This window comes from Phenylobacterium sp. (assembly GCF_046290725.1).
Classification (GTDB): Bacteria; Pseudomonadota; Alphaproteobacteria; order Caulobacterales; family Caulobacteraceae; genus Phenylobacterium.
Genome location: NZ_JBKBUH010000002.1, coordinates 54,705 through 108,564 on the forward strand (window position 1 = coordinate 54,705; position 53,860 = coordinate 108,564).

At 69.7% G+C, this 53,860-nt stretch carries 56 protein-coding genes and 1 tRNA gene (2 of these 57 only partly in view); 31 read left to right on the forward strand and 26 right to left on the reverse strand.

The features are described 5' to 3' along the window. From ACK41C_RS11415 to pepN, 3 genes are all read right to left on the reverse strand, one after another. A protein-coding gene (locus tag ACK41C_RS11415) for an ATP-binding protein (RefSeq protein ID WP_409654155.1) crosses the window boundary here: on the reverse strand, positions 1–930 show its start. It extends 1,602 nt beyond the left edge of the window; 930 of the gene's 2,532 nt are visible here — the first part of the coding sequence; its start codon is at positions 928–930; its stop codon lies off the left edge, out of view. Positions 931–1,109: 179 nt separating this feature from the next. Then, positions 1,110–1,610, reverse strand: coding sequence for a response regulator (locus ACK41C_RS11420; protein ID WP_409654158.1), 501 nt, complete (start codon positions 1,608–1,610; stop codon positions 1,110–1,112). Between the two features lie 49 nt (positions 1,611–1,659). Continuing rightward, complete coding sequence (gene pepN, locus ACK41C_RS11425) at positions 1,660–4,278, reverse strand: aminopeptidase N (RefSeq protein WP_409654161.1); 2,619 nt, start codon at positions 4,276–4,278, stop codon at positions 1,660–1,662. Positions 4,279–4,420: 142 nt separating this feature from the next. Here pepN and ACK41C_RS11430 point away from each other — a divergent pair, with 142 nt between their 5' ends. Together ACK41C_RS11430 and ACK41C_RS11435 are read left to right on the forward strand one after the other, a co-directional pair. Then, complete coding sequence (locus ACK41C_RS11430; RefSeq protein WP_409654163.1) at positions 4,421–5,068, forward strand: OmpW/AlkL family protein; 648 nt, start codon at positions 4,421–4,423, stop codon at positions 5,066–5,068. Positions 5,069–5,145: 77 nt separating this feature from the next. After that, on the forward strand, positions 5,146–6,798 hold the full coding sequence (locus ACK41C_RS11435) for a Na/Pi cotransporter family protein (protein WP_409654165.1): 1,653 nt from the start codon (positions 5,146–5,148) through the stop codon (positions 6,796–6,798). On the opposite strand, the gene ACK41C_RS11440 is transcribed toward ACK41C_RS11435, so the two are convergent. Next, positions 6,744–7,307, reverse strand: coding sequence for a hypothetical protein (locus ACK41C_RS11440; protein ID WP_409654167.1), 564 nt, complete (start codon positions 7,305–7,307; stop codon positions 6,744–6,746). The two genes, ACK41C_RS11435 and ACK41C_RS11440, sit on opposite strands and share 55 nt — an antisense overlap. Before the next feature lie 141 nt (positions 7,308–7,448). Here ACK41C_RS11440 and ACK41C_RS11445 point away from each other — a divergent pair, with 141 nt between their 5' ends. Both ACK41C_RS11445 and ACK41C_RS11450 read left to right on the forward strand, forming a co-directional pair. After that, entirely contained in the window at positions 7,449–8,570 is a 1,122-nt protein-coding gene (locus tag ACK41C_RS11445) for an acyl-CoA dehydrogenase family protein (RefSeq protein WP_409654169.1), read from the forward strand. A 12-nt stretch (positions 8,571–8,582) separates the two neighbouring features. Next, positions 8,583–9,812 (forward strand): acyl-CoA dehydrogenase family protein, encoded by a 1,230-nt coding sequence (locus ACK41C_RS11450; protein WP_409654172.1) that lies wholly within the window; start codon positions 8,583–8,585, stop codon positions 9,810–9,812. A gap of 7 nt (positions 9,813–9,819) precedes the next feature. Here the strand turns inward: ACK41C_RS11450 and ACK41C_RS11455 are convergent, their stop codons facing one another. From ACK41C_RS11455 to ACK41C_RS11475, 5 genes are all read right to left on the reverse strand, one after another. Next, the gene (locus ACK41C_RS11455; RefSeq protein WP_409654174.1) at positions 9,820–11,034 is read right to left on the reverse strand and encodes a glycosyltransferase; all 1,215 of its coding nucleotides are present in this window, start codon (positions 11,032–11,034) and stop codon (positions 9,820–9,822) included. Positions 11,035–11,156: 122 nt separating this feature from the next. Beyond that, positions 11,157–11,579: a CBS domain-containing protein gene (locus ACK41C_RS11460; protein WP_409654177.1), complete on the reverse strand. Its 423-nt coding sequence runs from the start codon at positions 11,577–11,579 to the stop codon at positions 11,157–11,159. Positions 11,580–11,730: 151 nt separating this feature from the next. Further along, positions 11,731–12,657: an isopenicillin N synthase family dioxygenase gene (locus ACK41C_RS11465; protein ID WP_409654179.1), complete on the reverse strand. Its 927-nt coding sequence runs from the start codon at positions 12,655–12,657 to the stop codon at positions 11,731–11,733. After that, positions 12,654–13,508, reverse strand: coding sequence for a ribokinase (locus ACK41C_RS11470; RefSeq protein ID WP_409654182.1), 855 nt, complete (start codon positions 13,506–13,508; stop codon positions 12,654–12,656). The genes ACK41C_RS11465 and ACK41C_RS11470 overlap by 4 nt, the downstream gene beginning before the upstream one ends. Beyond that, entirely contained in the window at positions 13,505–14,431 is a 927-nt protein-coding gene (locus ACK41C_RS11475; RefSeq protein ID WP_409654185.1) for a nucleoside hydrolase, read from the reverse strand. The genes ACK41C_RS11470 and ACK41C_RS11475 overlap by 4 nt, the downstream gene beginning before the upstream one ends. Positions 14,432–14,621: 190 nt before the next feature. On the opposite strand from ACK41C_RS11475, the gene ACK41C_RS11480 reads away from it, so the two are divergent. Together ACK41C_RS11480 and ACK41C_RS11485 are read left to right on the forward strand one after the other, a co-directional pair. Beyond that, the gene (locus ACK41C_RS11480) at positions 14,622–14,873 is read left to right on the forward strand and encodes a hypothetical protein (RefSeq protein ID WP_409654188.1); all 252 of its coding nucleotides are present in this window, start codon (positions 14,622–14,624) and stop codon (positions 14,871–14,873) included. Between the two features lie 128 nt (positions 14,874–15,001). Further along, positions 15,002–16,417, forward strand: a complete 1,416-nt coding sequence (locus ACK41C_RS11485) for a hypothetical protein (RefSeq protein WP_409654191.1) — start codon at positions 15,002–15,004, stop codon at positions 16,415–16,417. Between the two features lie 22 nt (positions 16,418–16,439). Here ACK41C_RS11485 and ACK41C_RS11490 read toward each other — a convergent pair whose 3' ends face one another. Beyond that, on the reverse strand, positions 16,440–17,813 hold the full coding sequence (locus tag ACK41C_RS11490; protein ID WP_409654194.1) for a spinster family MFS transporter: 1,374 nt from the start codon (positions 17,811–17,813) through the stop codon (positions 16,440–16,442). 111 nt (positions 17,814–17,924) lie between these two features. On the opposite strand from ACK41C_RS11490, the gene ACK41C_RS11495 reads away from it, so the two are divergent. The 4 genes from ACK41C_RS11495 (at position 17,925) to ACK41C_RS11510 (ending at position 19,857) form a co-directional block, all read left to right on the forward strand. Beyond that, positions 17,925–18,560 (forward strand): glutathione S-transferase family protein, encoded by a 636-nt coding sequence (locus ACK41C_RS11495; RefSeq protein WP_409654197.1) that lies wholly within the window; start codon positions 17,925–17,927, stop codon positions 18,558–18,560. Next, the gene (locus ACK41C_RS11500; RefSeq protein WP_409654200.1) at positions 18,530–19,357 is read left to right on the forward strand and encodes a M48 family metallopeptidase; all 828 of its coding nucleotides are present in this window, start codon (positions 18,530–18,532) and stop codon (positions 19,355–19,357) included. Before ACK41C_RS11495 ends, ACK41C_RS11500 begins: the two co-directional genes overlap by 31 nt. A gap of 47 nt (positions 19,358–19,404) precedes the next feature. Beyond that, positions 19,405–19,493 (forward strand) — tRNA-Leu (locus ACK41C_RS11505). 124 nt (positions 19,494–19,617) lie between these two features. Next, positions 19,618–19,857 carry a DUF6894 family protein gene (locus ACK41C_RS11510; RefSeq protein ID WP_409654203.1) on the forward strand — a complete coding sequence of 80 codons (240 nt, stop codon included), beginning with the start codon at positions 19,618–19,620 and terminating at the stop codon, positions 19,855–19,857. A gap of 81 nt (positions 19,858–19,938) precedes the next feature. Here the strand turns inward: ACK41C_RS11510 and ACK41C_RS11515 are convergent, their stop codons facing one another. Together ACK41C_RS11515 and ACK41C_RS11520 are read right to left on the reverse strand one after the other, a co-directional pair. Next, the gene (locus ACK41C_RS11515) at positions 19,939–20,220 is read right to left on the reverse strand and encodes a hypothetical protein (RefSeq protein ID WP_409654205.1); all 282 of its coding nucleotides are present in this window, start codon (positions 20,218–20,220) and stop codon (positions 19,939–19,941) included. Between the two features lie 134 nt (positions 20,221–20,354). After that, positions 20,355–20,612 carry a hypothetical protein gene (locus ACK41C_RS11520; protein WP_409654207.1) on the reverse strand — a complete coding sequence of 86 codons (258 nt, stop codon included), beginning with the start codon at positions 20,610–20,612 and terminating at the stop codon, positions 20,355–20,357. A gap of 152 nt (positions 20,613–20,764) precedes the next feature. Here ACK41C_RS11520 and ACK41C_RS11525 point away from each other — a divergent pair, with 152 nt between their 5' ends. The 3 genes from ACK41C_RS11525 to ACK41C_RS11535 all read left to right on the forward strand — a co-directional run bounded on the left by ACK41C_RS11525 (position 20,765) and on the right by ACK41C_RS11535 (position 24,100). Next, complete coding sequence (locus ACK41C_RS11525) at positions 20,765–22,054, forward strand: sensor histidine kinase (protein ID WP_409654210.1); 1,290 nt, start codon at positions 20,765–20,767, stop codon at positions 22,052–22,054. 83 nt (positions 22,055–22,137) lie between these two features. After that, positions 22,138–22,434: a hypothetical protein gene (locus ACK41C_RS11530; protein ID WP_409654212.1), complete on the forward strand. Its 297-nt coding sequence runs from the start codon at positions 22,138–22,140 to the stop codon at positions 22,432–22,434. 70 nt (positions 22,435–22,504) lie between these two features. Next, positions 22,505–24,100 (forward strand): hypothetical protein, encoded by a 1,596-nt coding sequence (locus ACK41C_RS11535; RefSeq protein ID WP_409654215.1) that lies wholly within the window; start codon positions 22,505–22,507, stop codon positions 24,098–24,100. A 10-nt stretch (positions 24,101–24,110) separates the two neighbouring features. Here the strand turns inward: ACK41C_RS11535 and ACK41C_RS11540 are convergent, their stop codons facing one another. Beyond that, a complete protein-coding gene (locus ACK41C_RS11540) occupies positions 24,111–24,596 on the reverse strand; it encodes a 3D domain-containing protein (RefSeq protein ID WP_409654218.1) in 486 nt (161 codons plus the stop codon). 167 nt (positions 24,597–24,763) lie between these two features. Here ACK41C_RS11540 and ACK41C_RS11545 point away from each other — a divergent pair, with 167 nt between their 5' ends. From ACK41C_RS11545 to folD, 4 genes are all read left to right on the forward strand, one after another. Beyond that, positions 24,764–25,345, forward strand: a complete 582-nt coding sequence (locus tag ACK41C_RS11545; RefSeq protein WP_409654220.1) for a glutathione S-transferase family protein — start codon at positions 24,764–24,766, stop codon at positions 25,343–25,345. A gap of 9 nt (positions 25,346–25,354) precedes the next feature. After that, on the forward strand, positions 25,355–26,362 hold the full coding sequence (locus ACK41C_RS11550) for a S1/P1 Nuclease (protein ID WP_409654222.1): 1,008 nt from the start codon (positions 25,355–25,357) through the stop codon (positions 26,360–26,362). After that, complete coding sequence (locus tag ACK41C_RS11555; protein ID WP_409654225.1) at positions 26,362–26,811, forward strand: NUDIX domain-containing protein; 450 nt, start codon at positions 26,362–26,364, stop codon at positions 26,809–26,811. Before ACK41C_RS11550 ends, ACK41C_RS11555 begins: the two co-directional genes overlap by 1 nt. A gap of 76 nt (positions 26,812–26,887) precedes the next feature. After that, positions 26,888–27,781 carry a bifunctional methylenetetrahydrofolate dehydrogenase/methenyltetrahydrofolate cyclohydrolase FolD gene (gene folD, locus ACK41C_RS11560; RefSeq protein WP_409654227.1) on the forward strand — a complete coding sequence of 298 codons (894 nt, stop codon included), beginning with the start codon at positions 26,888–26,890 and terminating at the stop codon, positions 27,779–27,781. Positions 27,782–27,861: 80 nt separating this feature from the next. On the opposite strand, the gene ACK41C_RS11565 is transcribed toward folD, so the two are convergent. From ACK41C_RS11565 to ACK41C_RS11580, 4 genes are read right to left on the reverse strand one after another with little or no spacing between them, the layout of a single operon-like run. After that, on the reverse strand, positions 27,862–28,497 hold the full coding sequence (locus tag ACK41C_RS11565) for an ABC-type transport auxiliary lipoprotein family protein (RefSeq protein WP_409654229.1): 636 nt from the start codon (positions 28,495–28,497) through the stop codon (positions 27,862–27,864). Beyond that, entirely contained in the window at positions 28,494–29,432 is a 939-nt protein-coding gene (locus ACK41C_RS11570; RefSeq protein WP_409654231.1) for an MlaD family protein, read from the reverse strand. The genes ACK41C_RS11565 and ACK41C_RS11570 overlap by 4 nt, the downstream gene beginning before the upstream one ends. Further along, entirely contained in the window at positions 29,432–30,229 is a 798-nt protein-coding gene (locus tag ACK41C_RS11575; protein WP_409654234.1) for an ABC transporter ATP-binding protein, read from the reverse strand. The genes ACK41C_RS11570 and ACK41C_RS11575 overlap by 1 nt, the downstream gene beginning before the upstream one ends. Continuing rightward, positions 30,226–31,335, reverse strand: a complete 1,110-nt coding sequence (locus tag ACK41C_RS11580; protein ID WP_409654237.1) for an MlaE family lipid ABC transporter permease subunit — start codon at positions 31,333–31,335, stop codon at positions 30,226–30,228. Before ACK41C_RS11580 ends, ACK41C_RS11575 begins: the two co-directional genes overlap by 4 nt. 214 nt (positions 31,336–31,549) lie before the next feature. On the opposite strand from ACK41C_RS11580, the gene ACK41C_RS11585 reads away from it, so the two are divergent. Together ACK41C_RS11585 and ACK41C_RS11590 are read left to right on the forward strand one after the other, a co-directional pair. Then, entirely contained in the window at positions 31,550–31,903 is a 354-nt protein-coding gene (locus ACK41C_RS11585; protein ID WP_409654240.1) for a hypothetical protein, read from the forward strand. A gap of 49 nt (positions 31,904–31,952) precedes the next feature. Next, complete coding sequence (locus ACK41C_RS11590; protein ID WP_409654243.1) at positions 31,953–32,465, forward strand: YdcF family protein; 513 nt, start codon at positions 31,953–31,955, stop codon at positions 32,463–32,465. Here the strand turns inward: ACK41C_RS11590 and ACK41C_RS11595 are convergent. After that, positions 32,462–33,214, reverse strand: a complete 753-nt coding sequence (locus ACK41C_RS11595; RefSeq protein ID WP_409654246.1) for a helix-turn-helix transcriptional regulator — start codon at positions 33,212–33,214, stop codon at positions 32,462–32,464. The genes ACK41C_RS11590 and ACK41C_RS11595 overlap by 4 nt on opposite strands. Before the next feature lie 120 nt (positions 33,215–33,334). Between ACK41C_RS11595 and ACK41C_RS11600 the strand changes: the two genes are divergently transcribed. Genes ACK41C_RS11600 through ACK41C_RS11610 form a run of 3 tightly spaced genes read left to right on the forward strand, consistent with a single transcriptional unit; the run spans position 33,335 to position 37,328 of the window. After that, complete coding sequence (locus ACK41C_RS11600) at positions 33,335–35,698, forward strand: TonB-dependent receptor (RefSeq protein WP_409654248.1); 2,364 nt, start codon at positions 33,335–33,337, stop codon at positions 35,696–35,698. A 10-nt stretch (positions 35,699–35,708) separates the two neighbouring features. Beyond that, positions 35,709–36,893, forward strand: coding sequence for an acyl-CoA dehydrogenase family protein (locus ACK41C_RS11605; protein ID WP_409654251.1), 1,185 nt, complete (start codon positions 35,709–35,711; stop codon positions 36,891–36,893). 45 nt (positions 36,894–36,938) lie between these two features. Continuing rightward, positions 36,939–37,328, forward strand: coding sequence for a MerR family transcriptional regulator (locus ACK41C_RS11610; RefSeq protein ID WP_409654254.1), 390 nt, complete (start codon positions 36,939–36,941; stop codon positions 37,326–37,328). A 14-nt stretch (positions 37,329–37,342) separates the two neighbouring features. On the opposite strand, the gene ACK41C_RS11615 is transcribed toward ACK41C_RS11610, so the two are convergent. Both ACK41C_RS11615 and ACK41C_RS11620 read right to left on the reverse strand, forming a co-directional pair. Beyond that, the gene (locus ACK41C_RS11615) at positions 37,343–40,597 is read right to left on the reverse strand and encodes a carboxyl transferase domain-containing protein (RefSeq protein ID WP_409654257.1); all 3,255 of its coding nucleotides are present in this window, start codon (positions 40,595–40,597) and stop codon (positions 37,343–37,345) included. An 18-nt stretch (positions 40,598–40,615) separates the two neighbouring features. Then, positions 40,616–41,605, reverse strand: coding sequence for an NADP-dependent oxidoreductase (locus ACK41C_RS11620; protein ID WP_409654260.1), 990 nt, complete (start codon positions 41,603–41,605; stop codon positions 40,616–40,618). 206 nt (positions 41,606–41,811) lie between these two features. Here ACK41C_RS11620 and ACK41C_RS11625 point away from each other — a divergent pair, with 206 nt between their 5' ends. Both ACK41C_RS11625 and dusA read left to right on the forward strand, forming a co-directional pair. Continuing rightward, positions 41,812–43,086, forward strand: a complete 1,275-nt coding sequence (locus ACK41C_RS11625; RefSeq protein ID WP_409654262.1) for an aminotransferase class III-fold pyridoxal phosphate-dependent enzyme — start codon at positions 41,812–41,814, stop codon at positions 43,084–43,086. A gap of 75 nt (positions 43,087–43,161) precedes the next feature. Beyond that, the gene (gene dusA / locus ACK41C_RS11630; protein WP_409654265.1) at positions 43,162–44,181 is read left to right on the forward strand and encodes a tRNA dihydrouridine(20/20a) synthase DusA; all 1,020 of its coding nucleotides are present in this window, start codon (positions 43,162–43,164) and stop codon (positions 44,179–44,181) included. On the opposite strand, the gene ACK41C_RS11635 is transcribed toward dusA, so the two are convergent. The 3 genes from ACK41C_RS11635 to ACK41C_RS11645 form a co-directional block, all read right to left on the reverse strand. Continuing rightward, positions 44,125–44,631, reverse strand: coding sequence for a TIGR02281 family clan AA aspartic protease (locus ACK41C_RS11635; protein ID WP_409654268.1), 507 nt, complete (start codon positions 44,629–44,631; stop codon positions 44,125–44,127). The genes dusA and ACK41C_RS11635 overlap by 57 nt on opposite strands. A 263-nt stretch (positions 44,632–44,894) precedes the next feature. After that, complete coding sequence (locus ACK41C_RS11640; RefSeq protein ID WP_409654271.1) at positions 44,895–45,818, reverse strand: LysR substrate-binding domain-containing protein; 924 nt, start codon at positions 45,816–45,818, stop codon at positions 44,895–44,897. A 67-nt stretch (positions 45,819–45,885) separates the two neighbouring features. Then, positions 45,886–46,467, reverse strand: coding sequence for a universal stress protein (locus ACK41C_RS11645; protein WP_409654274.1), 582 nt, complete (start codon positions 46,465–46,467; stop codon positions 45,886–45,888). Between the two features lie 643 nt (positions 46,468–47,110). On the opposite strand from ACK41C_RS11645, the gene ACK41C_RS11650 reads away from it, so the two are divergent. Both ACK41C_RS11650 and ACK41C_RS11655 read left to right on the forward strand, forming a co-directional pair. After that, complete coding sequence (locus tag ACK41C_RS11650; protein WP_409654277.1) at positions 47,111–47,302, forward strand: hypothetical protein; 192 nt, start codon at positions 47,111–47,113, stop codon at positions 47,300–47,302. Next, positions 47,299–47,802 carry a hypothetical protein gene (locus ACK41C_RS11655; protein WP_409654279.1) on the forward strand — a complete coding sequence of 168 codons (504 nt, stop codon included), beginning with the start codon at positions 47,299–47,301 and terminating at the stop codon, positions 47,800–47,802. Before ACK41C_RS11650 ends, ACK41C_RS11655 begins: the two co-directional genes overlap by 4 nt. A 52-nt stretch (positions 47,803–47,854) precedes the next feature. Here ACK41C_RS11655 and ACK41C_RS11660 read toward each other — a convergent pair whose 3' ends face one another. Continuing rightward, positions 47,855–48,076: a DUF1289 domain-containing protein gene (locus ACK41C_RS11660; RefSeq protein WP_409654282.1), complete on the reverse strand. Its 222-nt coding sequence runs from the start codon at positions 48,074–48,076 to the stop codon at positions 47,855–47,857. 13 nt (positions 48,077–48,089) lie between these two features. Then, complete coding sequence (locus tag ACK41C_RS11665) at positions 48,090–48,518, reverse strand: PaaI family thioesterase (RefSeq protein WP_409654285.1); 429 nt, start codon at positions 48,516–48,518, stop codon at positions 48,090–48,092. 174 nt (positions 48,519–48,692) lie between these two features. Between ACK41C_RS11665 and ACK41C_RS11670 the strand changes: the two genes are divergently transcribed. Further along, positions 48,693–49,010 carry a hypothetical protein gene (locus tag ACK41C_RS11670; RefSeq protein ID WP_409654288.1) on the forward strand — a complete coding sequence of 106 codons (318 nt, stop codon included), beginning with the start codon at positions 48,693–48,695 and terminating at the stop codon, positions 49,008–49,010. A 155-nt stretch (positions 49,011–49,165) separates the two neighbouring features. Continuing rightward, the gene (locus tag ACK41C_RS11675; protein ID WP_409654291.1) at positions 49,166–50,632 is read left to right on the forward strand and encodes a phospholipase D-like domain-containing protein; all 1,467 of its coding nucleotides are present in this window, start codon (positions 49,166–49,168) and stop codon (positions 50,630–50,632) included. Here the strand turns inward: ACK41C_RS11675 and ACK41C_RS11680 are convergent. Next, positions 50,616–51,350: an endonuclease/exonuclease/phosphatase family protein gene (locus ACK41C_RS11680; RefSeq protein ID WP_409654294.1), complete on the reverse strand. Its 735-nt coding sequence runs from the start codon at positions 51,348–51,350 to the stop codon at positions 50,616–50,618. The genes ACK41C_RS11675 and ACK41C_RS11680 overlap by 17 nt on opposite strands. Positions 51,351–51,494: 144 nt before the next feature. Here ACK41C_RS11680 and ACK41C_RS11685 point away from each other — a divergent pair, with 144 nt between their 5' ends. The 3 genes from ACK41C_RS11685 to ACK41C_RS11695 all read left to right on the forward strand — a co-directional run. After that, complete coding sequence (locus ACK41C_RS11685; protein WP_409654296.1) at positions 51,495–52,094, forward strand: energy transducer TonB; 600 nt, start codon at positions 51,495–51,497, stop codon at positions 52,092–52,094. Positions 52,095–52,217: 123 nt separating this feature from the next. After that, positions 52,218–53,420: an acyl-CoA dehydrogenase family protein gene (locus ACK41C_RS11690; RefSeq protein WP_409654298.1), complete on the forward strand. Its 1,203-nt coding sequence runs from the start codon at positions 52,218–52,220 to the stop codon at positions 53,418–53,420. 69 nt (positions 53,421–53,489) lie between these two features. Then, positions 53,490–53,860: the 5' end (the start) of an acyl-CoA dehydrogenase family protein gene (locus ACK41C_RS11695; protein ID WP_409654301.1), read on the forward strand. It continues 775 nt past the right edge of the window; the window shows 371 of its 1,146 coding nt (coding positions 1–371); it begins with the start codon at positions 53,490–53,492; its stop codon lies beyond the right edge, outside the window.

The window sequence follows — 53,860 nt, forward strand, 5'->3', positions numbered from 1 at the left end:
TCGCTCGATCTTGCGGCTCTGGCTGAGCAGCAGCACGCCGAGCGCGAAGGCGGCGGCGAGCGGCAGAACGAGCCAGGCCACCTGCTCGGCGGTGGCGCGCAGCTCCGAAGGCCCGGAGGCGGCCGTGGAGACGCCGATCAGGGCGCCGCCGAGGGCGGGCCGCGCCGAGAGGTCCAGCGCCGCCCCGTCGGGGCGCCGGGCGCGAACCAGGCCCCCGTCGCGGCGCAGGGCGTCGGGAAGCAGGCCAAAGGCTTCCGTCAGGGTGGCGGCCTCGGCCAGGCCGCCGGCCGCGTTGGAGGCGAGCAGAAGGCCCTGGCGGTCGAACAGGGTCTGGGCCTGATCGGCGGCCAACAGGCGCACAAGCCGGCCCTCCGCGCCCGCCAGGACGACGGCGCGCTCCCCGTCGAGCGAGACGACGGCCACCAGGCTTGCGCCTTCCGGCGTGGCGGCGAACCAGATTTCCCGCCCGGAGCGCCGGGCGGCGGCGGCGAAGGCGCCGGTGTCCAGGCCCTCGGCGGAACCGGAGGCGGCGACCGCCTGGGTTCCCTCCAGGACAGCGGCGGCGCTTGCGGCCGGGCCGGCGGCGGCGAGCGCCGTCTCGGCCGCCTCGAGCGGCGCCTCGGGGCGGTCGTTCAGAGCTTTGCGGGCGGCCAGCAGGCCGGCGCGCAGGGCCGCCCCTTCGGCCTCCAGGCGAGCGGCCAGCGCTTCGCTGCGGCCGGGCAGCACGGCGTTGGCCATGGTCGCGGCCTGCGGTTCGCGGGTGATCCGCATGATGGCGAAGGCCGTGTAGATCGCCAGCAGCAGCAGCGTCGAGAGGATGGCGATGCGGATGAAGCGCTGAACGGCGGGCCGGCTGGAACCGGAGGCGAGCCCACCGTACGGCCAAGGTTTGCCGTCCTCGGCCGCGTCATCTCCCCCGCGTTTGGCCAAAAGACCGCCGCTCCTCTGCGCGCTCGCGACGCTCCCCCGCGGAACCTCGCGTCCGACCGGCCGCCCCCCGCCTGGCGCGGTCAACGCCGGCGCGACGAGCGAGTCACCCCGGGCAAGATTCTACGCAAGCCCAAGACTCGCGTCACGGGTTGTTGGCGTGGCGCGGCGGATTTTCCGGTTCAGGCTTTCGGCTTGCGGTCGGCCCGGCGTTCCGGCCCCTTGTAGGCGGGATCGTCGCGCCGGCGGCGGTCGGGACCGAAATAGGTGGCGCTGCGCACGAAAGGGCGGGGATTGTTGATGACCTGCACAATCCGCTTCATCAGGTCGGCGGGGGTCACCGGCTTGATGCAGAACTCGTTCACGCCGGCGTCGCGCGCGGCCATGACGCGGGTCAGATCCGCATGGCCGGTCAGCAGGATGATCGGCGTGTAGGGGGCCGGGCTGTCGGGCGCGTTGCGCAGCCAGCGGGCGAAGGTGACGCCTTCCTCCGTCCCCATCATGTAGTCGAGGATCACGATGTCGGCCGGGTTGGCCTTCATCCGCTGCTTGGCGGCTTCGATGGTCTGGGCGTCGTCCAGCCGGTCGGTGCCGAAGCCCCGCAGCATGGTCTTTACCAAGTTGATAGCATGGGCGTTGTCGTCGACGACCAGGAACTTCACCTTGTTGAGCGAAACGGCCATCGGCGCGAAATCCCCCTGTTCGCCGCAAGTATCGGAGTTTCTAAGGAATTCACTCTGCCAGGGCTTTGCTAGCCAGTTCGTAAACGTTCTTGGAAAGCCCTTCGGTCGCGGCGATCCGCTCCAGCTCCCGTTTCATCAGCGCGCCCAGCGCGGGCGCATAGCGACGCCAGCCGCCCAGCGGTTCCACCAGGCGGGCGGCGGTCATCGGGTTGAAGCCGTCCACCGCCAGGATCTGGTCGGCCAGGAAGCGATAGCCGGCGCCGCTCGGATCATGGAACCGGGCGGGGTTGAAGTTGGCGAAGGTGGAGACCAGCGCCCGCAGGCGGTTGGGCGTCTTGGCGTCGAACGCCGGGTGGGCGGTCAGGCCCAGCACGCGGCCAAGCGCCGACTCGGCCGGATCGCGGGCCTGCAGGGCGAACCACTTGTCGACGACCAGGGGTTCGGCCTTCCAGCGCTCGTAGAAGTCGGCGAGCGCGGCTTCATAGGTCTCGCCGCCGATCAGCATCAGGGCCGAAAGCCCGCCCATGGCGTCGGTCATGTTGGCCGCGGCGCGATAGTGGCCCTCGGCCAGTTCGAGCACGTCGGAGCGGGGATTGGCGGCCATCAGGTCCAGGGCGGCGTTGCGCAGGGCGCGGCGTCCGGCGCTGGCGGCGTCGGCCGAGAACTCGCCCATCTCCTGCAGGCCCAGATGCAGGCGCTTCAGGTCCTCGCCCAGATGCAGCGCCAGCCGCGTGCGCAAGGCCTCGCGCCCGGCATGGATGGCGGCCGGATCGGCCGGCTGTAGGGCGAGCGCCAGATCGGACTCCGCAGGCAGCGCCAGCAACAGGGCCTTGAAGGCCGGGTCGGACGCCTGGTCGCCCAAGGCGCGGCCCATGGCTTCGGCGAAGCGCTCCTCGCCCACCTCGTCGGGACGGCCCTTGGCGCGGGCGAGGATCAGGCTGCGGGCCAGGGCCTGGCCGGCTTCCCAGCGGTTGAAGAGATCGGGATCGGCGGCGAGCTGGACGTAGCGGTCCTTGGCCGGGGCGTCCTGGACCAGGGTCACCGGCGCGGAGAAGCCCCGCAGGGCGGAGATGACCGGCGGAGACTCCACCCCCGTCAAAGTCACCTTGGCTTTGGCGTCCTTCAGGACGACCAAGATTTCGTCCGCAGCCTGGCCGTCGCGCTCGAAGGCCAGGGTCCGGCCGTCGCGGTCCAGCAGGCCGAGCGTGACGGGGATGGGCAGGGGCCTTTTCTCCGGCTGGCCCGGAGTGGGGGCGGTCTCCTGCGACAGTTCGATTTCAAGCCGCTTCGCCGCCGGGTCGTAGGCGTGGCTGAGCGTCAGCTTCGGCGTGCCGGCCTGTTCGTACCAGGCGAAAAAGTCCGAGAGGTCCTGCCCGCTCGCCTCGGCGAAGCATTCGATGAAGGCTTCCACCGTGGTGGCGTGGCCGTCCCAGCGCTCGAAATAGAGGTCCGTGCCCTTCCGGAAGGCGTCGGCCCCGATCAGGGTCTTCAGCATCCGGATCACCTCCGCGCCCTTCTCGTAGATGGTCGCGGTGTAGAAGTTGTCGATCTTCAGATAGCTGGACGGCCGCACCGGATGGGCCAGCGGGCCCTGGTCCTCGGGGAACTGCCGCGCGCGCAGGGCCTTCACGTCCTTGATCCGCTGCACCGCCTCGCCGCGCATGTCGGCCGAGAAGCTCTGGTCGCGGAAGACGGTCAGCCCCTCCTTCAGGCACAGCTGGAACCAGTCGCGGCAGGTGATCCGATCGCCCGTCCAGTTGTGGAAATATTCGTGCGCGACGACGCTCTCGATGCGCTCGTAGTCCAGGTCGGTGGCCGTGGCTGGGTCGGCCAGCAGGAGCGAGGAGTTGAAGATGTTCAACCCCTTGTTCTCCATCGCCCCGAAATTGAAGTCGCGCACCGCCACGATCATGAAGAGGTCGAGGTCGTACTCGCGGCCGAACGCCTCTTCGTCCCATTTCATCGAGCGCTTGAGCGCGTCCATGGCGTAGGCGGCGCGCGGCGCCATGCCGGGATCGACGAAGATCTTCAGCTCGACCTTCCGGCCGCTCATGGTGACGAGGCTGTCCTCGAGCACGTCCAGCTCGCCGGCCACCAGGGCGAACAGGTAGCAGGGCTTGGGGAATGGGTCGTTCCAGACGGCGTAGTGGCGCCCGCCGGGCAGATCGCCCGCCTCGACCAGGTTGCCGTTGGACAGCAGGTGGTGGAACCGCTCGTCGGCCTCGATCCGAACCGTGAAGCGCGACAGCACGTCCGGCCGGTCGGGATACCAGGTGATCTTGCGGAAGCCCTCGGCCTCGCACTGGGTGCAGAACCGGCCGCCGGACATGTAGAGGCCTTCCAGCGCCTTGTTCCCCTCCGGGTCGATCTCGACCTCGGTCTCCAGGAGGAAGGCGTCGGGGACGCTCGGGATGGTCAGGAACTCGGCGTCGATGGTCCGCTCGCCCTCGTTCAGCACCCGCCCGTCGATCGCGACCGAGACGGGCTTCAGCCGCTCGCCGTTTAGCACCAGGGGCAGGTCATGGTCGCCGTTTCGGCGCACGGCCAGCTTCGCCTTCACCCGCGTCGCCCGGGGCGCCAGGTCGAAAGCCAGATCCACCGTCTCGATCAGGAAGGCGGGCGGGGCGTAGTCGGATAGCCGGATGGGCTGGGGCGTGTCGGTGCGCATGGCCGGCATTTAGCCACGGCCCGCGCGCCCCGCCAGGGGGCTCTACGTACGGTCGCGCGAATTGCGCCTTGTCAAAGCCAAGCCTGGCCGTTCGCGCGATCCCCGGTGCGAGGCGATAGCCACACAAAGTTTGGGGATAATCATGACCATCGTTCGTTTCGCGCTCGCCGGGGCAGCCGCTCTCGCCTGCGCCGGCGCCGCACAGGCCCAGGACTTCCAGCCCAAGGCCCAGGGGCAGTGGATGCTGAACGTCCGCGCCACCCAGGTTTCGCCGGACGCCGGCGACCCGATCGTGACCGCCGCGGGCGTCGCGACGGGCCTGCGGGCCGAGGTGAAGGACGACGTGATGCCGACCATCGGCCTCACCCGCTTCCTGACCGACAACATCGCCGTGGAAGTCATCGCCGGGACCACTCATCACAAGGTGAAGGCGCAGGGGCCGGGAACCGACGTCGTGGTGCACGAGACCTGGGTGCTGCCGCCGGTCGTCTCGCTGCAGTACCACTTCGCGCCGCAGGCGCGGGTCAGCCCCTATGTGGGCGCGGGCGTCAACTACATGATCTTCTACAGCGGCGAGGACAAGAACGGCTTCCGTGTCGATCTCGACGACGGCTTCGGCTACGCCCTGCAGGCCGGGGTCGACATCGCCGTCCAGGGGCCGTGGAGCGCCAATCTCGACGTCAAGAAGGTGTTCTTCGAGACCGACGCCACCATCAACGGCGGCGCCTTGAAGTCGAAGGTGAAGCTGGACCCCTGGGTGGTTTCGGCGGGATTCGGTTACAAGTTCTAGACGGCCGCTTCGATCCGGCGGCCTGAGGGACCAGGGCCGCCGGACACCGCGCCGGGCGGCCGGCGCGGAGGAGCCTGATGTTCGACATGCCGACGCTGGGGGCGCTGCTGGGCGGCCTCGGCCTTTTCCTGCTCGGCATGCGGATGATGACCGAGGGGCTGAAGCTCGCCGCCGGCGACGCCTTGCGCGCGTTGCTGCAGTCCTGGACCCACTCTCCGTTGCGCGGACTGGCGGCGGGCTTCCTGATCACCGCCATCGTCCAGTCCTCCAGCGCCGTCACCGTCGCCACGATCGGCTTCGTCAACGCCGGCCTGCTGACGCTTTCCCAGGCCATGTGGGTGGTGTTCGGCAGTAATGTCGGCACCACCATGACCGGCTGGCTGGTGGCCATGGTGGGGGTGAAGGTCGACGTCGGCGCGCTTTCCCTGCCGTTGCTGGGGACAGGAATGCTGCTGCGGTTGGCCGCGGCCGGGCGGGTGCGGCTGGGCGGGGCGGGGGAGGCGCTCGCCGGCTTCGGCGCCTTCTTCCTGGGGGTCGGCTTCCTGCAGTCGGCCTTTTCCGACCTGGCGCCTCAGTTCGGCCTCGCCGGGCGCCCGGCCGACCCGGCGACCCTGATGCTCGCCGTAGGCCTGGGCGCGGCCCTGACGCTGCTCACCCAATCTTCCAGCGCGGCGGTGGCGATCACATTGACCGCCGTGGCTCAGGGCGCAGCGCCCCTGCTCGTCGCTGCGGCCGTCGTAGTCGGGACAAATATCGGGACGACTTCCACAGCCCTGCTCGCCACCCTGGGCGCGACGCCGCCGGCGCGGCGGGTGGCGATGGCCCACATCGCCTTCAACCTGCTGACCGGTGCGGTGGCGCTCGCCTTGCTGCCGGTGTTCGTGACGATCAGCCACGAGGCGGCGGAGTTCGTCGGTCTCGGCGCCGAGCCGCCAGCCGTCTTGGCCATCTTCCACACGCTCTTCAACCTGACCGGCGTCGCCGTGATCGTCCCGCTCGCCAGGCCGCTGGAGCAGCGCTTGGCGCGCCTCTTCGCCACCCCGGCCGAACAGATCGGGCGGCCGCGCCATCTCGACGCCAACCTCCTGGCCGTGCCGGACCTCGCCCTGCGTGGACTGGTCATTGAGCTCTCCGAAATGCGCGCCCTCGTCTTCGCCCTGCTCCAGCGGGGTCTGGCGGCCCCCCTTCGGCCCGCCGACGAGGCGGTCCGCTCGGGTCTGCGGCTGCTGGCCGAGGCGGTGCGGGCCTTCATCTCCGGTCTCAGCACTCGGCCCCTGCCGGCCGCCGTGGTGGACGCCCTGCCGGACCTGCTGCGTGGCCTGCAGCATCTGGAGGACCTGACGGAGCTGGCTGGGGATCTCGACGGCCCAGATCCCCAGGCGCCGGATCTCGCCGCAAGCTTCGGGCCGCTGCGGGCGGCGGCGGCGGGCATCCTGCAGGCTGACGAGGTCGCGACGCCCGACAGCGCGGCCATGGCCGGCGCCGAACAGGCCTATCAGGTCTTCAAGGCCGCCCTGCTGCACGCCACCGCCGAGGGGCGGCTGACGCCGGAGGCCCTGGATCGGCTGCTGGCGAGGGCCGCGCGGCTGCGGCGCTGCGCGGAGATCACGGTGAAGACCCGGCGGCGGCTCGATGGCTGGATCGCGGGCCTGGGCGCCGTGGAGGGCGCGGAGCCCTATTCGGCGGCTTCGGCGGGGCTCGCGTCGGCTTCCGGCACTTCGGCCAGATAGCGGTCGATCTGCCGGGCGGCGTCGGCCAGGCGGCGCACCTCCGGCGGCGCATCGTCAGGATTCTCCTCGACCATGGCCCTGAGCTCGCGGGCGATCGCCAGCAGCCGCGGGGCGGCGACGATCAGCCGGGCCTGGGCCTCGATCTTGTGCGGGTCGCGGTCGTATTCGGCGCCCGGCACGCGCCAACCGCCCCAGTCGTTGGCGTCGGTCACCACCACCGGATAGGTGCCGGGATAGGGATGGTGGCGGCAGTCGTCTTCGGTCTGCCACTTGTTGCGCGCCCGCAGGAGCCGCCAGCGGGCGCCGTCGGCGGCCGGATCGGCTCCGGCGTCCTGCTCGGCCTTCAACTCGTGGGCCAGGAATTCGCGGCCCAGGCCGACGTCGTAGGTCACCCGCACCGGCTCGTCGAACCCGCGGGCCCAGACCGGCACGATCTTCTCCACGACCGACCAGGCGCCGACGCTCTCGACCCAGACCTTCTGGTTCCGCTGGAATACCGCCTTGGCCATCTCCGCGCCTCTGCTGGGCTCCTCGAGGCGCGCATAAGACCCTGAAATTCTTGACGCGAGGTCAATCTTTCCAAGGCGCGCGGGCTGCGTATGGTGGCGCCGAGGAAACGACAGACACCGCAACCGCGGGATGGGCCAGAGATGAATTTCGACTTTTCCGACGACCAGAAGTTCCTGAAGAACGAGGCGCGAAAGTTCCTCCAGGCCAACTGCCCGACCAGCCGCGTGCGCCAGGTGCTGGACGACGAGGCCAAGGCCTATGACGAAGGCCTCTGGAAGGCGGTGGCCGAGCAGGGCTGGCTGGGCGCGGCGATCCCGGAGGCCCACGGCGGCCTGGGGCTGGGCCGCGTCGAGCTCTGCGCCATCGCCGAGGAGCTGGGCCGGGCGCTGGCGCCCATCCCCTTCGCCTCCACCGTCTATTTCCTGGCCGAAGCGGTGATGCTGGCCGGGAGCGAGGAGCAGAAGGCCGAACTGCTGCCGAAGATCGCGGCGGGCGAGGTCATCGGCGCCATGGCGACCTCCGAGGGGCCGGGGGCGGTCTCCGCCGCCAACCTCCAGGCGACGGTGACGGACGGCAAGCTGAGCGGCGTGAAGCTCCCGGTGACCGACGGTGATATCGCCACCGTCGCCGTGGTCTTGGCCAAGGAAGGCGGCAAGCCCGGCTTGTTCCTGGTCGATCTGACCGGCCCAGGCGTGACGCGCGAGCCGCTGAAGACCCTCGATCCGACCCGCGACGCGGCGAAACTCTCCTTCGACGGGGCGCCTGCGCGCCGCCTGGGCGGGGCGGGCGAGGGCCTTTCCCTGATGGAGCAGGTCTTCGATCGCGCCGCCGTGCTGCTGGCCTTCGAACAGTGCGGCGGCGCCGACCAATGCCTGGAAATGGCCAAGGACTACGCGCTCAACCGCTACGCCTTCGGCCGCACCATCGCCTCCTACCAGGCGATCAAGCACAAGCTGGCCGACATGTACGTGAAGAACGAGCTGGCCCGCTCCAACGCCTATTACGGCGCCTGGGCGCTCAACACCGATGCGCCGGAGCTGCCGACCGCGGCGGCGGCGGCGCGCATCGCCGCCTCCGAAGCCTATTGGTTCGCCTCGAAGGAGAACATCCAGACCCACGGGGGTATCGGCTTCACCTGGGAGGTGGACTGCCACCTGCACTACCGGCGCTCGCGCCAGCTCTCGCTCGTGGCCGGCGCGCCCCGGGTCTGGAAGGAACGGCTGGTCAGCCAGCTCGAGCGCCGCAACGCCGAAGCCGCGTAAGGGAGTAGGATCATGGACTTCAACGACACGCCCGAAGAAGCCGCCTACCGCAAGCAGGTCCAGGACTGGCTCGCCGCCAACGCGCCCAAGCAGCATGTGGGCGGAGACCCCGAGGGCGGCGGGGATTCCATGGCCGCCTCCAAGGCCTGGCAGGCGAAGAAGGCCGCCGCCGGCTACGCCTGCATTACCTGGCCCAAGGAATGGGGCGGCCAGGGCGGCAATCCGATCCAGCAGGTGATCTTCAACCAGGAAGAGGCCAAGTATCCGATCCCGCCCAACCCGTTCCAGATCGGCCTGGGCATGTGCGTGCCCACGGTGATGACCTTCGCCGACGACGAGACCAAGAAGCGGTTCGTGGGCCCGGCCATCCGCGGCGAGGAGATCTGGTGCCAGCTGTTCTCGGAGCCCGCAGGCGGCTCCGACGTGGCTGCGTCCCGCACCAAGGCCGAGCCGGCGCCGGACGGCTCCGGCGACTGGATCATCAACGGCCAGAAGGTGTGGACCACCGGCGCGCAGTTCTCCGACTACGGCATCGTCGTGGTGCGCACCGATCCGAACGTGCCCAAGCACAAGGGCCTGACCATGTTCTGGGTCGACATGAAGGATCCAGGCATCGAGGTGAAGCCGATCCACCAGATGTCGGGCGGCTCGGGCTTCAACGAGGTGTTCTTCACCAATGTGCGGGTGAAGGACAGCCAGCGCCTGGGCGGCGTCGGCGACGGCTGGAAGGTTTCCCTCGTCACCCTGATGAACGAGCGGCTTGCGGTGGGCGGCGCCACGGGCATGGGCTGGTCGCAGTTCCTGGAGGCCGCCCGCGGAACGCCGGGCCTCGACGGCGGCTCGGCCCTGAAAGATCAGGCCCTGCGCGAGAAGCTGGCCGACTGGTACGTCCAGGCCGAGGGGCTGAAGCACACCCGCAACCGCACCATGACCGCGCTATCCCGGGGGCAGACGCCCGGCCCGGAAAGCTCGATCGGCAAGATCGTCTCGGCCGGCCAGATGCAGGATCTGGCCAACACGGCGCTGGAGATGCTGGATCAGTACGGGATCATCGACGATCCGGAGCTGGCCCTGATGCGCGGCGGCTTCCACTCTTCGCTCATGTTCGCGCCGGGCTTGCGCATCGCGGGCGGCACGGACGAGATCCTGCGCAACATCATCGCCGAACGCGTGCTGGGCCTGCCCGGAGACATCCGGGTGGACAAGGACGTGCCGTTCAAGGACGTGCCGACGGGGCGGTAGCGGCTCCCTAGGCCCGCAGCTGCACCGAGGCCGGCCGGCCTACCGCCAGTTCGCCATAAAGGCGGCACAGGCCTTCGAAGGTGGTGTCCCAGGTGTGGCGCTGTTCGGCGCGGCGGCGGGCGGCGGTCTTGATCGGCGCCTGGTCGCGGGCGAACAGGGCCTCGATGGCTTCGGCCATTCCGGCGGGGTCGCAGCGCGTGGCGCGCTGGCCCACCGTCTCGTCGATCAGCTCGGCCACGCCGCCGCGGCAAGGGCCGACCACCGGCACGCCCGAGGCGAGGGACTCAAGCACGATCAGGCCGAAGGGCTCGTTCTCGTTGGCGTGGACCAGGGCGTCGCAGCTGGCCATCAGTTCGGCCAGCTTGATCGGGTCGCGCTCATAGGCCATCGGGATCACGCGGGGCGAATAGTGCGCGTCCTTGCCGGCGCCGACCAGCAGCAGCCAATAGGGCTCGCCCAGGCGCTCCACGGCGCAGACCAGGCTGTCGATGTTCTTCTCCCTTGCGGGGCGTCCGGCGAAGACCAGGAGCCGCGCATCGGCCGGCACGCCCAGGCGGCGCTTCAGCCGGGCGGGATCGGCGCGCGAGGGGTGGAAGCGCTCCACGTCCACGCCCAGCATCTGCACCGTCACCTTGTCGACGCCGGCCTCGGCCAGGCGATTGGCCATGTGACGGCTGGGCGCCACCACCCGGTCGAACCGCCGGAAGGTCCCGGCCCAATGCTTCATGGCCGGCGCTTCCGCCCACTCGCCGAAGTGCAGGGCGGCGAGCGCCGCCGCGTCGGTATGGCAGAAGCCCACGACCGGCACGCCGAGCGAGGCGCCGGCCTCGAGGGCTGCGTGGCCGGGCACGAAGATGTCGCCGGCCTCGATCACGTCCGGCTCCAGCATCCGCAGCACCGTCTCCCACTTGGTGGTGGAGGCGGGCATCCGATAGCCGTCGCCGAACGGCAGCCGCGCGGCGGCGACCGTGACGACGCCGGGGGCTTCGAGCCCGGTCGTGGCGCCGGGCACCACCAGGGTGTGCTCGACATCCGGCCGGCGCCTAGCCAGCCACTCGCGCTTGTGGGTGAGGTAGCGCTTCACCCCGCCGGAGCGCGGCGCATACATCATGGTGGTGTCGATCAGGTGGAAGCCGACGCGGCCCGGCGCGCCGAAATAGGGTGCATCGGCCGGATGGAGCCGGATCGGATTGTGAGTAGGGGAATCCTTGAAATCGAACACCCGACGACCTTTCGCTGCGAGTCTTCATTCCAACGGACGTCCGGGCGGTTTGGTTCGCCCGGACGCCTGCTCGATAGATAGGAACCCGCTACGGCGACGCCACGCCGTGCGTTCCGTCAAATTCAGATCGAGCGCGTCGGTTCGCTGATCTCCTCCAGCGTCTGGCCCGTTTTGCGATCCTTGATCTTCCCGGTCAGGTCGCCCAGCGCCAGTATGCCGACCAGGCGCTTGTCGCGGTCCACCACCGGCAGGCGGCGGATCTGGGAATCGGCCATGCGATCGGCCGCCTCCGCAGCGTCATCGTCGTCGAACACGTATTCCACGTCGGGCGTCATGATGTCGGAGACCGCGCTTTCAAAACTGCGCCCTTCGGCCACCGCGCGGATGGCGATATCGCGGTCGGTGACCACGCCCTGCACCTTGTCGCCGTCGCAGACCGGCAGGGAGCCGACGTCGATCTCCTTCATGCGCTTGGCGACGCTCTGGATGGACTCGTCCGGACGCGCCACCTGCACGTCGCGGGACATGATCTCGCTGACTTTCATGGGATTCTCCTCGGGATATGGGCCTCCCTTGAACCGCCGCAGGCGCGATTGGTTTCGGCTGCGCCGCAGATGCTTCTTCGCTGCTCGAGCTGTCGGCGAAGTCGACCGGCGGACTTCGACTTGGACGTTCGGGGGGATCTGAGGCGGGTTCTCAGCCCGCCAACCCGATCTCCCGTAGCCGCTCCCGCAGGAACTCGCCGGCTGTTATCGGCGGCCATTTTGCGCCATCGCCCTGGCAGGACGGCAGGCAGGCCAGCGAAGTCGCCGAGTTCGGGTGCATGAAGAAGGGCATGGAATAGCGGCTGACGTTCGGCCCTTCCGGATTGACCACCCGGTGAGTGGTGGAGGGGACCACCCCGTTGGTCAGGCGCTGCAGCATGTCGCCGGAATCCACGATCAGGTTGCGCGGCTCGGTCTCCACCGGCAGCCAGCTCCCGTCGCGATCCAGCAGCTGCAGGCCGGCGCCCTTGGCGGCCACCAGTATGGTCAGGAAGTTGATGTCTTCGTGAGCGGCCGACCGAACCGCGCCAGGCGGCGCATCGTCCGGCACGGGCGGATAGTGCAGGACGCGCAGGATCGAAGTCCCGTCGCGCACCTTGTCGTCGAAATAGTCGGGCGGAAGCGACAGCTGCGGCGCCAGCGCCTCCAGCAGCAGTCGGCCGGTCTCGTCGAGGCCTGCGAAAAGGGTCTGGAACGTCTCCTGAAAGTCCGGAATCTCCTGCGGCCAGGCGTTCGGCGGAAAATCCTCCGGCGGGAGGCTCGGCGCCGGGTCGCGGCCGATCTGCCAGAACTCCTTCAGGTCCGGCAAGCGGCTGTCCTTGGCGTGCTCGGTTCCGAAGGGGGTGTAGCCGCGCAGGCCCGCAGCGTAGCGGCGCTTCTGCGCTTCCGGCAACGCGAACAGGGCTTCGGCGAGATCGTAGGCGCGGCCCAGCAGTTCCGTCGGGACGTTGTGGTCCGTCAGGATGATGAAGCCGTAGCGTTGCAGCCCCTCCATCAAGGCGCGGGAGAAGGCCTGGCGCGCGGCGTCGTCGCCGTGGGTGAAGTCGCGCAGGGAGAGTTCCGGGACGCCGCGGGTCATCGGGCGGGCTCCATCAGGGCTTCGACCTCGCGGCGAAGCGGAAGGGAGGGCTGGGCCCCGGGCCGTGTGGCGGCCGCGGCGCCGGCGGCGCAGGCGAAGGCCAGGGCGCGGCCGTGGGGCTGGCCCTCGGCCAAGGCGACTGCGAGCGCGCCGACGAAGGCGTCCCCCGCGCCGGTCGTGTCGACGGGCGTAATCCTCGGCGGCTCGGCGCGGGCCAGGTCCGAACGCCCACGGCGCAGCACCGCGCCGCGGGCTCCGAGCGTGAGGGCCACCAGGGCTTGCGTCCCCTCGAGGGCCGATCCGTAGAAGGCGGCTTCGGTCTCGTTCACGACGATCAGGTCGGCCCGCGCGAGCAACGCCTCGGGGACCGGGGCGGCGGGCGCCAGGTTCAGGACGACAAGGCCTGTGGCGCGTGCCGCTGCGGCCGCGACGGTCTCCACCGGCAACTCCAGTTGGCAGATCAGCGCGCCGTCGAACCGCTCGGGCAGGTGCTTGGGCTCGCAGGCGGCGTTGGCGCCTGGGGCCACCACGATCTGGTTCTCGGCCTCCGGCGACACGGCGATCAGGGCGACGCCGGTCGGCGCCGCTGGATCGACGCCGACGCCTGCCAGGTCCACGCCGCCGGCGCGCAGCAGCGCCAGGGCCTCTTCGGCGAAGGGGTCGGCGCCGACCCGGCCGAACATCCGCACCGTCGCCCCCAGGCGCGCGGCCGCGAGGGCCTGGTTCGCGCCCTTGCCGCCCGGATGGCGCGCCAAAGTCGCGCCGGTCACGGTCTCCCCGGGCGCGGGCAACCGGGCGCCCGAAGCGACGAGGTCGAGATTGATCGATCCGACGACGTCGATGGCGATCATGCCAGCCGCTCCGTCAGCAGGGCGAACACGCCGTCGGCGTCCGCTCGGACCGCCCAACGAACCTTGGCGGCGGCCGGGTCGGCCAGGCGGAATTCCACCGCCGTGTGGCCGAGCGTCAGCGGCGAGGCGGTCTCGACCTGCAGGTCGCACGGCCGCAGCTCGAAAAGCTCCGGCGCGATCAGCCAGGCGATGGGACAGGGGTCGTGCAGGGGCGCGGCGGTTCCGCCCACCAATTCCCGCTCGGTCCGGTTGGCGAAGTCGAACAGGACGCTAGCCGCCCGTGCGGCCGGCCGGGCCGAGGCGCGCAGGGTCGCCAGCCGCGCCTCCGTCGCCCGCACCTGATGCGTGACGTCCAGGCCGAACATGACGACCGGCGCGCCGCAGCCGATCACCGCCTGGGCGGCATGGGGATCGGCGAAGATGTTGTACTCGGCGGACGCCGTGATGTTGCCGCCCTCGGACCGGGCGCCGCCCATGGCGACCACCTGGCCGATGCGGCCGGCCAGGCCTGGCTCCAGCGCCAAAGCGAGCGCCAGGTTGGTCATCGGCCCGGTCACGGCCACGGTCACCGATCCCGGCGGCTCGCGTCGCAAGGCCTCGACGATGAAGGCGGCGGCGTGGCCCGCGGCCGCCGGCGCGCGGGGTTCGAAGATGTCGAGGTCGCCCAGCCCGCTCTCGCCGTGAAAATGGTCGGCCTCCACCGGCGGACGGACCAAGGGCCGCACGGCGCCGGCATGGACGGGCACGTCCTCGCGGCCGGCGATCTGGCGGATCAGGCGGGCGTTGCGGGCGGTGAGCTCGGCCCCGACATTGCCGGCCACTGTGGTGACGCCCAGGAGCTCCAGCTCCGGCGAGGCGAAGGCGAGAAGAAGGGCGATGGCGTCGTCGACGCCGGGATCGCAATCGAGGATCAACTTTGACACCGGCCCATTCTCGCGGAGGAGCCGGCCGCCCCGCAAGGCGCAGTTCAAAACTAAACTTTACGGGCGAACAACCATTTGAGCGCAGCATGTCGGCATGACGGCGGTTCCTTTCACAGGCGCCGAGCGGCGCGCCCTGGCGAGATGGCGAACCCTTCAGGGGGGGCGGATCTGCTATGGCCAGCATCATGCCTTGTCCGTCGACTGCGTGATCCGCAACCTGACCGAGGCCGGCGCCATGCTCCGCGTGCCGGACGGTCAGCCGATCCCCGACACCTTCACCCTGATGCACATCCCCGGGGGTATGGCCTTCGAGGCCAAGCTCTCCTGGCGGCGGGGCGATCTGGTCGGCGCCGAGTTCAGCGCGCGCCACGACCTGAAGGGGCCCGTGCCGGACGAGTACAAGGCCCTGCGAAACGTCTGGCTGGCCCTGGCGCCGGCCTGAGGCCACGCTCCGCCTCATTCCCGCCTCAAGCGTGAACCTCGCCTGACGGGGCGATCAAACCCGGTTCAGGGGCGTTGAGTCACCATTCCCGGCCTGGCGCGAACTGCGCCCCGCGAGAGGATGGAGACATGACCCGCCGACCGCACGGCGTTCGAACCGGCCTCCTGATGTCCGTGGCCGCCGCCCTGGTCCTGGGCGGCTGTCGCGAGGAGGCTCAACCTGCCGGAGGCTACGGCCTGCCGCCCTCGGCCTTCGCCTACGACGCGGCGCCCGCGCCGGAAGCACTGGCCCTGCCGCCTGCGCCGCCCGCGCCGGTGGCGGCCTACGGCCCCGACATGGGTTATGGCTGGGCGGAGCGCGCCTACGCCATGGAGCGCGCCTTCTACGACGCGCCGCCTGACTACGGCTTCTACTACGACGACGTCCAGCCTTGGGTCTGGGAGACCCAGGACCATTGGGCGCTCTACGCCGAGCCCGTCACCGACGGCTATCGCTACTATTACTACGAGCCCGGCGCGGCCCACCCCTATTTCGTCCGCGATCCGTACTACGGCTACGGCTACGACGATGCGGGCCGGCTGGTGACTCTCGTCACCCTGGCCGGGGTGTTGCTGCCCCAGTCGCATCTCGAACGCCGCGCCGACGTCGCCGGCCGCTACTGGACCCGCGCTCGGTCCCTGCGGCAGGCCGCCCGCGTCCGCACCGTGTCGGTGAGGGAGGAAGCGTGGCTGGCGCGCCGGCCCGCCATCGTCCGCACCCAGACGCCCTGGATCCAGGCCGCCGCGCGCCAGGAGGACTGGAGGCGTCATCGGGAGCGTCACGGCGCCCGCGAAGTGCGGCGCTTCGAACCCGAGCGGACCCTTCGTCAGGCGCAGGTCGCCGAACTGCGTCGCGCAGAACTGTCGCGGATCGCGCCGGAACGTCGCGAGGACCGTGGCGACCGCCGCCGCGGACGCGACGACCGGACGAACCTGGCCGCCGCCCCGCCGCCGCAACGGATCGCCCCCCAGAGGTCCGAGGTGCGGCCCGAGCGGCCGGAGCGGCGGGAACGCGTCGCCGCTCCGGCTCGCGAGCCTCGCCCCACCCGCGCCCCCGAGGCGCGCGACGGGCGCCCGGCCCGGGCCGAGTTGCGTGAAACGCCGCGCCACGAGGCGCGCCCCGAACGTCCCGCTTCCCGCCCGGAGCGCGCCGAGCGTCCTCTCCGTCCTGCGGAAGCTCGCTCGGAGCGCCCCCGCGCCCACCGCGCCGAACAGTCCCGTCAGCAGCCTCCGGCCCAGCGGGAGGCTCGGGCGCGGCAGGAGGCCCGGCCCGAACGCGCTCGCGCCGAGCGCGCTGAGCGGCCCCGTCAGCCGCGCCAGGCCGAGCGGGAGGTCCGGGCGCGAGGAGGAGCTCGCGCAGAAGCGCCGGCGGAACGGCCGCAGCGGGCCGAGGCTCGGAACGCAGGGCAGGGCGGCCGTGACGCCGCCGCCCGGGAGGGCCGTCCGGAGCGGCCCGATCGCGCCCGGCCCGAGCGCGCCGAGCGTCCTGGGCGCGGGCGGGACTGAACCCTCTCCCGCGCCCCGGCTCTTAGGATTCCATCTCTTCCCGGATGGTCTTGCGGGCGATCCAGAAGAGCAGGAAGGCCAGCACCCCGAAGCAGGTGGAGATGATCAGCGCCCAGCGCACGCCCTCGGCCGAGCCCAGACCGACGCCGTTGGCCATGATGTCGGAGATGATGCCCACGGCCAGCGGCCCCAGGCCCAGGCCGATCAGATTGATGATGAACAGCAGGATGGCCGAGGTGGTCGCCCGCATGTGCGCCGGCACGATGGACTGGCCGATAGCGTAGACCGGGCCGTACCACAGAGACCCCAGCAGGCCGTTGATGATCAGGATCGAGAGCGCCAGAGTCGCCGAAGGCACGCTGACCGCCACGATATAGACCGGCACGGCGATGAGGGAGGCGAGCGCCGGGACCACCACATAGCCGCGCAGGTCGGTCTTGGCGAACCGGTCGGCGATCTGGCCGCCCAGCCAGGCCGAGATCGTGCCGGCGATGCCGGCCAGCAGGCCGAGCGCCAGGCCGAGGAAGCCGATGGACTTCAGATTGAATATGGCCGCCAGGCTGGCGACCTCCTCGCCGTGGACCCGCAGGAAGAAGGAGGCGGTGAACGGGGCGTGGCCGTAGCCGATGAAGGCCTTGATCGCCGCGCCGAAGGCGATCAGCCAGAAGGTCTTCTTCTTGAGCAGGTGTTTCAGCGTGTCGCCGAAGGTGGCTTGATTGGCCTGAATGGTCGCGGCGTGCTGGGCCATGACCTTCCGCGGCTCCTTCAGCGTGAACCAGGCCAGCAGCGCGAAGATGATGCCGGGCGCGCCAGCCACCACGAAGGCCATCCGCCAGCCATAGGCGTCGGCCACCAGCCCGCCCATGATCAGGCCCAGCAGGCCGCCGATCGGCGTGCCCATGGAATAGAAGGCGAGCGCCGAGGCGCGCTTTTCCTTGGCCACATAGTCGGCGATCAGCGAGTGGGCCGGGGGCGTGCAGCCGGCCTCGCCGACGCCGACCCCGATCCGGAAGAGCACCAACTGGACGAAGTTTTGCGCCGCGCCGCACAGGACGGTGAAGCCCGACCAGGCCGCCACCGCCGTGCCAATGATGATCGGGCGGTTCTTGCGCTCGGCCAGACGCGCGATCGGGATGCCGAGCACGGTGTAGAAGATCGCGAAGGCCAGGCCGCTCATCAGGCCTAGCTGCCAGTCGGCCAGGCCCAGGTCGTTCTTAATCGGCTCGGCCAGGATGTTGACCACCTGGCGATCCAGGAAGTTGACGATGTAGATGCCCAGCAGCAGGAACATCGCATACCGCGTATAGGCGGTGGAAAAGGGCTGGGTGGGGATCGCACCGGCCGGCGCCGGCGGGACGACCGGATCGGTCGAAGGTGCGGCGGTTTCTGTGGTCATGAAGCGTTTCCCCAAAATATGCGCAATCGAAATTCTTGTGGTTGTCCTACTCTAGACGACGGCCCCGGGGCGGCGGCAAGAGCCCGAGGTTCGTAAAAGGAGTACGGTGGAATGGAGCTCGTCATCGGAACCAAGAAGTGGTCCACTTGGTCCTTGCGGCCGTGGCTTGCGCTGAAACGGACCGGCGCGCCCTTCACCGAGACGCTCATCGCCCTGCGCCAGGAGGATAACCGCACCGAGACGGCGATTTTGCCGCACTCCCCGTCCGGCCTGGTGCCCGCCTTGAAGGATGGCGACCTGACGGTCTGGGACTCGCTGGCCATCTGCGAATACCTGGCCGAGAAATTCCCCCAGGCGCGCCTGTGGCCGGAGGATGCGACGCTGCGGGCGCTGGCGCGGGCGGCGGCGGCCGAGATGCATTCCGGTTTCGCCTCGCTGCGCGGAGAGTGCCCTATGGCCCTGGACGCGGAGCCGCACGTGGTGACGCTGTCCGGCGCCACCCAGAAGAACGTGCGGCGCATCGTGCGCCTCTGGTCGGACCTGCTGGCGCGCTCCGGCGGTCCGTTCCTGGCCGGAGACTGGTCGATCGCCGACGCCTTCTATACGCCGGTGGCCACGCGCTTCCGCACCTACGGGGTCCACCCGTCCGACTATGGCGACAACGGCGCTTGCGGCGCCTATGCCGCGCGCCTGCTGCAGGAGCCGGATTTCCTGGAATGGGAAGCGGCCGCGAGGCGCCAAGGGTGATCTGCGCCCCCGCCCGGCCGCACGTCCTGGCTCTCGATCGCCGCAGCCTGCTGGCGGCTCTCGCCTCGGGCGCCTTCGTGGTGGCCTGCGACAACAATCCGGAACTCGGCCGCAGTCAGTTCGCCATCGTTCCCGACGAGCAGGTGGCGGAGATGGCCGACCAGGCCTGGGCCGACCTTCTGGCCCAGGCGCCGCAGGTCCGCGATCCCGCGCTCGCCGGACGGTTGGACCAGGTGGGCCGGCGTGTGGCCGGCGTCAGCGGACGCGAGGCCCTTGCCTGGGAGTTCGTCGTCTTCGACCGGCCGGAGGTGAACGCCTTCGTCCTGCCCAACGGCAAGGTCGCCGCATTCCGCGGGCTGATGGAACTGGCGCGCGACGACGACGAGCTCGCCGGCGTGATCGGCCACGAGGTCGGCCACGTCCTCGCCCGCCATCCGGCCGAGCGCCTGAGCCAGCAGCTGGCGGTGGAGCTGGGCGTCGCCGCCGTACAGCTGGCGCTTTCGGGCGGCGAGTACGGCGAGCACGCGAGCGAGATCGCCGGCGCCCTGGGCATGGGGGCCCTTTACGGCGTCATCCTGCCCTATTCGCGCGCCCACGAACTGGAGGCCGACCGCCTGGGCGTGACGCTCGCCGCCCGCGCCGGTTTCGATCCGGCGGGCGCGCTGCGATTCTTCGAGCGCATGGCCGAGGTTTCCGATCGTCGCGATCAGCCGCCGGAGGTGCTGTCGACCCATCCGGCCGACTCCACCCGCCTGACCGCCCTGCGCGAGGTCCTGGCCCGGATGGGCTCGGCCTGACCCGCCTCGACGGTTCGGGCGGCCCTGGCTATATAGCCTTGCGGCTCGCGGGCGTGGCGAAACGGGTAGACGCAACGGACTTAAAATCCGTCGGGCCGAGAGGCCCATGCCGGTTCGAGCCCGGCCGCCCGCACCAGCGCCGCCTTCCTTCCCGTCGCCGAAAATTCACGGCCCCGTCGGGAACACACACATCGGTTCTGCGATTCTAGCGGCGGCCGGGCCGGGGGTTCGGCCCAGCGACATCGGAAAAGGAGGACACCATGAAACACGAGGTGCTCGTCGCGCCGAGCGATCAGGGTTGGACCGTCTGCTCCGAGGACGCCGGCGTGCGCCTGGAGTTCCCGAACGGAGCCCTGGCCGAGGCGGAGGCCCGCCGTATCGCCCGCGAACTGGCGGCCGGCGGGCGGCCTGCGGAGGTGCGCGTGCATCTGCGGGACGGCGGCCTGGCCGGCCGCATCCTCTGCGCCGCGGAGGGCCCGGATCGGGTGGCGACAGGCTAGGGCACGATTCAAAAGTCGGAGCGCGTTCTGATCGCAAGACCGGGCGCCCCTTTTGCGGAACGCGTTCTGAGGGCGGGATCCTCAGTCGGGCGGCGGCGCGCCCTTGTCGTCAGCGCGGGCGCTGCGGGCCTGGGCGGCGGGGTCGCCCGGCGTGTTGCGGGGGCCGTCGTCCACCCCGCCGCCGGCGCCCTGCTCGCGGCCGGGCATGACCGACTCGGCGCCGGGTCCTCCAGCATGCGCCCCGCGGCCCCGCGGCTCGCCATCGTCGGGGCGGCGGCCCTCCGGCGTTTCCTCCGGGGCGAAGCTGCGGGTCAGGTCGGAGGGGCGCGGATTGTTTTCGTTGTCGGCGCGAGGATCGGCCATGGTGTCGTCTCTCCCTTCGAAACGGGTCTTTGGACGGAGACTCGCCAGGGCCGAGGCCTGTTCCCCAGAGCTGCGATCCGATAAGTGGCCGCCGGTCCTGCGATCAGGACGCGCTCCAACTTTTGAAGCCGGCGTCACCCCTCGAGGGGATGCAGCGGGTCGAGCGGTTTGTTCGTTTCCGGCCGGATCAGGCCGAAATAGCCGACAGCCAGGACGATGAGGCCGGTGGCCGCGCCGCCGAGGAATCCCGCGGGCGTGGCGAACCACAGGGTGAGCCACGAGATCGTCGCCGCCAGCAGCACCATGCACCATCGCAGGAGCATGTTGATCGCATGATAGGTGTGGGCGTGGGCGGCGAAGTCCGGGTCTTGGGAAAGCGGACCGGAAACCATGCATAGCCTCCAGATCTGATCGTGCCTTTGGGCAAGCTACGCCCTTTTGCAAGAACCGGCGAGGGCGCTTGCGGTTTCATCAGGCGTGCGGGAGCCGAATTCGGCTTCGTGCGCTTTAGTCCAAAGGTAGAGCTTTTTCTGGGGCTGTTCTTGTGTCGGAAGGCAGGGGGCCGGAATCGGGCGGGGGGCCCGTCTCCAGCGAGGCGCAGCTGGCGGCCGTGCTGGAGAGCATCAGCGACGGCTTCTACGCGCTCGACGCCGACTGGCGGTACGTGATCTTCAATCGCGCCGCGGAGGCCTATTTCGGCGTCTCGGCGGAACGGCTGCTGGGCCGTCGGATGTGGGACGTGTTTCCGCAAGGGATCGGCACGGAGTTCGAGCGCGCCTGCCGCGCGGCGATGGACCGGAGCGAGGTCTCGACCTTCCGCACGCCCTCGCGGTTGCGGCCGGACCGGACGGTGGACCTGCGCATCGCGCCGATGCCCGGAGGCGGGGTCTGCGTCTCCCTGACGGACGTCACCGATCGGGTGCGGGCCGAGAACCGCAGCACGGAAATCCTGGAGAGCATCGGCGACGCCTTCTATGCGGTCGACGCCGACTGGCGCTTCACCTACGTCAACCGCGTGGCCGAGGCGTGGTGGGGGCTTCAGCGCGAAGACCTGATCGGCCGCCCGGTCTGGGAAGCGCTGCCCCAGACGGTGGGCGGCGTGGTCGAGGCGGCTCTGCGCCAAGCGGCCGAGACCCGGGAGCGGGTGCGGATCGAGACCGTTTCGCCGGTGGTGGGGCACTGGGTGGACGTGGCGATCCACCCCACGGCCGACGGCGGCATCTCGGTCTTCCTGCGCGACATCGGGGAGCGGAAGCGCAACGAGGCCGCCCGCGAACTGCTGATGCGCGAGGTGGACCATCGGGCGCGCAACGTGCTGACCGTCGCCCAGGCGGTGGTGCAGCTGACCCAGGCCTCGGACATGGCCGCCTACAAGCAGACGGTGGTCGGCCGGATCGGGGCGCTGGCCCGCGCCCAGGGCTCGCTGGCCAGCCGCCGGTGGGAAGGCGCCCTCCTCTCGCAGGTGCTGGCCGAGGAACTGGCCACGGTGGGGCCGCCCGGGTCCTTCGACCTGGCCGGCCCCGATCAACTGCTGTCGCCCGAGCAGGTGCAGCCGCTCTCGATGATCTTTCATGAGCTGGCCACCAATGCTCTGAAATTCGGCGCCTTCGCCCAAGCCGGACGGGTGGCGGTGAGCTGGGATCTGGATCCGGACGGCGCCCTGCGTCTGGCCTGGCGGGAATCGGCGGCCTGCGAGGCGCCTCCGCGGCGGCTGGGCTTCGGCTCCAAGCTGATCGGCGAACTGGCGCGACAGCTGGGCGGCGAGGTGCGGTTCGATTGGCGGGACACCGGCGTGGTGGTCCATCTGCGGGCGCCGAGGACACAGCCGGCCTGAAATGCGCCCTGGCGAACCTCGCCGCCGGAAGTGGGGACTTGCGCATGAACGCCCCCGCAATATGGTTAATTCGGGGATACAACATGCGCAGATTGGATTTCATCGCCGCCTCGGCCGGTCTGTTCGGCTGCGCCTTGGCCTATGTCGCCGCCCTCGACGGGGCGGAGGTTCCGAGCTTCGAGGCGCGGGCCGAGCGCGCCCGCGCCCTGGAGGCCGAACTCGCCGAGGCGGTGACCAGCCTGGGCGGCGCCTTCGAACGATGCCAGAGCCTGGCGCTGACCGCCTCGGAGGACGGCGAACAGACGCTCGCGGCGGGCCCGCAGGCGGAGTTGGCCGACGCCTGCTGGGCGGCCGCGCCCGGCGCGATCTTCTGGGGCTGACGGCTAGGCTTGCTGTAGAGGCCCTTCGAGGGCCAAGCTTCCGCCAACGAAAAGACGGCGGGAGGAAGACATGGGCGTCTGGAGAGCGGCCGCGGCGGCGGCGAGCCTGTCGCTGGCGGCGGGCGGGGCGTGGGCTCAAGCCAAGGTGGAGACGCTGGTTCCGGGCTCCGCCTTCCACGGGGTGCACGGGGTTCGTTTCAGCCCGGCGGGCGAGCTCTACGCCGGCAGCGTGGCGGGGCAGAGCCTCTACAAGGTCGACCTTGCGGCCGGAACCGCCGAGGTGGCGGTGGGGCCGCCGCATGGCATGGCCGACGACATCGCCTTCGGCCCCGGCGGCCAGATGGTCTGGACGGCGATCCTGGAGGGCGTGGTCTACAGCCGGCGCGGCGACGGGCCGGTGGAGGCGTTGGCCAGGGATCTTCCAAGCGTCAACTCCATCGCCTTCTCGCGGGACGGCCGGCGGCTGTTCGCGGCCCAGGTGTTCGGCGGCGACGCGCTGTGGGAGCTCGATCCCGCCGGCGTCAAACCGCCCCGCCTGATCCACGGCGAGCCCCTGGGCGGCTTCAACAGCTTCGCGGCGGGGCCGGACGGCTGGCTCTACGGGCCGCTATGGTTCAAGGGTCAGGTGGTGAAGATCCACCCCGACACCGGCGAGCTGAAGGTGGTGGCCGAGGGGTTGGATACGCCGGCGGCGGCGAAGTTCGGCGCCAAGGACGATCTCTATGTGCTCGACACCGCCTTGGGAGAGGTGGTGCGGGTGGACATCGCCACGGGCGCGAAGGCCAGGGTCGCCCAGCTCGCCAGCGCGCTCGACAACCTGGCGGTGGCCCCTGACGGAAAGCTGGTGGTCTCGAACATGGCCGACAACGGCCTGCAGGTGGTGGATCCCGCCACCGGCGCCGTGCGGCAGGTCATGAAAGGCGCGCTGGCCTTCCCGGCGGACCTCGCCCTCTCGGAGGACGGCGAGACCCTCTATGTGGCCGACGTCTTCGCCTATCGGGCGGTGGACGCCGCGGGCGGCGCGGTGCGCGACATCGCCCGGGTGCACACCCGTGGCTCGAAGCTGGAATATCCGACCGGCGTCAGCGTGGGGCCGGATCGCGTGGTGCTGGCGAGCTCGCCGGCCGGGGCGGTGCTGGTCTACGACCGGCGCACGGGCCAGGCGCTGGAGGTGCTGCACGGCTTCAACGCGCCGTCGGACGCCCTGGAACTTGTCGCGGGCGAACTGCTCGTGGCGGAGATGGGGGGCGGCGATCTGCTGCGGGTCCGGGGCGAGACGCGGACCAAGGTCGCCTCGGGGCTGGCTGCGCCCGCGAGCCTGGCGGCGGGTCCAGGGAACAGCGTCTATGTGGCCGAGGTGGCGGGCGGACGGGTCAGCCGCGTGGACCTGGGGAGCGGCGCGCGCACGACCATCGTCGAGAACCTGAAGCTGCCCAAGGCTGTGGCCGTCGGCCCGGACGGCCGGCTCTTCGTGCTGGAACTGGGCGAGCGGCGGGTGATCTCCGTCGATCCGGCGAGCGGGGCGGTGAGCACCGTGGCGGGCGATCTGCCGGTGGGGCTCGTGACCCAGCCCGTACCGCTGGCGGGCGGGATCGCCGTGTCGGCTACCGGGGTCGTCTACGTCACATCCGACGTGGAGAACTCGATCCTGAGGATCGTCCCCTGAGGGCGGGCCGTCAGGCCGGCGGGCAGCCCTTGAACTCGCCGACCTTCTGCACGGTCAGCTTGGCGAGGTTCAGCGACATCAGCGGCTTCATCGAGGATTTGCCGTGGCCGGTGTAGAGGTCGATCTTCTCGCCCTTGATCGCGCCGCCGACGTCGGTGGCGTACCAGTAGCCGTCGTGGGTGGAGCCGTCGGGCATCGGCAGGCCGACGGTTTCCTTGATGAAGAGCTTGGAGCGGCGCGGAATCACGCTGCGGTCGATAGCCACCGTGCGCATCGCCACCACCCTGCAACCAAGGGAGTCGAGTGCGCCCACGCCCTTGGCGCCGGCGTGGTAGAGGGTCGCCTTCATCCGGAACTCCGGGGTTCCGGGGAGCGTTCCGGTCAGGGCGGAGATGATCAGGTCCCCGATGGGGTCCGAGTTCTGCGCCGCTTGGGCGCTGGAGGTCACCCCGAACAAAATCGGTAGGGCAGCCAGGGCGGCGAGGCGGCGTCGCATGACGGCGTCTCCTTCGTCGTTTGTCTGTCAGCGGGCGATGACTACCGGGACTCAGGCGGCGGAGTCAAACCTGTGTGAAGCTCCGCTAACATCGGCGTGAAGCCATCGTCGCTTGCGCCGCGCTGCGGCTTGGCTATGCCATCCCTTGTGCAGCAAGGGATGAAGCGATGCGGATCTACGGCGACTCGATCTCCGGCAACTGCCTGAAGGTGAAGTGGACGGCCGACCATCTGGGCCTTGCCTATGAGTGGATCGAGACCGACATCCTCAAGAGCGAGAGCCGGACCCCGGAGTTTTTGGCGCTCAACCCCGCAGGCCAGGTGCCCGCCGTGGTGCTGGACGACGGGCGGCCGCTCGCCCAGTCCAACGCCATCATCCTGCACTTGGCCGAGGGTTCGGACCTGATTCCGACGGACGCCTACGACCGCGCCCGAATGCTGGAATGGATGTTCTGGGAGCAGTACAGCCACGAGCCCTATGTCGCCGTGGCTCGCTTCCACGTCCGCTATGCCGGCAAGGCGGTTTCGGAACTGGAGCCGCGGCTTGTGGAGCGCGGCCGCGCCGCTCTGCAACGGCTCGAGGACGGATTGGCGGCTTCGCCCTTCCTGGTGGGCGAGGCGCTCAACCTCGCCGACGTGGCGCTGGTGGCCTACACCCGCGTCGCCCACGAGGGCGGCTTCGAGCTTGCCGCTTATCCGAGGGTCGAGGCCTGGGTGAAGCGGGTGGAGGCGGCGCTGAAGATCGCCTAAAGGGGCGGCATGACCCGCACAGCCGCTCTCGCCGCCGTTCTCGTCGTCGCGCTCAGCCCCGCGCCCGCCCTGGCCTGGGGGTCCCATGGCCACAGGATCGTGGGTGAAGCGGCCATGGCGGCCCTGCCGGCGGAGGTTCCGGCCTTCCTGCGCACGCCGCGGGCGATCGCCGATGTGGGCGAGCTTTCGCGCGAGCAGGACCGCACCAAGGGCGCCGGCCGCGTCCACGACCACAACCGCGATCCCGGCCACTTCGTCGACCTGGACGAGGAGGGCCGCGTGCTGGGCGGGCCGCTGTTTTCGCCCCTGCCGCCGACCCGCGCCGAATATGAGAAGGCCCTGCAGGCCGCCGGCCTCGACAGCTGGAAGGGCGGCTATCTGCAGTATTCGATCATCGACCGCCACCAGCACCTGGCGAAGGAATTCGGCTATTGGCGCGCGGTGGGCGCGGCGCTCGCCCGCGAAAAGGACCGCACGCGCCGGGCCTGGCTGCAACGCGATCTCGCCCGGCGGGAAGCCCAGATTCTGCAGACCATCGGCGACCTCTCCCACTTCGTCGGCGACGGCGCCCAGCCCCTGCACGTCAGCGTGCACTACAACGGCTGGGGCGACTATCCGAACCCCAAGGGCTACACCAACGCCCGCATCCACGGCCCCTTCGAGGGCGAGTTCGTGGCGCAGAACGTCAGCGCCGAGGCCGTTCGCGCCGGCATGGCGCCGTTCCGGCCCTGCGACTGCGCCGTCGAGGCGCGCACGGTCGACTATCTGCTGGCCTCGCTGACCCAGGTGGAGCCGCTCTATGCGCTGGAGAAGGCCGGCGGCCTGCGGGCGGGCGATCCGCGCGGCCGCGCCTTCGTGACCGAACGCCTGGCCGCCGGCGCCTCGGAACTGCGGGACATGGTGACGGAGGCCTGGCGCGTCAGCCTCGACGCCACGGTCGGCTGGCCGGCGGTGAAGGTCCGCGACGTTCTGGACGGCAAGCTCGATCCGTTCGACAGCCTCTACGGCGTCGATTGATGGTCAGCGCGCCGCAGTTCGGCCAGCCGGAGGCCGGCCGCGCCTACCCCGACCGGCCGGCCGCCTTCGCCATCGTCGAGCGCGACGGCAAGGTGGCGACGGTGCGCGTCGACTATCCCGGGGGCTGTCGCGTGGACCTGCCCGGCGGCGGGATCGATCCCGGCGAGGACGCGGCCCGGGCGGCGACGCGGGAATGCGGCGAGGAGGCGGGCCTGAAGGTCGCCATCGAGGGTGAGGTGACCCGCGCCGACCACTACTTCGTCAACGAGGACGGCCATTCGGTGAACACCCGCGGCGTCTTCTTCGCCGCCAAACTGGTGACCGAGGCGCCGGAGCTGAAGATCGAGGACGACCACACCCTCGTCTGGATGACGCCGCACGAGGCCCTGGTCCGCCTGGATCGAGACTCCCACGTCTGGGCGCTCGCCGCCTGGCTGCGCCGCCGCTGAGCGAGCATTGCGCCCGGGCCGGCGAAGCGCTATCGCCACCGCGACTCCGAAAACCGGTTCCGAACAGCGAGGGCGCATGACCGCGCAGATCATCGACGCCAGGGCCATCGCCGAACGCCTGCGGGCCGAAGTCGCCGCCGAGGTCGCCGAACTGAAGGCGCGCCATGGCCTGACGCCCGGCCTGGCCGTGGTGCTGACGGGCGATGATCCGGCCAGCCAGGTCTATGTCCGCTCCAAGGGCGAGCATTCGATCGCCGCCGGCATGCACTCGATCACCCGCCGGCTTCCGGCCGAGACGAGCCAGGCCGAACTGCTGGCGGTGGTGGACGAACTGAACCGCGACCCCGCCATCCACGGGGTGTTGGTGCAGCTGCCCCTGCCGAAAGGCCTCGACGAGCAGGCGGTGATCGCCGCCATCGATCCGGCCAAGGACGTGGACGGCCTGCACTTCGTCAACAGCGGCCGCCTGGCCCAGGGGCTGCCGGCGCTGACGCCCTGCACGCCGCTCGGCTGCATGATCCTCCTGCGCGAGACCCTGGGCGACCTGACCGGCGCGCGGGCCGTGGTGGTGGGCCGCTCGGTGCTGGTGGGCCGTCCCATCGCCCAGCTGCTGCTGCAGGCCGACTGCACCGTCACCATCGCCCATTCCCGCACCCGCGACCTGCCGGCCGTCTGCCGCGAGGCCGACATCCTAGTGGCCGCGGTCGGCCGGCCGCAGATGATCCAGGCCGACTGGATCAAGCCGGGCGCGACGGTGATCGACGTCGGAATCAACCGCGTGCCGTTCCGCGATCCCGTGAAGGCCGCCGCCGGCAAGACCAAGCTGGTGGGCGACGTGGCCTTCAAGGCCGCCTGCGAAGTCGCGGGCCACATCACGCCGGTGCCCGGCGGCGTCGGCCTGATGACCGTGGCCTGCCTCCTGAAGAACACCGTGACCGCGGCCAAGCGGATCGCCGGTCTTGAGGCGTAATGCGGTCCCAGGACTTCGGAAAAACGGCTCAACCCGGCGAGGCCGGGGCCTAAGCTGAGGTTGCAGATACGAAAACGGCGCTAACCGGCCGGCGTCGCCGTGCGGTTGGTCCAGGTCACCAGCTCGCCGAGCGCCTGGCCCACCGCCTGGTCATAGGCCTCGACGATGGCCGAGACGCGGTTGTCGGCGGCGCGGACCTGGGTTTCGAACACCTGGGCCCCGGCCAGGGACCGGTCGGCGCGGGCCAGGGTGGCGCGCAGGCTGACGTGGACGACGGGTGCGGCGCGCGGGCCGCGATCGTAGACAGCCTCGAACCGCACCACATCCAGCCGCAGGCTGTATTCGGCGCGCGAGGCCTCCAGGCGCGAGACCAGCCGCGCCGCGCCCGAATTGAGATCGAAGGCGCGGGCTACGGCCTCGTCGAACAGGGTGACCGCCGGCGCCACCCAGCGGCTCTCGGCGATGTAGCTGGCTTGCGCTCCGGTGATCGCCAGCAGCCGATCCCCGGCCGCCGCCCGCGTGAACGATCCGCCGCTCCGCGCGACGCCGACGTTCCCCGTCCGCTCCCCCGCCGCGCTTAACAAGGCGGCGGGGCGGCCCTCGAACCGATAGAGCTGCGAGGGTTCCGCCTCGGGGAATAGCGAGATGCAGGCCGAGAGCGACAGCGCCAGGAGGCCCGCGCCGCAGAGGCGGAGGAGGAGCGATGGGCGGATCAAGGTTGCACCTCCAGTTCGCGCGCCGGCGGCTTGCCGATGAGCGCGCGGGGATTGGCTTCGAGCTGACGCACCAGCCGGTCGAGAGACTCGGCGGTTTCGGCCAGGGCGCTGGCGGCGGCTGTGAGTTCGGGCAGCCCGGTGGTCGCGAACTCGCCCACCGGGCGCTCCAGTTTGCCCATCATCAGGCGGATGTCTCGGGCGGCGGCCTGGGCCTCCTCGGCCGCGTCGGCCACGCTCTTCATGGTGCGCCGCCCGTCGCCGTCCACGATCTCGTTGCCGTTCTTCGCCAGCAGGGCGATTTCGGCCGCGGCGGCGTCGATGCTCTGCAGCGCCTTCTGGGCGTCGGCGACGATGGCCTTGCGCTCGCGGAGCTCGGCGGTCACCGCCTGGGCGTCGTTCAGGGCCGCGGTGAAGGTGCGGATGTTCTGGTCGGAGAGCACGCGGTTGATCCGGTCCAGGGCCTCCACCGTGCGGGTCAGGACGGTGCCGCCCCCTTCCAGGAGGTCGGAGAGCGTGCTGCGCTGGCTGCGGATCACCGGCACCTTGTCGTCGGGCGTCACGTCCTTCAGCAACCGCGCCGAGGGCGTGCCGGCGGTGATCTGGATATAGTTCACACCGGTGACCCCTTGCGGCTCGAGCGTGGCGAAGGAGTCGGTGCGGACCGGCACTTCGGCGCCCATGCGGGCAGTGGCGATGACGTTGTTGGGGTTGGTGCGGTCGAGCTGGATGCGCGTCACCTCGCCCACCTTGATGCCGTTGAAGTGCACCTCGCCGCCTTGCGAGAGGCCGCGGACGGGTCCCTGGAAGACGATGTCGTAGACGGTGTAGTCGCGCGCCACCGTCCAGCGGCCCAGCCAGACCACGAAGATCAGCAAGCCCACGATCAGGATCAGGGTGGAGAGACCCACCAGGGCGTAGTTGGCGTCTTTTTCCATCACTCCACCGTTTCGGCCTGGCGCGCCCGGTGCGCGGCGCGCCCGCGGGGCCCCAGGAAGTATTCGCGGATCCAGGGATGGTCCGACCGCTCCAGCTCCTCCACCGGAGCTGCGGCCACCACCTTCCTGTCGGCGATCACCGCCACGCGGTCGGTGATCGTATAGAGGCTGTCCAGGTCGTGGGTGATCATGAAAACGGTCAGGCCGAGGCTGTCCGACAGGTCCTTGATCAGGTCGTCGAAGGCCGCGGCCCCGATGGGGTCCAGCCCGGCCGTAGGCTCGTCCAGGAACAGCAGTTCGGGGTCGAGCGCCAGGGCCCGCGCCAGGCCGGCCCGCTTGCGCATGCCGCCCGAAAGCTCCGAGGGCGCCAGGGAGCCTGCCTCCGGCGGCAGGCCGACCATGGCGATCTTGAGATCCGCCAGCTCCTCGACCGTGCGGCGGGGGAAGTCGGTGTGCTCGAACATGGGGGCGGCGACGTTCTGCCGTACGGTGAGGTTGGAGAACAGCGCCCCTTGCTGGAAGAGCACGCCCCAGCGGTGCTCAAGGGGCCGCTCGCCCTCGGGCGTCTCGGAGCCGACCTCGCGGCCGAACACCCGCACGACGCCTTCGTCGGCGGCCTTCAACCCGATGATGGTGTTGAGCAGCACCGACTTGCCCGAGCCCGAACCCCCGACCACGCCCAGGACCTCGCCCCGTTGGACGACCAGGTCCAGATGATCGTGGATGACCCGGTCCCCGAACCGGGTGACGAGCCCGTGCACCTCGATGGCCGGTTCGGCGGCGGAGGCCACGGTCACAGGTCGAGCTCCATATAGATCAGGGCGAAGATCGCATCGATCAGGATGATGGCGAAGATGGCGTGCACCACGGCGGCCGTCACCCGCCGCCCGAGCGATTCCACGTTGCCGCCCACCTCCAACCCCTGGCGGCAGCCGATGCCCGCCACGACCGCGGCCACCACCGGCGCCTTATAGAGGCCGAGCCAGAACTGCGTCGCGCCGACGTTCTCCACGATCCGCTGCAGGAAGAAGGCGGGGCCGAGATCAAGCACCGTCCAGGTGACGAGAAGGCCCCCAAACAGGCCCGCCAGGTCGGCCACGAAGGTCAGCAGCGGGATGGTGATGAGCAGGGCGGCCAGTCGGGGCAGCACCAGGGCCTCGAAGGGGTCGACGCCCAGCACTTTCATCGCGTCGATCTCCTGGTTCATCTTCATCGCCCCGATCTCGGCGGCGAAGGAGGAGGCCGATCGCCCGGCCAGCAGCACGGCGGTGATGATGATCCCGAACTCGCGCAGCACGGCGATGCCGATCAGCTCGACCACGAACACCTCGGCGCCGAACTGACGCAGCATGTTGGCGCCCAGAAGCCCCACCACCGCGCCGATGAAGAACGAGGCCGTGGCCACCACCGGCAGGGCGTCGAGGCCCGCGCGCTCGGCATGGGCGATCACCGGCGCCCAGCGAATCCGCGTCGGATTGAGGAGTCCCCGAAGCGAGACCACCAGCAGCTTGCCGACGAAGGCCATGGTCTCGAGGAACTCGCGCCCGAGGTTGAACACCCCCTTGCCCAGGCGGATGGTCAGCTCGTGGAAGCCTCGCGGCGCCGGCCGTCCCTTGGGCCGCGCGCGGGCGGCCTCGCCCACCAGTTCGAGCAGCCGCGCGGTTTCCGGCCGCGCCCGCACCGCCGCAGGATCCAGCGCGCCGCCTGCGGCCCGGATGACGCCGTAAGCGCCGGCGGTGTCCAGCCGGCCGATGTCGGTGAGGTCGAAGCTCACTCCCCGGCCGACCGACCGCGCCAGCCGGTCGGCCGCGTCGCCCAGGCTGGCGGCCGTCCAGTCGCCGGTCAGCACGGCGGCTGGGCCGTCGCCGCCATCCACCAGGCTGAAATCTGCGGTTCGATCCATCGGCTCGCGTCGCTAGAGGGGCGCTCGCCCCGAGTCAGGGCGTTCCGCCGACAAGCTAGCAGAGCCGGCGCCTGAGCCGGAACGCCTTATGGCGAAGGCTGTTCCGCTATCGCGACTTATCATCCTGCGGCCTATCTTTCGCCCAAGTCGAGCGGCTATCAACGCGCCGGGGCCGTTCGAACGGCCCTGCGTCAAACACGTGGGGAGCGTATCTTTGACCCGCCAGATCGAAATCGCCGGCAAATCCGGAACCCGCTATCGCTATACCGCGCTGGACCAGGATCGGCTTCTGCCGCCGGCGGGCGCCAATTTCATCCTGGCCCGGACAAGCGGCGAGGGGGTGGAGGTCCTGTTCGCCGGCGAGACTGACAGCCTTTCCGGCGCCACCTGGCGTCAGCCGCTGGAGGAGGCGCGCAGCCGGTTCGGCGACGACGTGGACATCCTCACCCGGCTCAATGTCCGCAGCGCCGTGCGCCGCGACGAGCTGGAGGACGTGGTGGAAGAGCATCATCCGCCGATGAACGCGCGCCGGCGCGACGAGCCGCCCGAGGTCCAGGCCGAAGCCTAGATTTGCCGGCGGCGGCGGGCGGCGGCATCTTCGCCGGAGCGAGGCGGCCTTGAGCGAACACCTGATCGTCATACTGGGCGCGGCGGTGGGGCGGGACGGCCGCGCCAGCCCCGCCCTGATGCGCCGGATCCTGCGCGGCCACGCCCATGCGGTGGCCAGGCCCACGGCGCCGGTCTTCTGCTCCGGCGGCGTCGGCCGCTATGGCCCCTCGGAAGCCTCGATCATGGGCGAACAGCTCGTCGCCATGGGCGTGGCGCCCGCCCGGCTGATCCTGGACGAAGACAGCTGCGACACCTTGCAGACGGGGATCGCCGCGGCGCGCCTTGTCCGTCGGGAGGGGCTGGCGGGCGCGATCGTCTGCACCGACAGCTATCATGCCCCGCGTTCGCGGCTGATCCTCGAAGCGCTGGGGGTGCGGACCCTCGACGGATCCGTCCCGGCCGGCCTGCGGGAGATGGGCGCGGCCGCCTGGCTGCGGATGCGCCTGCGCGAAGTCCCGGCTATCCCATATGATGGGGTGCTGGCGCTGGCCAAGCGACGGCTGCTGGTGGAGGGCCGCTAACGGACCGCGGCCCAGCGTTCGCCCAGATAGCCGAGCCCTGCAGCGCGCCGCACGGCCTGAGGCCGGCCCGCCACGCCCATCTTCTCGGCGGCGTTGCGCATGTGAAAGCGGACCGTCGGCGTGGAGATGTCCATGATCTGGCCGATCTCGGAGTCGGTCTTCCCCTCGGCCGCCCACTTCAGGCACTGGATTTCGCGGCGGGTCAGGCGCACGGGCTCCAGCCGGCGGCGGCCGCGCAGGTCGTTATACGCACCCAGCAGCTTCAGGGTCAGGGCGTGCAATTCGGCCGCACGTCGCTCGTAGATCGGCTGGATGTCGAACGTCTCCGGCGAGGCCCAGACGATGGCGCCGATCACCCCGCCCGGCATGTGCGCCGGCGCGATGATCGAGGTTCCCACCGCGACGTCCTCGGAGGCCTGAACCACCTCGATCTGCTCCAGCCGCGGCTGCCGGCGCCACGCTCCGAAACGACCGTCCTGGAAGTAGAAGGGCTCGGCCGTGTAGCGGCAAGCGAAAACGAAGGGCGAGCGCAGGGCGAAGCCGCGGTCCTTCCAGTATTCGAGTTTCGGGTCGACCCAGCGGAACAGGGTCTCTACGAAGGGACGGCCCTGGGCGTCGCGCATGGGTTCAGGATCGCCGATATCGGCGCTGACGGCGACGTAGGGCAGGCCGAGTTCCACGCCTACGGCACGCACCTCTTCGGCAAGGGACTGGACGAACGCCGCTTCCGTCTCGGCGTGCTGCTTCATCCCCGTCACCCTGGCCGAGGCGCCCCCTGCGGCGCCTATCACTTCCGCTAGCTTGTCGCTCGCCGAGGCGTTTCGCAACCATCCCGCCTCAGCCGCGACAGACGGCGACGGGAGGGACCTATGAAGTATCCGACGACGATGGCCTCGGGCCTGGCCCTGGCCTTGGGCATGGCTGTTCCGGCCGTAGCCCAGACCGACGCCACGGTGGCCGAGCTGGTGGTCACCGCCCAAAAGCGCGAGCAGAACCTGCAGGACGTGCCGGTGGTCGTCACGACTCTTCCGCAGCGCCAGCTTCAGGACGCCGGCGTGCGCGACATCAAGGACCTGCAGGTTCTGGCGCCTGGCCTCAGCGTCACCTCCTCCACCAGCGAGGCTCAGACCTCCGCCCGGATCCGGGGTGTGGGAACCATCGGCGACAATCCTGGCCTCGAGTCCTCCGTCGGCACCGTGGTCGACGGGGTCTATCGCGCGCGCAGCGGCGTGGCCTTCGGCGATCTGGGCGAGCTGGAGCGGGTCGAGATTCTCAAGGGGCCGCAGGGCACGCTGTTCGGCAAGAACACCTCTGCGGGCGTCATCAACGTGCTGACCCGCGAGCCTTCCTTCACCTTCGGCGCCGACGGGGAGCTGACCTTCGGCGACCACGGCGCCCGGGGCGTGGCCGTCAGCGTCACCGGCCCGATCGCGGGTGACGTCATGGCCGGACGCCTCTACGCCGCAAAGCGCGAGCGGGACGGCTTCGCCAGCGTGCGCACCGGCGCCGGGCCACGCACGCGCACCGACGACACCGACCAGAACTATTACACGGTCAGGGGCCAGCTGCTGATCGAGCCCGCCGCCGCCTTCCGCGTGAAGGTGCTGGCCGACTATTCCGACCGCGACGAGCACTGCTGCGTCAACTTCGTCACCCTGCCGGGGCCGACAGCGGCGATCATCGACGCGCTCGCCGCCGACGAAGGGCTGCTGCGCCCCGCCGATCCGTTCTCGCGCGTCACTTACGCCAACCGCGATATGGGTTCGAAGATCACGGACAAGGGCGTTTCAGCCCAGGTGGACTGGGACATCAACCCCGACGTGTCGCTGACCTCCATCACCGCATTCCGTGAGTGGCGGGCGGAGAACGGCTCGGACATCGACTTTTCAAGCGCCGACATCTGGTACCGCCCAGCGGACGGCTCCAGCTTCAACCAGATCAAGGCTTTCTCCCAGGAGGTCCGCCTCGCCGGGGCCACCGAGAGCCTGAACTGGCTGATCGGCGTCTTCTATTCCGACGAAGACCTGAAGGCGGCGACGGCCACGACCTTCGGGACGGCCTACGAGCCCTATTTCGGTCTGCTGCTCTCCGGCGGGACCAATCCGGCCGCGGTTTCGGCGCTGACCGGCCTCCCATTCGGGACCAATTTCCCGGCGGGGCAGGGGCCGCGCGACGCCTACGACCACAAGTCCAATGGCTGGGCGATCTTCACCAACAACAGCTGGAAGGTGACCGACGCCTTCGAGCTGACGCTTGGCCTACGCTACACCGACGACGAGAAGACGGTGCGCAGCCACTACCGCAACTCGGTTCCGGCGGCCGCGTGCGCGGCGGCCATCGTCCGGCCCATCCCCGCGGCTGCGCGCACACCGATCTGCGCGCCGCACTCCGATCCCGCCTTCGACAATGTGGTCACCAACCAGACGCGCGGCGAGAACCGCTGGAGCGGGACCCTGAAGGCCAGCTATCGCTTCAACGAGGGGGTCATGGCCTACGCCTCCTATGCGGAGGGCTTCAAGAGCGGCGGCTTCAACCTGGATCGCGCGCGCTTCGCCATCGGTCAGATCAATCCCGACACCAGCTTTCCGGCCGAAACGGTGGTCAGCTACGAGCTGGGGGTGAAGACCAACACGCCAGACTATCGCCTGCTGGCGAACGCCACGATCTTCCACCAGACCTACGAGAACTTCCAGCTCAACACCTATACCGGCATCTCATGGCTGGTGGCCTCGATCCCCGAGGTGATCTCTCGCGGGGTCGATATGGATGTCATGTGGCGCACGCCGCTGGACGGGCTGAGTTTTTCCGGCGGCGCCACCTATGCGGAGACGCAGTTCGGCGACTTCACCCCGCCGGCGGGAATCTCGGCGCGCCTGCCGCACAGCCGCCTCTCCTATGCGCCGCTGTGGTCGGTCGCAGGTACGGCCAGCTACGAGCGGCCGGTGGCCGAAACGCTGGAATTCCGCGCCAGCCTGTCGGCCAAGTACACCTCGGAATACAATACGGGGTCGAACCTCGACCCGCTGAAGTCGCAAGAGCCGCTCACCCTGGTGAACGCCCGGCTGGCGCTCGGCGCGGCGGATGAGCGCTGGTCGGCCGAGCTCTGGGCGCAAAACCTGACCGACGAGGACTATCACCAGGTGATCGTCGACCAGCCCCTGCAGACCGGCACCTTCGCCACCTTCCTGGCCCCGCCCAGAACCTACGGCCTGACGCTTCGAGCGCGCTTCTGAGACGATCTGAGTGAACCTCGACCTTACGCCTGAGGAACTGGCCTTCCGCGACGAAGTCCGCGACTTCCTCGCCGCCGCCCTGACTCCTGAACTGCGGGAGGCGGGGCGGCGGGCCACCAGCGTCTTTTCCGATAAGCGTCACAGTCTGGAATGGCAGCGCATCCTTCACGCGCGCGGCTGGGTCGCGCCCAGCTGGCCGGTCGAATACGGTGGTCCCGGCTGGAGCGAGATGCAGCGTCACATCTTCGCCGCCGAATGCGCGCGGGCCGGGGCCCCGAGCCTTGCGCCCATGGGCCTGAAGATGGTCGGCCCAGTGATCATGGGCTACGGCACGGCCGATCAGAAAGCGCACTACCTACCCCGCATCCTCTCCGGCGAGGACTATTGGTGCCAGGGCTATTCGGAGCCGGGGGCGGGCTCGGACCTGGCCTCGCTGCAACTGCGGGCCGAGCGCGACGGCGACCACTATGTGCTGAACGGTTCGAAGATCTGGACCACCCATGCCCACTGGGCCAACCGGATGTTCTGCCTGGTCCGCACCTCGCGCGAAGGCAAGCCGCAGGCCGGCATCACCTTCCTGCTGCTGGACATGGACGCGCCCGGCATACGCGTGCGGCCGATCGTCACCTTGGCGGGCGAGCACGAGGTGAACGAAGTTTTCTTCGAGAACGTCCGCACGCCAGTTTCGGGCCGGGTCGGAGAGGAGAACCAGGGCTGGACCGTCGCAAAGTACCTGTTGGAATTCGAGCGCGGCGGCGGTTCGGCGCCGGGGCTGCAGGCGATGCTGCAGCGTGTGCGCGCGGCGGCGGGCGCATCGGGGCTGCTCACGGAGCCGGGCTTCCGCCGGAGCCTCGGCGCGGCGGAGGTGGCGGTGCAGGCCATCGAGGCCTCGGAGCTGCGGATCCTCGCCTCGCTCAGCGCAGGCCGCAATCCTGGACCCGCCTCGTCCATGCTCAAGACCCAAGGCGCCGAGGCCTTGCAGATGATCGACGAACTGATGCTGGAGGCCGCCGGAACCTATGCCGCGCCGGACCAGCCCGGCGCGCGAGCCGCCGGATCCAACCTCGATCCAGTGGGGCCGGAATGGGCGCTAACCGCCGCGCCGCGCTATCTGAACGATCGGGCGGCGACCATCTATGGCGGCTCCAACGAGATTCAGCGCGACATCATGGCTCGGCTGGTCCTTGGGCTTTGAAGATGCGCCGCCAAGGCGCACACTGCGGGTAAGGGAGGAAGAACAATGAACGTGCAAGGCCTGCGGCGCCCATGGAGCGCGCTCACCATCGGCCAGCTGTGCCGCGAGTTCGGCGTGACCGCGCGGGCGCTGCGCTATTACGAGGAACAGGGACTGCTGGCGCCGGAGCGGCGCAACCAGCAACGCCTCTATTCGGGGCGAGATCGAGCGCGGCTGCAATTGATCCTGCGCGGCCGGCGAGTGGGACTGTCCCTGGCCCAGATCCGCCAGATCCTGGACCTGCACAGCCGCGAAGACGGCGATGCCGCCCAGAACGCCGTGGCTCTGGCCGCCTTCCGCCGCCGGATCGAAGCTCTGGAGCGTCAACGCGACGAGGTGGACGACGCCATCCGCACGCTACAGGAAGCTTGCGCCCGCCTGGAGTCGGTCCACTGACCTGATCGGTCGCCTTACCAGGCGTCGACGATGCGCCGGCCCCGATCCCTACGGGCGCCAGCCGCAGCGAGGCCCTGCGCCAGCCACTGGCGGGTGTGGGCGGGGTCGATCACCGCATCCACCTGCAGCATGGCCGCCTGCTGGATCGCCTTGCCCTGGGCGTACATCTTTCCGACCAGTTCGTTGAACAACGCCTTCTGGCGAGCCGGATCGGTCTCGGCCTCCAGTTCTTTGCGATAGGCCAAGCGCACCGCGCCCTCCAGCCCCATGCCGCCGAACTCGCCCGTGGGCCAGGCGACGGTGAACATCGGATCGTCCAGGCTGCCGCCGACCATGGCCATGGCGCCCAGGCCATAGGCCTTGCGCAGCACCACGCCGAACATCGGAACCCGCAGGTTGGCGCCGTTGATGAACATCCGGCTGGTCTTGCGCACCGCCGCCTGGCGCTCGCTCTCCGGGCCGACCATGAAGCCGGGGGTGTCGAGCAGGGTGACGATCGGCAGGCCGAAGGCGTCGCAGAGCTGGAACATGCGGCTGGCCTTGTCGGCGCCATCGCAGTCCACGGCCCCGCCCAGGTGCTTCGGATCGTTGGCCAGCACGCCGACGGGGCGGCCCTCCAGCCGCGCCAGCCCGGCGATCAGGCCCGGCGCGAACTGGGCCCGAAGCTCCAGGAAGCTGCCGGCGTCGAACAGGGTCTCGATGATCGGCCGCACGTCGTAGACCCGCAGCCGGTTCTCCGGCACGGCTTGGCGCAAGGTCCGCTGGTCGTCGGCGCTCCAGTCCGAAAGCCGGCCCTGGAAATAGGAGAGCGCCTGCTTGGCCAGCCGGGTGGCGTCGGCCTCGTCCCTGGCCATCACGTCGACCACGCCGAGCGCCGCCTGCTCCGCGACAGGCCCGATCTGCGTGGGATGAAAAACGCCCAGGCCGCCGCCCTCGATCATCGCCGGCCCGGCCATGCCGATGTTGGTGCGCTCGGTGGCGATCAGGATCTCGCTCATCCCGGCGATGGAGGCGTTGCCCGCGAAGCAGAAGCCGTTGACCACCGAGATCTTCGGCACGAGCCCCGCCAGCCGCGCGTACTCGGTGAAGGTGGGCACGCTCAGCGCCGCCCCGCCGCCCTCGGTGTCGCCGGGCCGGCCGCCGCCGCCCTCGGCGAAGAAGACCAGCGGCAGCTTCTCCTCATGGACCACCTGCAGCATGCGGTCGGTCTTCTTGTGGTTCATCGCCCCCTGGGTGCCGGCGAAGACCGTGTAGTCATAGGCGAGCGCCGCGCAGCGGGCGGACTCGGCGCCGAAGAGGGCGCCGTTCACCTGGCCCACGCCGCAGACCAGCCCGTCGGCCGGACTCATCTTCAGCAGTTCCTCCTCGCTGCGCCGGCGGCGCTGGGCGGCGAGCGCGAAGGCGCCGTATTCCAGGAAGGTGCCGGGATCGACCAGATCCTCGATGTTCTCGCGGGCGGTGCGGCTCTGCGTCTTGCGCCGCCGGGCCACGGCGTCGGGGCGCGCCGCGTCCGAGGTGATCCGCCAGCGTTCGTAGGCCTCGGCCAGGTCGGGCCGCATATGGTCGAGATCGACGGCGGTTTCGTCCGCGCCCTCTGTGACGTCGACCGCCTCCGGCGTCACGAAGACCAGGGGCTGGCCCTTGCCGACCACCTCGCCCGGCTCGGCGGAGACCTTCACCACCCGGCCGCCGACGGACGCCTGGACGACGTGCTCCATCTTCATGGCTTCGAGGATCGCCACGGTCTGGCCGGGCCGGACGAGGTCGCCCTCGGCCACTTCCAGGGCGGCCACGGTGGCCTGGAGGCCGGCGCACACGGCTTCCGCCCCCTCGACGGTCTCGGTCGCGACGGCCGCGGCGGCCTCTCCGCTCTCCAGGCGCCTCGCGGGCAGGGACTCAGCCTGCGCCAACAGCGCTCCGGCCCGGGCCTCGATGAAACGCGTCGTCGCCTCGCCGTGGATCGTCTCGGGCTGGCGCAGGAGCGCGCGCAACAGGGGGATGTTGGTCTCGACGCCCTCGATGCGGAACTCGGCCAGCGCCCGCTCGGCGCGCCTCGTGGCCTGGTCCAGGGTCGGCGCCCGGGCGACGACCTTGGCGATCAGGGTGTCGTAGTTCGGGCTGGTGACGTAGCCGGCATAGCCATAGCCGTCGACCCGCACGCCTGGCCCGCTGGGGGGCTCATAGGCGTCGATCCGCCCCCCTGAGGGCAGGGGGGTTCCGTCCGCCGCCAGGGTCTCCAGATTGACGCGGGCCTGCACCGCGAAGCCGGACGGGGTCGGCGGCGCGGTCAGGGCGAGCTCGTCCAGGGTCTGGCCCTGCGCCAGGGCGAACTGCAGCTGGACGAGGTCGAGGCCGGTCACTTCCTCGGTGATTGTATGCTCCACCTGCAGCCGCGCATTGGCCTCGATGAAGGTGAAGTCGCCGCCCTCCAGGTCGACCAGGAACTCGAAGGTGCCGATGCTGCGATAGCCCACCGCCTCGGCCATGCGGCGCGCGCAGTCGTGCAGGCGTTCGCGCAGAGCCTCGTCCAGGGCCGGGGCGGGGGCGATCTCGACGATCTTCTGGTGGCGGCGCTGCAGACTGCAGTCGCGGTCGCCCAGCACCACAGCTCGGCGGCCGTCGCCGGCGACCTGCACCTCCACGTGGCGCGCCTGCTCGATCAGCCGCTCGGCATAGAGCGCGCCGTCGCCGAAGGCCGCTTGGGCCTCGCGCGCGGCGCTGGCGTGGGCGGCGTCGAGCTCGTCCAGCGAGCGGATGATCCGCATCCCCCGCCCGCCGCCGCCGGCCACGGCCTTCAGGATCATGGCCCCGCCGGGCGGCAAATCGTGGAAGAAGGCGGTCAGCTCGGCCTTCGAGGCCCCGGCGCCGGTTCCGGCCAGGGTCGGGACGGAGAGGCTTCGCGCCAGGTCGCGGGCGCGGGCCTTGTCGCCGAACAGCTCCAGCGCCTCCGGAGACGGCCCGACGAAGGCGAGGCCCGCTTGGGCGCAGGCGCGCGCGAAGGCCGCGCTCTCGGACAGAAAGCCGTAGCCGGGATGGATCGCATCGCACCCCGCCTTCTTCGCCGCGGCGACCACTGCGGCGATGTCGAGATAGGCGGCCGCGGCTGCACCGGCCAGGGCGGCGGCCTCCTCGGCCGCCTTCACGTGAAGCGAAGCCGCGTCGTCCTGGGCGTAGAGCATCACCGGAGCGAGGCCGGTCTCCGCCGCGGCGCGGGCGATACGGATCGCCACCTCGCCGCGGTTGGCGATCAGCAGGCGCTGGAAGGTCATCTGCCGGGCCGCCTTAGGTCAGTCGGCCAGCGCGACCAGCATCTTGCCGGTGTTGGCCCCCTTCAGCAGTCCGATCATCGCCGCCGGCGCCTGGTCGATGCCTTGGTAGATGGTCTCCTGGTACTTGATCCTGCCGGCCTTCAGCCATTCGGCCATTTCGGCGCGGAACGGCTCGTAGAGGTGCGGGAAATCCGCGCCCACGAAGCCGCGGACATTGATCCGGCCGTAGATGATGTTGGAGAGATTGTAGACCGGCGTGCGCGAGCCGGCCTCGTTATAGCCGCTGATCATGCCGCAGACGGCGATGCGGCCAAGCGTGTTCATCACCGAGAGCGCGGCGTCGAGGTGATCGCCGCCGACATTGTCGAAATAGACGTCGATCCCCTTGGGGGCGGCCGCCTTCAGCGCCTTGCGGATCGGCTCGTTCTTGTAGTTGAGGGCGACGTCGAGGCCAGCCTCCTCGGTCAGCCATCGGACCTTGTCGTCGGAGCCGGTGGAGCCGACGACATAGCAGCCCTTGATCTTGGCGATCTGGGCCGCGATCGAGCCGACCGCGCCGGCGGCGGTGGAGACGAAGACCTGCTCGCCGTCCTTCAGCTGGCCGATGTGCAGGAGGCCGCCGTAGGCGGTGAACCCCGTCATGCCCAGCACGTGCATATAGACGCTGAGCGGCAGGGCCGGGTCGGGGGAGAGCGGCGTCAGCCCCTTGCCGTCGGAGACGAAGAGTTCGCGGAAGCCCTGGCGGCTGGTCACCAGGCTTCCCTCTTTGAAGGCCGGGTTGCGCGACTTCTCGATGCGCCCCAGCGCGCCGCCTTCCATCGCCGCATTCAGCGGCTGGGCACCCGAAAGCCTGGGTCGCATGTACGGATCGACCGACATCAGCAGGTTGCGGACCAGGACCTCGCCTTCGCCAAGTTCGGCAACCTGCGTCTCCACCAGGGCGAAGTCTTCGGGGACCGGCATGCCCTCGGGGCGGCGGACGAGGTGGATTTCCCGGCTGGCGGTCATGACGTGCAGTTCCTCCCGAAAGACTTGCTCCGGATCGCGTCCAGAGGCTTCCTGCATAATCGGGATTGAAGCCGTCGGCTCAAGCTCGAAATAAACAAACGTTTCAAACGTGGTTGTGACGCCGTGATCTGGCCGCTCCGCTTGATAGGTCGGGGCTCCTTATGTTAGTTAAAACTATCATTATTCGCAGCGCCGGAGACCAGGCCATGACCGGGACCAACAGCATGGATCGGGCGCTGCGGGCGCGGGCCGAGCGGGTGATCCCCGGCGGGATGTACGGCCACCAGTCGGTGCGGATGCTGCCGGACGGCTATCCGCAGTTCTTCTCGCGGGCGCGAGGCGCCTATCTCTGGGACGCCGACGACAACCGCTATCTCGACTTCATGTGCGGCTATGGTCCCAACCTGTTCGGCTATGGCCACGAGGCGATCGACCGGGCCTATGTCGCCCAGATGCAGGAGGGCGACACCATGACCGGCCCTGCCGGGGTGATGGTGCGCCTGGCCGAGGCCATGGTGGAACTGGTGAGCCACGCCGACTGGGCCATGTTCTGCAAGAACGGCACCGACGCCACCACCATGGCTTTGATGATCGCCCGCAAGCATACGGGCCGCAAGACGGTGGTGCTGGCCAAGGGCGCCTATCACGGCGCCGCGCCCTGGTGCACGCCGGTCAAGGCGGGCGTGACGCCGGAGGACCGGGCCAACCAGATCTTCTGCGAGTACAACGACGTGGAGAGCCTGGAGGCGGCGGTGCGCGCCGCCGGCGACGACCTGGCCGCCATCTTCGCCGCCCCGATCAAGCACGACGCCTTCGTCGACCAGATGGCGCCGACCCCGGAATACGCCCGCCGCGCCCGCGAGCTCTGCGACGCCCAAGGCGCCCTCCTGGTGGTGGACGACGTCCGCGCCGGCCTGCGCCTGGCGCGAGACTGTTCCTGGTCGCTGGTGGGGGTGAAGCCCGATCTCTCCACCTGGGGCAAGGCCATCGCCAACGGCCATCCGCTCTCGGCCCTGCTGGGCGCCGAGGCCGCGCGGGAGGCGGCGGCCGGCATCTACGTGACCGGCTCCTACTGGTTCTCGGCCGCCCCCATGGCCGCAGCCCTGGAAACGCTCTCCCTCGTGCGCGAGACCGACTATCTGGAACGCACCCAGCGCCTGGGCGGCCTGCTGCGCCAGGGCTTCGACGAGGCGGCCGCTCGCCACGGCTTCGGCCTGCGCCAGACCGGTCCCGCCGAGCTGCCGCTGATCCTGTTCGAGGACGATCCGGCGCTCGCCAAGGGCTACGCCTGGTGCGTCGAGATGCTGAAGCGGGGAATCTATCTCCACCCCTGGCACAACATGTTCATTTGCGCCGCCATGACCGAGGCCGATATCGCCCGGGCGGTCGAAGCCGCCAACGACGCCTTCGCCGCCCTCAAGGCCGCCGGCGCCCCCGAGCCGCCGGTCCAACTCGCAGCAATGCGCACCGCGCGGGCCTGAAGGCGTAGAGCGGCGGGCTCGCGCCCGGACGGATGTTCGCCTACATACCCGCCTCGACCGACGAACAGGCAAGGCGTGACATCCCAACCCTCCCATAAGCTCTCCGTCGCTCCGATGATGGACTGGACGGATCGGCATTGCCGCAGCCTGCACCGGACCCTTTCGGCGCGGGCGCTGCTCTATACGGAGATGTTGACCACAGGGGCGGTGCTGCACGGCGACCGGGAGCGGCTGCTGGCCTATGATCCCGGGCAGCATCCGGTGGCCCTGCAACTGGGCGGATCGGAGCCGACCGACCTCGCGGCCGCGGCGCGGATCGGCGAAGACTACGGCTACGACGAGATCAACCTCAATGTCGGTTGCCCGTCGGACCGGGTGCAGAGCGGCCGTTTCGGCGCCTGCCTGATGCGCGAGCCGGAGCTGGTGGCGGAGTGCATGGCCGCCATGGGCGCGGCGGTGAAGGTCCCGGTGACGGTGAAGTGCCGCATCGGCGTCGACGATCAGGACCCGGAGGCGAGCCTCTTCACCTTGGTGGACCTCTGCGCCAAGGCAGGGGTGACCACCTTCGTGGTCCATGCCCGCAAGGCCTGGCTGAAGGGCTTGTCGCCCAAGGAGAACCGGGACGTGCCGCCGCTCGACTATCCGCTGGTCTGGCGGCTGAAGCGCGAGCGCCCGGATCTCACCATCGTCATCAACGGCGGAATCTCGTCCCTGGCGGCGGCGCAGGAACACCTGGCGCATGTGGACGGCGTCATGCTGGGACGGGCGGCCTATCACACGCCGGCCCTGCTGGGGGAGGTCGACCCCCTGATCTTCGGCGAGGGCGAGGCCGTGGGGCCGGTCGAGGCGGTGGAGCTTTACCGCCCCTACATCGCCGCCGAACTCGCAAGGGGTACGCACCTGGCGGCCATGACCCGGCACATGCTGGGGCTGTTCCACGGCGCGCCAGGCGCGCGGGCCTGGCGGCGGATCCTGACGGTGGAAGGCGTCAAGCCGGGCGCGGGCCTCGAGGTGATCGACGCGGCTCTGGCTGAGATCCTAAGGGCGCAGGATGAGCGCCGTCTGCGTGGCCTCGAAGCGGGAGAGGCGGCCTAGATAGGTCATGCCGAGCAGCGAGGTGTCCAGGCCCCGCTCGATCACCAGGGCGTCGACGTCGGAGAGCGAAGCGCCCGCCACCGAGACCCGGCCCAGCTTGACCGCCGCAGCGCGCGCCGGCCCGGAGGCCGTAGTCACCTTGTAGTCATAGGACAGTCGGTCGGGCTCGAAGCCCAGCCGGCGGGCGTCGGCCTGGGTCAGGGCCACGGCGCTGGCGCCGGTATCGACCAGGAAGCGCACGCGGGAGCCGTTGACCTCGGCCTCCGCCCAATAGTGGCCGTCCGCGGCCTTGGCGATGGAGGCCGCAGAGCCCATGGCGGGCGCCGGCTCGGCCAGGACGGCCGCCCGCAGCTCCGGCTCGCGCCGGCCGGGCTCGAAAGCGGCCAGGGCCTGGGCGGCGCCCACCGCCGACACCGCGCCCAACACCGCCAGCATCGCCAATCGAAACATGACGAGACACCTCACCTTCGGCCGTTGCCCGGCCGTTTTCGAGGCGGGAGACTAAGACCGGGCGGTTTGCAAGCCGTGAATCGAAGCTTGCCGAACCCCTAACGAACCCATGGCGCCGCGGGCGGGAGAGGTGCGGCGCGCGCCAGGGGCGACTGGGGGTTGGGGGCGAACCTCCGGCGCGCGCCGCTGGCAGGTCAGCCTGTCGTCAGTCTGTCCTGCAAGACTAAGGTGGTGGTGATGATCGTGCCGCGCCAGCGGGTTCCCTATGAGTTCGGCTGATGCGAACGATGAGGATCCAATATCGTCTCCAGCGATGAAGCGTGCCGACGATCCAGCGCCGCGCGAATGTACTCGGCGAGCTTTTCGGCGGCTCGCGGTACTGCGGCGGGCGCCCTCATCAAGGCGATCTCCGTATCGGCCAGATCCGGAAGGCCGCTCTCCGGGCCGAGGCGCAGAAGATCGGGTGGAGCCATGTCGCTCGGCAAGACAGTGACGCCGAGCCCGGCGCGCAGCGCCGCGTGCTGCCCGGCGAGCGACGGGCTCGTATAGGCGATCCGCCAGGGGATTCCCTGGGCTTCCAGTGCGTTGATCGCCCGTTTTCTATAGACACAGGGGTTGGGCGCGACGACCAGCGGCGCGACCGATTGGTCCGCAACGATCCCGCTGTCCCCAGCCACCCATACCAGGGGCTCGCGCCATACGCGGAGCCCGAGGTCCGGACCCAGCGGCTCCCGCTTCACCAGGGCCAGATCGAGCGCGCCGGTTCGAAGGTTGTCAAGAAGGTGCAGGGTGAGGTCGCAGGTGACCGAGAGGGCGACTTTTGGGTGGCTTTGGGCGAACGCCCCCAGGATCGCTGGCAGGTGAACGGTGGCGAAGTCTTCGGGCGCGCCGAGCCTGACTTCGCCCTCGATGTCGGCCTCGAAGATGCCGCCCACAATCTCGTCGTTCAGCCTCAGCAGCCTGCGAGCCTGCGGCAGAAAGGCCTCCCCTTCCGCCGTCAAACCCACGTGACGGGGATCGCGGATCAGCAGTTGCCGTTCGAGGCGCTCTTCCAGACGGCGGATCTGGAGGCTGATCGCCGACTGGGTGCGGCCGAGACGTTCGCCCGCGCGCGTGAAGCTCCGCGCCTCGGCGACGGTCAAGAACGCGCGCAGAAGATCAAGCTCCAGATTTATGAACCTGCTCATTCTGGTCTCGGCCATTTCGGTGGCTAATGATACTTCCGCCCGCCAAGCTTGTCAGGCGACTAGGGGCTCAGTGCGCGAGCAGCAGGGGCAGGCGGGGATCGGAGAGCATCCGGCGGGTGGTGCGGCCGAGCAGCAGCTCACGGGCGCGCGGCCGACCATAGGCCCCCATGACGACAAGCGTCGCTCCCCACTCCAGCGCGGCGTCCGCCAGGACTCCGCCGACCCCGCGGCCTTCGGCGAGCAAAGTCCGCGGACGGGCGGGAATATTGTGGCCGGCCAGGTAGGCGCAGAGCCGTCCCGCCGGATTGCTCACGCAGGGCCCCTCGTCCGTTTCGACCGCGACCACCGAGACTTCGCCCGCCCGCTTCAGAAGCGGCAAGGCGCCAAAGACAGCCCGCGCGGCCGCCGCGCTCTGATCCCAGGCGACGAAGACCCGGTCCAGACTGACTCGGGACGGGCGTTGAGCGGGCCAGGCGAGGACAGGTCTGCCGCTCGCGGTCAGCAGGTCCTCCGCGCTCCGCCGGCCGCAATCGTCGTCGGCGGCGAGGCCCAGCATGGTGAAATCGCTGCAGCGGGCGACCGCCGACGCATACCGATCGGGCGACTCAGGCTCCAGCCAATAGGTTTCGATCTGAGCGGCGACGCTCATGCTGTCGCAAACGCTGCGAACCTGGGATGCAAGATCTGCCGCGCGTCGGGAGGGATCGGCTTCAAGAAGCTCGACGCCAAGCCCGATAGCCTCCGCCCTGGAGCGCTGGCGCAACTGGGCGAACGCAACGCCGGCGATCGTCACGTCGAGGCCCGCGCCGACGGCCTTTGCGAAAGCCACTGCGCGTTGAATGACGTCTGGCGTCGAGCCTGCGCCGACGCTCGTTAGGTGAAGGTGAATGGTCCGGGGCAATTCAGCGCTCCTGTTCGGGCGCACGCCTTGGCTCCTTCGTCGGCGCGTCGGCGTGCGACGCGGTTCGACATCGCGACCACGTGGTCGCCAGAGGGGCCCGAACCGGCGTTTCCAGACTTGGCGGCGACTCTGTGAGGTTCAAGTCCGTTCCTGATGAATTCTTCAAATGGAGAGATCAGGCGTTGTCATGAAGGCCCCAAGATTGGCGAACGGCATTTCGCGCATTTCGCCAATTCATCTTTGCGGGTCTTTGCGGCGGTGCGCTGCGGCCTAAATTAATTCTGCGGACCGGGCCCCTCTGGCGACCACGTGGTCGCGATGTCGGGACGCTTGCGGCGTCCACCGCGTTTGGCGCGGAGATCGACGCCGCCCAGAAAGGGAGGAGCCGAACGTGCATCTTGAAATCTATATGCTCCGTCGTCGTCAGGCTTGGCTCGACGAGCAAATTCGCGAGCAAAGCCGCTCGAGAGCGGCTGACAAGGATCAGTTGCGGGCGCTCTGGCGTCGTAAGGGCGAAATCCAGCGTCAGATCGCGGCGCTCCGCGATCGTCAGACCCAGATCGTGCAGGAGGCCGCGCCATGAGCAGCCTTGACCGCATGTGGAGCGCCTCGGGCGCTGTCTTGCTGGCGCTTTCGATGGGCGCCTTGTGGGTCTGGCCCAAATTCATGGGTCTTGAGGTGCACCCGATCTTCGGGTGGGCGGAAGCGCTGACCGGTCTCGGCTGGCTGGAGCCCGGGGCCCGCTGGGTGATCGGCGGTCTAGCCGCCCTGATCATCGTGCTTCTGCTGATCCCTGCGTCTCGCATGATCGGCGCATGGGCGGCCTTCACCCTCTCGATCGCGTTCGTGGTCGCCCATTTCACCCCGTGGCTTGGGGTGAACATTCCCAACTACGGACCGCTGATGGACGCCTTGGCGGCGGGGCGTAGCGTGGAGGAGATCCGCGCCATGGGCCTCAAGGGGGACATGGGCGCGCACTTTACGATGGCGCTGATCAATGCCGGGCTGGCGGTGGTGACAATCGGCGGCGAGCACGCGGCGAGGGCCCCGCGCCTGCGCCGAAGCAGCCCGCAGTTCGCATAAGCATTTCTCTCCAGCAAACTGGCGCTGCAGTTCTGCTGCAGCGCCAAATTTTTTAGCGCAGCATGCCCAGCTTCTCGGGGCGGATAAGGCTGCGGCGACCGGGCAGTTCGGCCATGATCGCCTCGCGCTCGGCCTCGGCGAGCTTCGCCCAGCCGGCGACCTCGGAAAGCTTGCGGTAGCAGCCGAGGCAGAGGCCGCTTTCGCCGTCCACCACACAGACCTTGATGCAGGGGGTCTTGATCGGCGCGGGCGGGCGCGCGGTCTGATCGTTCATCGGGGCGTTCGTCTCAACCACGCGGCAGAGCGTAGGTGACCGTGGCCTGCGCCGCCAGCCGCTGCGGCGATTCCGTCCAGATCCGCACGTCGCAGACCGCGCTGCGCCGCCCCAGCCGCAGCAGGGCGGCCTCGGCGTTGAGCTCCCCGGGCCTGGCGCCGCGCAGGAAGTTCATCACCAGCGAGCTGGTCACCGCCATCAGCTCCTCGCCCAGATGGCTCAGCACCAGGGCGTAGGCGGCGGTGTCGGCCAGGCTCATCTGGGTGGGGCCGGAGATCAGGCCGCCGGGCCGCAGCATGCCCGTATGATAGGGTTGGGTCAGGCGCACCCGCCCGGGCTCGGCCTCCACCACCTGGGGGAACAGCGTTTCCGACGCCTCGGGAAAGGCGCGCCTAAGGAGGGCGCTCACGGAGGCCGCGTCGAGCTTCAGCGAAAGATCCATGCCCAAGCTTCACCTGCAGCTGAGGACATTACAAGAGTTTCATGTTCATGAAGTAACATTGATGTATCATGACTTATAATTCATGTTCGAATACTGAATCTTTCCAGAAATTCATTTGAAGCGATCAAGTCTTGCCGGCACGCTCCCAGCGTCGGATTTCAAGGGAGTAACGCCATGCGCATGATCACCATCGCCTTCGCCGCCGCCGGTTTCGCCGCAGTCGGCGGATCCGCCCTCGCCGCGGTCAGCGACGTGGAATATCTGCGGGCCAACCGCTGTCGCGGCCTGGCCGAGGGCCAGCTCGCCCAGGTGGATGTCGAGGCCATGGACGCCTTCCTCAAGGCCGAGGGCCGCACCCGCTCGGTGATGGTCCAGGATCGGGGCAAGGTCGAGTTCGACAAGGCCAAGCGCGAAGCCAAGTCCACCAACGAACAGCGCCGGGCGCGCCTGACCGCCGAACTGAACGGTCCCTGCCAGGTCTACAAGGGCTGACGGTCCCCCGGCCGAGCTTTTTGTCGACGCAACTTGCGCGCCTGCTCCCGCGGGCGCGTTTTTTTGTGTGGAGCCGGCGCGGAACCCAGGCTTGACCGTGCGCTTTCCTTCGGCATGGGTGGGGCGCAGGGGTGCAACAGGGTTTTCCTCCGGTCATGAGCGTATTGCAGCCCGGTGAGACCTGCTGGCGTCGCGTGCGGGCCGAGCGGGCCGCCTTCCTGATCGATACCGAAGCCTATTTCACCGCCGTCTACGAAGCCCTGCACCGGGCCCGGAAGTCGATCATCCTGCTGGGCTGGGGCTTCGATCCCCGGGCCAGGCTGTTCCCCGACGGCCATGACGGGCCCAACGATCCCGACGAGGTGGGCCGCATCCTCGTGCAGATCGCCCAGGCCCGGCCCGAGATCGACATCCGCCTGCTGATCTGGAAGTCGGCCCTGCCGGTGGCTGCTGTGCAGGAGTTCTTCCCCCATAGGGCGCGGCGTTGGTTCCGCGGTACGGGCGTGAGGTTCCGCCTGGATGATTCCGTGCCGTTCGGCGCCTGCCATCACCAGAAGGTGCTGGTGATCGACGACGAACTCGCCTTCTGCGGCGGCGGCGACATCGGCGTCGACCGCTGGGACACTGCGGCCCATCTGGACGAGGACCTTCGCCGCATCATGCCGCGCCAGTCGTGCCACGACCCGCGCCACGAGGTGATGATCATGGTCGACGGCGAGGCGGCCCGGAGCCTCGGCGAAATGGCGCGCGAGCGCTGGCGACATGCGACCGGCGAAACGATCGCGCCGCCCGCTCACGATGGGGGGCTCGACGATCCCTGGCCGCCGCACATCCCCGCGCACCTGACGGGCCCGCCGGTCTCGATCCAGCGCACGGCGCCGGCCTGGAAGGGCGCGCGTCCGGTCAGCGAGATCCGCAGGCTGGACCTGGCGTCGATCGCGGCCGCCAAGACCGCCATCTATCTGGAGAACCAGTACTTCACCTCGCCGGCCGTCGCCGAGGCCCTGGCCCGGCGCCTGGCCGAGCCGGAGGGGCCCGAGGTGGTGCTCATCTCCACCGGCCGTTCGCCCAGCTGGTTCGACCAGGCCACCATGGACCGGGCTCGGGCCAACATGCTCTGGCGGCTGAAGGCCGCCGACGTCTTCGGCCGGTTCCGGGCCTGGCATCCCGTCACCCCGGGGGGCAAGACCATCATCGTCCATTCGAAGGTGACGGTGATCGACGACGCGCTCGCCCGCGTCGGGTCCTCCAACCTCAACAACCGGTCCGGCGGTTTCGACACCGAGGCGGAGGTGGCGGTGGAGGCGCAGAGCGATGACCATCGTCTGGCGATCGCAGCCTTCCGCAACCGCCTGATCGGGCATTTCGTGGGCGCCACCGGCGAGACAGTGGCCAAGGCCTGGGCCGAGCGCGGCAGCCTGATCGACGCCATCGAAAGCCTGAACGCAGATGGGCGGCTGGTGGAGATCAGGCCCATGAAGCAGAGCGCGCTCGGCGAATTCATCGCCGCCTATCACATCGGCGACCCGGCCGACGTCGAGGATTCCTGGCGTCCCTTGCGCCGCCGCGAGCGACTCTATGCGGCCCTTCGCGAGGCGCCCCGGCTCAGTCGTTCAGGCTGAAGTCCATGACCAGCGGCAGGTGGTCCGACGCCGCCCGGGTGAGGGGCTCATAGGGGGCGAAGACGTGCCCCACCCCGATTTCAGGGCTGACGAAGATGTGGTCGATCCGCAGCACCGGCAGGGCCGACGGGAAGGTGGAGGTCGCCCCCCGCGCGGGCGCCAGGTTGCGGGCGGCCGCCAGCCTGGCCGTCAGGGTGCGATAGACGACCGAGGTTCCCGTGGCGTTGAAGTCGCCCAGCAGGATGGTCGGGCCTGTCCGAAGCGGGTGCTGAAGCCAGCTTGGCCCCGCCAGGTGGGCGGCCTGGATCTGCTGTTCGCGCGGCACCAGGCCGAGATGGGTGTTGATGATGTGGACCTCGCGACCGTCGATCTCCACGGCCACCCACAGCGCGCCGCGCGGCTCCAGTTGCGGAATGGCCGGATGGCCGGGCAGGGGCGCCCGCTGGATCAGCCGCTCGGGCAGGGCGGTGAGGATGGCGTCGCCATAGAGCTCCTCCTCCACCCGCAGGGCCGGATGGAAGTGGAAGGCCATCTTCAGCCGCTGGGCGATCTCGTGAGCCTGGTCCACCCCGCCGGTCCGCGCGCGGCCGACATCCAGCTCCTGCAGGGCGACGATGTCGGGCTCGAACTTGGCGATCACCTCAGCCACCCGGCCCACGTCCAGCCGCCGGTCGGAGCCGACGCAGCGATGGACGTTATAGGTGAGGATTCGGGGCATCGGGTCTTTAGTGGCGTGCTGCGACGCTGCTGCGCAAGCGCTGCAACGGCTGGCGCAGGCGGTGGTTCTCCGGCTAGATGATCCTCAACCGTGAGGTGTTTGATGTTGCTCGCCCTGCTTGCTGCGGCTGCGGAGCCTGCCGCCATGTCCGCCCCGACCGCGAACCCGGATTGGGAGCGGCGTCCTTCCCCCCAGCAGTTCTCCAGCCTCTTTCCTCGGGAGGCCATGCGGGATGGCGTCGGCGGGCGGGTGATGGTCGCCTGCGAGGTCGAAACCGACGGCCGCCTTTCCGGCTGCAGGATCAAGAGCGAGGAGCCTGAGGGGTATCAGTTCGGCGAGGCGGCCCTGAGGATGGCCGGCTATTTCAAGATGCGGCCGAAGATCGAGGGCGGGCGTCCTGTGGATGGCGGCACGGTGCTGATTCCGATCCGCTTCCGCCCGCCGCCGGTCTTTGTGGAGGTTCCGGAAGGGTGGGAGGCCCTTCAGACCTGGGACGTCTGGGAGAAGCGCTATCCCGCCAAGGCCAAGGAGGCGGGCCTGAAGGGCGAGGCGACGATCGAGTGCGTCGGGTCCAAGAGCCGCCGGCGGGTGATATGCAGCCTCCTCGGCGAAACGCCGGAGGGCCACGGCTTCGGCCGGGCGGCGCTCGCCATGAGCGGCGACATCGCCGTGCGGCGGACAGCGCCGGCCGTAGCCGACGAGGCGGGCGTCAAGATGACTATCCGCTTCCAACCGCCGAGGTGATCCGGCGGCGGGCGGGGGCAAGTGAGGCCTTCCGCTTACGTTGACGTTAGCGTCATCTTTCCATCGCGACCCAGGCTCTCTATTGTGCGTACGCCGTAAAGCCGCGCCGTAGGAGTCCTCCCCATGAACCTCGATTTCTCGCCCGAAGACGCCGCCTTCCGCGAAGAGGCGCGCCAGTTCATCGCCGAGAACTACCCCAAGGCCCTGCGCGAGAAGCAGCAGCGCGGGGAGGAGCTTTCCAAGGAGGACTATCTCTCCTGGCACCGCATCCTGGCCAAGAAGGGGTGGGCGACGCCGTCCTGGCCGGTGGAATGGGGCGGCACGGGCTGGACGCCCACCCAGAAGTACATTTGGTCCGAAGAGCAGGCTCGCGCCGACACCATCGGCATCCTGCCGTTCGGCGTCTCCATGCTGGCGCCGGTGATCTACACCTTCGGCACCCAGGAACAGAAAGAGAAGTTCCTGCCCGGCATCCGTGACGGGCTCGTCTGGTGGTGCCAGGGCTACTCCGAGCCGGGCGCGGGCTCCGACCTCGCCAGCCTGAAGACCAAGGCCGAGCGCGTCACCGGCGACGACGGCAAGGAGTACTACATCGTCAACGGCCAGAAGACATGGACCACGCTCGGCCAGCACGCCGACTGGGGTTTCTTCCTGGTCCGCACCGATCCGGACGCCAAGCCGCAGTCGGGCATCTCGTTCCTGCTGATCGACATGAAGAGCCCGGGCATCGAGGTGCGCCGGATCACCACCCTGGAAGGCGGCCACGAGGTCAACGACGTCTTCCTCGACAATGTGAAGGTGCCGGTGGAGAACCGGATCTTCCACGAAAACCAGGGCTGGACCTGCGCCAAGGCCCTGCTGGCGCACGAGCGCACCGGCATCGCCGGCGTTGCGCGCTCCAAGCGCGGCCTGGAGCGCGTGCGTGAGATCGCCAAGACCGAGCGCTCGGACGCCGGCGGCGCCCTGATCGAGGACGCCTTCTTCAAGCGCAAGGTCGCCGAGCTGGAGATCGACCTGACGGCGCTGGAATTCACCGAATTGCGCACCCTGGCCGGCGAATCCAGCGGCAAGGGGCCCGGGCCGGAAAGTTCGATCCTCAAGATCAAGGGCACCGAGATCCAGCAGCGCCTGACCGAGCTCGCCCTGGAGGCGGCCGGCCACTACGGCGCGCCCTATCTGCGCGACCTGGGCCACAACCTGAACATCGGGCCGTCCTATGCGGAAGGGGTGGCCGGCGGCTACTTCAACAACCGCAAGACCTCGATCTACGGCGGGTCAAACGAGATCCAGCGCAACATCATCGCCAAGATGGTGCTCGGCCTCTAACAATCGCAAGAACACGTCCAAGGCCCGCCCCGGCGCACGCCGGGGCGGGTCACGTCACGGGGAAACCAGATGGATTTCAGCTTCACCGAAGAACAGTCGATGCTGCGCGACACGGTCGCGAGCTATCTGGCCGACAATTACAGCTTCGATCAGCGCCGCGCGGCGCTGAAGGGCGAGCCGGGCTGGCGTCCGGACGTCTGGAAGGCCTTCGCCGAGGAGCTGGGCATCCTGGGCGCGCCGTTCTCCGAGGAGCTGGGCGGCCTGGGCGGCGGCCCGATCGAGAACATGGTGGTGATGGAGGAGCTGGGTAAGGCGCTGGTCGTCGAGCCCTACCTGCCCACCGTCGTGATCGGCGGCGGTTTCATGAAGCACTCGGGTTATGCCGGCGCCGGCGACCTGATCGGCCAGATCATCGCCGGCGAAGCGATCGTCGCCTTCGC

Bases quoted from the DNA above. Each gene is read 5' to 3' on its own strand.
- ACK41C_RS11615 (WP_409654257.1), bottom strand. From the start codon at position 40,597: ATGACCTTCCAGCGCCTGCTGATCGCCAACCGCGGCGAGGTGGCGATC.
- ACK41C_RS11600 (WP_409654248.1), top strand. From the start codon at position 33,335: ATGAAGTATCCGACGACGATGGCCTCGGGCCTGGCCCTGGCCTTGGGC.
- folD (WP_409654227.1), top strand. From the start codon at position 26,888: ATGACCGCGCAGATCATCGACGCCAGGGCCATCGCCGAACGCCTGCGG.
- ACK41C_RS11500 (WP_409654200.1), top strand. From the start codon at position 18,530: ATGGGAAGCGGCCGCGAGGCGCCAAGGGTGATCTGCGCCCCCGCCCGG.
- ACK41C_RS11660 (WP_409654282.1), bottom strand. From the start codon at position 48,076: ATGAACGATCAGACCGCGCGCCCGCCCGCGCCGATCAAGACCCCCTGC.
- ACK41C_RS11675 (WP_409654291.1), top strand. From the start codon at position 49,166: ATGAGCGTATTGCAGCCCGGTGAGACCTGCTGGCGTCGCGTGCGGGCC.
- ACK41C_RS11495 (WP_409654197.1), top strand. From the start codon at position 17,925: ATGGAGCTCGTCATCGGAACCAAGAAGTGGTCCACTTGGTCCTTGCGG.
- ACK41C_RS11535 (WP_409654215.1), top strand. From the start codon at position 22,505: ATGGGCGTCTGGAGAGCGGCCGCGGCGGCGGCGAGCCTGTCGCTGGCG.
- ACK41C_RS11570 (WP_409654231.1), bottom strand. From the start codon at position 29,432: ATGGAAAAAGACGCCAACTACGCCCTGGTGGGTCTCTCCACCCTGATC.
- ACK41C_RS11445 (WP_409654169.1), top strand. From the start codon at position 7,449: ATGAATTTCGACTTTTCCGACGACCAGAAGTTCCTGAAGAACGAGGCG.
- ACK41C_RS11625 (WP_409654262.1), top strand. From the start codon at position 41,812: ATGACCGGGACCAACAGCATGGATCGGGCGCTGCGGGCGCGGGCCGAG.
- ACK41C_RS11645 (WP_409654274.1), bottom strand. From the start codon at position 46,467: ATGAGCGTCGCCGCTCAGATCGAAACCTATTGGCTGGAGCCTGAGTCG.
- ACK41C_RS11580 (WP_409654237.1), bottom strand. From the start codon at position 31,335: ATGGATCGAACCGCAGATTTCAGCCTGGTGGATGGCGGCGACGGCCCA.
- ACK41C_RS11545 (WP_409654220.1), top strand. From the start codon at position 24,764: ATGCGGATCTACGGCGACTCGATCTCCGGCAACTGCCTGAAGGTGAAG.
- ACK41C_RS11510 (WP_409654203.1), top strand. From the start codon at position 19,618: ATGAAACACGAGGTGCTCGTCGCGCCGAGCGATCAGGGTTGGACCGTC.
- ACK41C_RS11540 (WP_409654218.1), bottom strand. From the start codon at position 24,596: ATGCGACGCCGCCTCGCCGCCCTGGCTGCCCTACCGATTTTGTTCGGG.
- ACK41C_RS11530 (WP_409654212.1), top strand. From the start codon at position 22,138: ATGCGCAGATTGGATTTCATCGCCGCCTCGGCCGGTCTGTTCGGCTGC.
- ACK41C_RS11550 (WP_409654222.1), top strand. From the start codon at position 25,355: ATGACCCGCACAGCCGCTCTCGCCGCCGTTCTCGTCGTCGCGCTCAGC.
- ACK41C_RS11520 (WP_409654207.1), bottom strand. From the start codon at position 20,612: ATGGTTTCCGGTCCGCTTTCCCAAGACCCGGACTTCGCCGCCCACGCC.
- ACK41C_RS11470 (WP_409654182.1), bottom strand. From the start codon at position 13,508: ATGATCGCCATCGACGTCGTCGGATCGATCAATCTCGACCTCGTCGCT.
- ACK41C_RS11690 (WP_409654298.1), top strand. From the start codon at position 52,218: ATGAACCTCGATTTCTCGCCCGAAGACGCCGCCTTCCGCGAAGAGGCG.
- ACK41C_RS11450 (WP_409654172.1), top strand. From the start codon at position 8,583: ATGGACTTCAACGACACGCCCGAAGAAGCCGCCTACCGCAAGCAGGTC.
- ACK41C_RS11670 (WP_409654288.1), top strand. From the start codon at position 48,693: ATGCGCATGATCACCATCGCCTTCGCCGCCGCCGGTTTCGCCGCAGTC.
- ACK41C_RS11655 (WP_409654279.1), top strand. From the start codon at position 47,299: ATGAGCAGCCTTGACCGCATGTGGAGCGCCTCGGGCGCTGTCTTGCTG.
- ACK41C_RS11555 (WP_409654225.1), top strand. From the start codon at position 26,362: ATGGTCAGCGCGCCGCAGTTCGGCCAGCCGGAGGCCGGCCGCGCCTAC.
- ACK41C_RS11490 (WP_409654194.1), bottom strand. From the start codon at position 17,813: ATGACCACAGAAACCGCCGCACCTTCGACCGATCCGGTCGTCCCGCCG.
- ACK41C_RS11465 (WP_409654179.1), bottom strand. From the start codon at position 12,657: ATGACCCGCGGCGTCCCGGAACTCTCCCTGCGCGACTTCACCCACGGC.
- ACK41C_RS11435 (WP_409654165.1), top strand. From the start codon at position 5,146: ATGTTCGACATGCCGACGCTGGGGGCGCTGCTGGGCGGCCTCGGCCTT.
- ACK41C_RS11420 (WP_409654158.1), bottom strand. From the start codon at position 1,610: ATGGCCGTTTCGCTCAACAAGGTGAAGTTCCTGGTCGTCGACGACAAC.
- ACK41C_RS11595 (WP_409654246.1), bottom strand. From the start codon at position 33,214: ATGAAGCAGCACGCCGAGACGGAAGCGGCGTTCGTCCAGTCCCTTGCC.
- pepN (WP_409654161.1), bottom strand. From the start codon at position 4,278: ATGCGCACCGACACGCCCCAGCCCATCCGGCTATCCGACTACGCCCCG.
- ACK41C_RS11640 (WP_409654271.1), bottom strand. From the start codon at position 45,818: ATGAGCAGGTTCATAAATCTGGAGCTTGATCTTCTGCGCGCGTTCTTG.
- ACK41C_RS11610 (WP_409654254.1), top strand. From the start codon at position 36,939: ATGAACGTGCAAGGCCTGCGGCGCCCATGGAGCGCGCTCACCATCGGC.
- ACK41C_RS11485 (WP_409654191.1), top strand. From the start codon at position 15,002: ATGACCCGCCGACCGCACGGCGTTCGAACCGGCCTCCTGATGTCCGTG.
- ACK41C_RS11440 (WP_409654167.1), bottom strand. From the start codon at position 7,307: ATGGCCAAGGCGGTATTCCAGCGGAACCAGAAGGTCTGGGTCGAGAGC.
- ACK41C_RS11515 (WP_409654205.1), bottom strand. From the start codon at position 20,220: ATGGCCGATCCTCGCGCCGACAACGAAAACAATCCGCGCCCCTCCGAC.
- ACK41C_RS11635 (WP_409654268.1), bottom strand. From the start codon at position 44,631: ATGTTTCGATTGGCGATGCTGGCGGTGTTGGGCGCGGTGTCGGCGGTG.
- ACK41C_RS11430 (WP_409654163.1), top strand. From the start codon at position 4,421: ATGACCATCGTTCGTTTCGCGCTCGCCGGGGCAGCCGCTCTCGCCTGC.
- ACK41C_RS11620 (WP_409654260.1), bottom strand. From the start codon at position 41,605: ATGACCGCCAGCCGGGAAATCCACCTCGTCCGCCGCCCCGAGGGCATG.
- ACK41C_RS11665 (WP_409654285.1), bottom strand. From the start codon at position 48,518: ATGGATCTTTCGCTGAAGCTCGACGCGGCCTCCGTGAGCGCCCTCCTT.
- ACK41C_RS11685 (WP_409654296.1), top strand. From the start codon at position 51,495: ATGTCCGCCCCGACCGCGAACCCGGATTGGGAGCGGCGTCCTTCCCCC.
- ACK41C_RS11680 (WP_409654294.1), bottom strand. From the start codon at position 51,350: ATGCCCCGAATCCTCACCTATAACGTCCATCGCTGCGTCGGCTCCGAC.
- ACK41C_RS11460 (WP_409654177.1), bottom strand. From the start codon at position 11,579: ATGAAAGTCAGCGAGATCATGTCCCGCGACGTGCAGGTGGCGCGTCCG.